52 protein-coding genes (1 of these 52 running past the window's edge) are annotated in these 57,214 nt (G+C 59.6%); 32 read left to right on the top strand and 20 right to left on the bottom strand.

Annotated features, from left to right (window positions below):
• The first annotated feature begins 43 nt into the window (after nt 1-43).
• Nucleotides 44-943 carry a LysR family transcriptional regulator gene (locus Q1A52_RS11960; protein WP_300015395.1) on the top strand — a complete coding sequence of 300 codons (900 nt, stop codon included), beginning with the start codon at nt 44-46 and terminating at the stop codon, nt 941-943.
• 117 nt (nt 944-1,060) lie between these two features.
• On the opposite strand, the gene Q1A52_RS11955 is transcribed toward Q1A52_RS11960, so the two are convergent.
• Together Q1A52_RS11955 and Q1A52_RS11950 are read right to left on the bottom strand one after the other, a co-directional pair.
• Entirely contained in the window at nt 1,061-2,983 is a 1,923-nt protein-coding gene (locus tag Q1A52_RS11955) for a fasciclin domain-containing protein (RefSeq protein ID WP_300015392.1), read from the bottom strand.
• A gap of 23 nt (nt 2,984-3,006) precedes the next feature.
• Entirely contained in the window at nt 3,007-3,498 is a 492-nt protein-coding gene (locus Q1A52_RS11950) for a fasciclin domain-containing protein (protein WP_300015389.1), read from the bottom strand.
• Nucleotides 3,499-3,621: 123 nt separating this feature from the next.
• On the opposite strand from Q1A52_RS11950, the gene Q1A52_RS11945 reads away from it, so the two are divergent.
• Complete coding sequence (locus tag Q1A52_RS11945) at nt 3,622-4,464, top strand: DUF6502 family protein (RefSeq protein WP_300015386.1); 843 nt, start codon at nt 3,622-3,624, stop codon at nt 4,462-4,464.
• Nucleotides 4,451-5,374 carry a DUF5666 domain-containing protein gene (locus Q1A52_RS11940; protein ID WP_300015383.1) on the top strand — a complete coding sequence of 308 codons (924 nt, stop codon included), beginning with the start codon at nt 4,451-4,453 and terminating at the stop codon, nt 5,372-5,374. Before Q1A52_RS11945 ends, Q1A52_RS11940 begins: the two co-directional genes overlap by 14 nt.
• Before the next feature lie 31 nt (nt 5,375-5,405).
• On the opposite strand, the gene Q1A52_RS11935 is transcribed toward Q1A52_RS11940, so the two are convergent.
• Nucleotides 5,406-6,422 carry a LacI family DNA-binding transcriptional regulator gene (locus Q1A52_RS11935; RefSeq protein WP_300015381.1) on the bottom strand — a complete coding sequence of 339 codons (1,017 nt, stop codon included), beginning with the start codon at nt 6,420-6,422 and terminating at the stop codon, nt 5,406-5,408.
• A 176-nt stretch (nt 6,423-6,598) separates the two neighbouring features.
• Between Q1A52_RS11935 and Q1A52_RS11930 the strand changes: the two genes are divergently transcribed.
• The 8 genes from Q1A52_RS11930 to Q1A52_RS11895 all read left to right on the top strand — a co-directional run bounded on the left by Q1A52_RS11930 (nt 6,599) and on the right by Q1A52_RS11895 (nt 16,833).
• The gene (locus Q1A52_RS11930) at nt 6,599-7,681 is read left to right on the top strand and encodes an ABC transporter ATP-binding protein (RefSeq protein ID WP_300015378.1); all 1,083 of its coding nucleotides are present in this window, start codon (nt 6,599-6,601) and stop codon (nt 7,679-7,681) included.
• A 33-nt stretch (nt 7,682-7,714) separates the two neighbouring features.
• On the top strand, nt 7,715-9,052 hold the full coding sequence (locus Q1A52_RS11925; protein ID WP_300015375.1) for an extracellular solute-binding protein: 1,338 nt from the start codon (nt 7,715-7,717) through the stop codon (nt 9,050-9,052).
• Nucleotides 9,053-9,244: 192 nt separating this feature from the next.
• Nucleotides 9,245-10,162 (top strand): carbohydrate ABC transporter permease, encoded by a 918-nt coding sequence (locus tag Q1A52_RS11920; protein WP_300015373.1) that lies wholly within the window; start codon nt 9,245-9,247, stop codon nt 10,160-10,162.
• The gene (locus Q1A52_RS11915) at nt 10,162-11,034 is read left to right on the top strand and encodes a carbohydrate ABC transporter permease (RefSeq protein WP_299783711.1); all 873 of its coding nucleotides are present in this window, start codon (nt 10,162-10,164) and stop codon (nt 11,032-11,034) included. Before Q1A52_RS11920 ends, Q1A52_RS11915 begins: the two co-directional genes overlap by 1 nt.
• Nucleotides 11,034-11,771: a cytochrome b561 domain-containing protein gene (locus tag Q1A52_RS11910; protein WP_300015371.1), complete on the top strand. Its 738-nt coding sequence runs from the start codon at nt 11,034-11,036 to the stop codon at nt 11,769-11,771. Before Q1A52_RS11915 ends, Q1A52_RS11910 begins: the two co-directional genes overlap by 1 nt.
• A gap of 127 nt (nt 11,772-11,898) precedes the next feature.
• The gene (locus Q1A52_RS11905; protein ID WP_300015369.1) at nt 11,899-13,107 is read left to right on the top strand and encodes an FAD-dependent monooxygenase; all 1,209 of its coding nucleotides are present in this window, start codon (nt 11,899-11,901) and stop codon (nt 13,105-13,107) included.
• A gap of 123 nt (nt 13,108-13,230) precedes the next feature.
• On the top strand, nt 13,231-13,434 hold the full coding sequence (locus tag Q1A52_RS11900; RefSeq protein WP_300015366.1) for a hypothetical protein: 204 nt from the start codon (nt 13,231-13,233) through the stop codon (nt 13,432-13,434).
• Nucleotides 13,435-13,494: 60 nt separating this feature from the next.
• Complete coding sequence (locus Q1A52_RS11895) at nt 13,495-16,833, top strand: EAL domain-containing protein (RefSeq protein WP_300015363.1); 3,339 nt, start codon at nt 13,495-13,497, stop codon at nt 16,831-16,833.
• 90 nt (nt 16,834-16,923) lie between these two features.
• Here the strand turns inward: Q1A52_RS11895 and Q1A52_RS11890 are convergent, their stop codons facing one another.
• The 5 genes from Q1A52_RS11890 to Q1A52_RS11870 form a co-directional block, all read right to left on the bottom strand.
• Nucleotides 16,924-19,791, bottom strand: a complete 2,868-nt coding sequence (locus Q1A52_RS11890; protein ID WP_300015360.1) for an EAL domain-containing protein — start codon at nt 19,789-19,791, stop codon at nt 16,924-16,926.
• A gap of 227 nt (nt 19,792-20,018) precedes the next feature.
• A complete protein-coding gene (locus tag Q1A52_RS11885) occupies nt 20,019-23,984 on the bottom strand; it encodes a CHAT domain-containing protein (RefSeq protein ID WP_300015357.1) in 3,966 nt (1,321 codons plus the stop codon).
• A 126-nt stretch (nt 23,985-24,110) separates the two neighbouring features.
• Nucleotides 24,111-24,734, bottom strand: coding sequence for a 3-oxoacid CoA-transferase subunit B (locus Q1A52_RS11880; protein ID WP_300015354.1), 624 nt, complete (start codon nt 24,732-24,734; stop codon nt 24,111-24,113).
• A complete protein-coding gene (locus Q1A52_RS11875; RefSeq protein WP_300015351.1) occupies nt 24,734-25,438 on the bottom strand; it encodes a CoA transferase subunit A in 705 nt (234 codons plus the stop codon). The genes Q1A52_RS11880 and Q1A52_RS11875 overlap by 1 nt, the downstream gene beginning before the upstream one ends.
• 195 nt (nt 25,439-25,633) lie before the next feature.
• Nucleotides 25,634-26,566: a VOC family protein gene (locus Q1A52_RS11870; RefSeq protein ID WP_300015348.1), complete on the bottom strand. Its 933-nt coding sequence runs from the start codon at nt 26,564-26,566 to the stop codon at nt 25,634-25,636.
• A gap of 130 nt (nt 26,567-26,696) precedes the next feature.
• Between Q1A52_RS11870 and Q1A52_RS11865 the strand changes: the two genes are divergently transcribed.
• Nucleotides 26,697-27,602, top strand: a complete 906-nt coding sequence (locus Q1A52_RS11865; protein WP_300015345.1) for a LysR family transcriptional regulator — start codon at nt 26,697-26,699, stop codon at nt 27,600-27,602.
• Nucleotides 27,603-27,609: 7 nt separating this feature from the next.
• Here Q1A52_RS11865 and Q1A52_RS11860 read toward each other — a convergent pair whose 3' ends face one another.
• From Q1A52_RS11860 to ltnD, 4 genes are read right to left on the bottom strand one after another with little or no spacing between them, the layout of a single operon-like run.
• Nucleotides 27,610-28,377, bottom strand: coding sequence for a TIM barrel protein (locus Q1A52_RS11860; RefSeq protein WP_300015342.1), 768 nt, complete (start codon nt 28,375-28,377; stop codon nt 27,610-27,612).
• Complete coding sequence (locus Q1A52_RS11855) at nt 28,374-29,021, bottom strand: aldolase (RefSeq protein ID WP_300015339.1); 648 nt, start codon at nt 29,019-29,021, stop codon at nt 28,374-28,376. Before Q1A52_RS11855 ends, Q1A52_RS11860 begins: the two co-directional genes overlap by 4 nt.
• Nucleotides 29,022-29,024: 3 nt before the next feature.
• On the bottom strand, nt 29,025-30,290 hold the full coding sequence (otnK, locus tag Q1A52_RS11850; protein ID WP_300015336.1) for a 3-oxo-tetronate kinase: 1,266 nt from the start codon (nt 30,288-30,290) through the stop codon (nt 29,025-29,027).
• Between the two features lie 28 nt (nt 30,291-30,318).
• Nucleotides 30,319-31,218 carry an L-threonate dehydrogenase gene (gene ltnD, locus Q1A52_RS11845; RefSeq protein WP_300015333.1) on the bottom strand — a complete coding sequence of 300 codons (900 nt, stop codon included), beginning with the start codon at nt 31,216-31,218 and terminating at the stop codon, nt 30,319-30,321.
• A 165-nt stretch (nt 31,219-31,383) separates the two neighbouring features.
• Here ltnD and Q1A52_RS11840 point away from each other — a divergent pair, with 165 nt between their 5' ends.
• A complete protein-coding gene (locus Q1A52_RS11840; protein WP_300015330.1) occupies nt 31,384-32,193 on the top strand; it encodes an aspartate dehydrogenase in 810 nt (269 codons plus the stop codon).
• Between the two features lie 13 nt (nt 32,194-32,206).
• Here the strand turns inward: Q1A52_RS11840 and Q1A52_RS11835 are convergent, their stop codons facing one another.
• Nucleotides 32,207-33,226: a Gfo/Idh/MocA family oxidoreductase gene (locus tag Q1A52_RS11835; RefSeq protein WP_300015327.1), complete on the bottom strand. Its 1,020-nt coding sequence runs from the start codon at nt 33,224-33,226 to the stop codon at nt 32,207-32,209.
• Nucleotides 33,226-34,314, bottom strand: coding sequence for an isocitrate/isopropylmalate family dehydrogenase (locus tag Q1A52_RS11830; RefSeq protein WP_300015324.1), 1,089 nt, complete (start codon nt 34,312-34,314; stop codon nt 33,226-33,228). The genes Q1A52_RS11835 and Q1A52_RS11830 overlap by 1 nt, the downstream gene beginning before the upstream one ends.
• A gap of 132 nt (nt 34,315-34,446) precedes the next feature.
• On the opposite strand from Q1A52_RS11830, the gene Q1A52_RS11825 reads away from it, so the two are divergent.
• The 11 genes from Q1A52_RS11825 to ureG all read left to right on the top strand — a co-directional run bounded on the left by Q1A52_RS11825 (nt 34,447) and on the right by ureG (nt 41,980).
• The gene (locus Q1A52_RS11825; protein WP_300015321.1) at nt 34,447-34,737 is read left to right on the top strand and encodes a putative quinol monooxygenase; all 291 of its coding nucleotides are present in this window, start codon (nt 34,447-34,449) and stop codon (nt 34,735-34,737) included.
• Nucleotides 34,734-35,540: an N-acyl homoserine lactonase family protein gene (locus Q1A52_RS11820; protein WP_300015318.1), complete on the top strand. Its 807-nt coding sequence runs from the start codon at nt 34,734-34,736 to the stop codon at nt 35,538-35,540. Before Q1A52_RS11825 ends, Q1A52_RS11820 begins: the two co-directional genes overlap by 4 nt.
• A 174-nt stretch (nt 35,541-35,714) precedes the next feature.
• Nucleotides 35,715-36,530, top strand: coding sequence for an urease accessory protein UreD (locus tag Q1A52_RS11815; RefSeq protein ID WP_300015315.1), 816 nt, complete (start codon nt 35,715-35,717; stop codon nt 36,528-36,530).
• A 3-nt stretch (nt 36,531-36,533) separates the two neighbouring features.
• Nucleotides 36,534-36,836, top strand: coding sequence for an urease subunit gamma (locus tag Q1A52_RS11810; protein ID WP_299861872.1), 303 nt, complete (start codon nt 36,534-36,536; stop codon nt 36,834-36,836).
• Between the two features lie 41 nt (nt 36,837-36,877).
• The gene (locus Q1A52_RS11805) at nt 36,878-37,183 is read left to right on the top strand and encodes an urease subunit beta (RefSeq protein ID WP_300015312.1); all 306 of its coding nucleotides are present in this window, start codon (nt 36,878-36,880) and stop codon (nt 37,181-37,183) included.
• Nucleotides 37,184-37,211: 28 nt separating this feature from the next.
• Nucleotides 37,212-38,033: a cyclase family protein gene (locus Q1A52_RS11800; RefSeq protein ID WP_300015309.1), complete on the top strand. Its 822-nt coding sequence runs from the start codon at nt 37,212-37,214 to the stop codon at nt 38,031-38,033.
• A gap of 92 nt (nt 38,034-38,125) precedes the next feature.
• Entirely contained in the window at nt 38,126-38,512 is a 387-nt protein-coding gene (locus Q1A52_RS11795; RefSeq protein WP_300015306.1) for a lysozyme inhibitor LprI family protein, read from the top strand.
• A gap of 14 nt (nt 38,513-38,526) precedes the next feature.
• Nucleotides 38,527-40,236, top strand: coding sequence for an urease subunit alpha (gene ureC / locus Q1A52_RS11790; protein ID WP_300015303.1), 1,710 nt, complete (start codon nt 38,527-38,529; stop codon nt 40,234-40,236).
• 7 nt (nt 40,237-40,243) lie between these two features.
• Nucleotides 40,244-40,726 (top strand): urease accessory protein UreE, encoded by a 483-nt coding sequence (gene ureE / locus Q1A52_RS11785; protein ID WP_300015300.1) that lies wholly within the window; start codon nt 40,244-40,246, stop codon nt 40,724-40,726.
• Nucleotides 40,716-41,357, top strand: a complete 642-nt coding sequence (locus tag Q1A52_RS11780) for an urease accessory protein UreF (RefSeq protein WP_300015297.1) — start codon at nt 40,716-40,718, stop codon at nt 41,355-41,357. The genes ureE and Q1A52_RS11780 overlap by 11 nt, the downstream gene beginning before the upstream one ends.
• On the top strand, nt 41,354-41,980 hold the full coding sequence (gene ureG / locus Q1A52_RS11775) for an urease accessory protein UreG (protein WP_300015294.1): 627 nt from the start codon (nt 41,354-41,356) through the stop codon (nt 41,978-41,980). The genes Q1A52_RS11780 and ureG overlap by 4 nt, the downstream gene beginning before the upstream one ends.
• 2 nt (nt 41,981-41,982) lie before the next feature.
• Here the strand turns inward: ureG and Q1A52_RS11770 are convergent, their stop codons facing one another.
• From Q1A52_RS11770 to Q1A52_RS11755, 4 genes are all read right to left on the bottom strand, one after another.
• The gene (locus tag Q1A52_RS11770; RefSeq protein ID WP_300015291.1) at nt 41,983-42,357 is read right to left on the bottom strand and encodes a hypothetical protein; all 375 of its coding nucleotides are present in this window, start codon (nt 42,355-42,357) and stop codon (nt 41,983-41,985) included.
• A gap of 203 nt (nt 42,358-42,560) precedes the next feature.
• Entirely contained in the window at nt 42,561-43,019 is a 459-nt protein-coding gene (locus Q1A52_RS11765) for a (2Fe-2S)-binding protein (RefSeq protein ID WP_300015288.1), read from the bottom strand.
• A 232-nt stretch (nt 43,020-43,251) separates the two neighbouring features.
• Nucleotides 43,252-44,895 (bottom strand): hypothetical protein, encoded by a 1,644-nt coding sequence (locus Q1A52_RS11760; RefSeq protein ID WP_300015285.1) that lies wholly within the window; start codon nt 44,893-44,895, stop codon nt 43,252-43,254.
• Between the two features lie 18 nt (nt 44,896-44,913).
• Nucleotides 44,914-46,026: an S-(hydroxymethyl)glutathione dehydrogenase/class III alcohol dehydrogenase gene (locus tag Q1A52_RS11755; RefSeq protein ID WP_300017283.1), complete on the bottom strand. Its 1,113-nt coding sequence runs from the start codon at nt 46,024-46,026 to the stop codon at nt 44,914-44,916.
• A 229-nt stretch (nt 46,027-46,255) separates the two neighbouring features.
• Here Q1A52_RS11755 and Q1A52_RS11750 point away from each other — a divergent pair, with 229 nt between their 5' ends.
• Nucleotides 46,256-49,648: an indolepyruvate ferredoxin oxidoreductase family protein gene (locus Q1A52_RS11750; protein WP_300015282.1), complete on the top strand. Its 3,393-nt coding sequence runs from the start codon at nt 46,256-46,258 to the stop codon at nt 49,646-49,648.
• A 5-nt stretch (nt 49,649-49,653) separates the two neighbouring features.
• On the opposite strand, the gene Q1A52_RS11745 is transcribed toward Q1A52_RS11750, so the two are convergent.
• Complete coding sequence (locus Q1A52_RS11745) at nt 49,654-50,673, bottom strand: LacI family DNA-binding transcriptional regulator (protein WP_300015279.1); 1,020 nt, start codon at nt 50,671-50,673, stop codon at nt 49,654-49,656.
• A 285-nt stretch (nt 50,674-50,958) separates the two neighbouring features.
• Between Q1A52_RS11745 and hisD the strand changes: the two genes are divergently transcribed.
• Genes hisD through Q1A52_RS11710 form a run of 7 tightly spaced genes read left to right on the top strand, consistent with a single transcriptional unit; the run spans nt 50,959 to nt 56,705 of the window.
• A complete protein-coding gene (gene hisD, locus Q1A52_RS11740; RefSeq protein WP_300015276.1) occupies nt 50,959-52,266 on the top strand; it encodes a histidinol dehydrogenase in 1,308 nt (435 codons plus the stop codon).
• A 5-nt stretch (nt 52,267-52,271) separates the two neighbouring features.
• A complete protein-coding gene (locus tag Q1A52_RS11735) occupies nt 52,272-53,024 on the top strand; it encodes an SDR family oxidoreductase (RefSeq protein WP_300015273.1) in 753 nt (250 codons plus the stop codon).
• Complete coding sequence (locus Q1A52_RS11730; protein ID WP_300015270.1) at nt 53,021-54,037, top strand: alcohol dehydrogenase catalytic domain-containing protein; 1,017 nt, start codon at nt 53,021-53,023, stop codon at nt 54,035-54,037. Before Q1A52_RS11735 ends, Q1A52_RS11730 begins: the two co-directional genes overlap by 4 nt.
• Nucleotides 54,038-54,081: 44 nt before the next feature.
• Nucleotides 54,082-54,486: a universal stress protein gene (locus Q1A52_RS11725; protein ID WP_300015267.1), complete on the top strand. Its 405-nt coding sequence runs from the start codon at nt 54,082-54,084 to the stop codon at nt 54,484-54,486.
• Between the two features lie 53 nt (nt 54,487-54,539).
• Complete coding sequence (comD, locus tag Q1A52_RS11720) at nt 54,540-55,046, top strand: sulfopyruvate decarboxylase subunit alpha (RefSeq protein ID WP_299868271.1); 507 nt, start codon at nt 54,540-54,542, stop codon at nt 55,044-55,046.
• A complete protein-coding gene (gene comE / locus Q1A52_RS11715) occupies nt 55,043-55,597 on the top strand; it encodes a sulfopyruvate decarboxylase subunit beta (protein WP_300015264.1) in 555 nt (184 codons plus the stop codon). The genes comD and comE overlap by 4 nt, the downstream gene beginning before the upstream one ends.
• A gap of 4 nt (nt 55,598-55,601) precedes the next feature.
• Nucleotides 55,602-56,705, top strand: a complete 1,104-nt coding sequence (locus tag Q1A52_RS11710) for an alpha-hydroxy acid oxidase (RefSeq protein ID WP_300015261.1) — start codon at nt 55,602-55,604, stop codon at nt 56,703-56,705.
• Here the strand turns inward: Q1A52_RS11710 and Q1A52_RS11705 are convergent.
• A protein-coding gene (locus Q1A52_RS11705; protein ID WP_300015258.1) for an SGNH/GDSL hydrolase family protein crosses the window boundary here: on the bottom strand, nt 56,702-57,214 show its 3' portion. Its footprint extends 180 nt past the window's final position; 513 of the gene's 693 nt are visible here — the last part of the coding sequence; the start codon falls outside the window, past its right edge; it ends in the stop codon at nt 56,702-56,704. The two genes, Q1A52_RS11710 and Q1A52_RS11705, sit on opposite strands and share 4 nt — an antisense overlap.

The following is a 57,214-nucleotide window of genomic DNA, read 5'->3' as shown; positions in this document are numbered from 1 at the left end:
AAATGATATGAACTCATTAGATAGTTTAATGAGATTACCTCCTATGTCGAAATCCTTGCCTCCGCTCACGTGGTTCCGGGCGTTCGAAGCCGCGGCACGGCACCTGAGCTTTACCCTCGCCGCAGACGAGCTGGGCTTTACGCAATCCGCGATCAGCCAGCATGTGCGGGCTCTCGAAGACCGGCTGGGATGTCAGCTTTTTGTGCGCGCGAACCGGTCGTTGCAACTGACAGATGCCGGGCGCCTGCTGGTGCCGGATGTGACGGCAGCCATGGGCCTGCTGACCCAGGCCGTGCGCCGGTTTATACCCGAAGGCGATCGGGCAAAGCTGACCATCGCGACCAGTGCCAGTATCGCCCATTTCGTGATCGCTCCACATATTGCTGCTTTCACTGCGTGCCATCCGGACATTGCGCTGCAGCTGATCACGACGATCTGGCCGGATGACTTCGCCGCCAGCACCGCAGACATCGAGATCCGCTTTGGCGCGCCAGGGGTTGTGGGGGGCGGTGCCAGCCTGCTGGAACCGTCACATCTGCATGTCGTGGCAGCGCCTCAGGTCGCGGACACATTGCCGAAGTCCGTACACTTGGCAGATCTGCGCGCCTTTCCTTTGATACAGGCGGTTGGCCTGTCAACGGGATGGACCAACCTGTCACGTCAGCACAAACTCGCAGAGGCTTTAGAGAGCGATCTTTACGTCGATACCCACGGCATGGCGGTGGACCTTGCCATCGCCGGGGCCGGTGTCGCCCTGACCCATTGTCAGATCACGCGCAACGCGATCCAGCACGGTGACCTTTGTGAGATCGCCCTGCCACATGTCCCTGCAGAAGAAGGGTATTACGTCGCCCTGAAGGCCACCGCGCTGCCGGAACAACAACAGCAGTTCGTTGACTGGTTTCTGGAGGTTACGAAGCCATCCCCTGTGCTCGGGGGCTGACCACCAGGAAAGCTGCGAAGCGCATCCATCCGGTCGCAGGACCGCGCCGCGTTCTGAACACTGACCCGGCACCGTCAATTTTGCGGCGCCGGGCGTGCGAGCCAAATGTGGCAACCGCTAGAAAATGAAATCATCTTCCGTCAGATTTAAGCGCGTGCCCTGCACCAGAATGCTCTGATCGTCGCTCAGCGTGATCTCCGCCCGATGGCCACGGACATGAATGGCATCCTCCAGCTCGGCGAAACTTTCGAACCTTGTGCCGCTGAGATCAATCAGGTCCAACCCGTCTTCAAAGCCGATGACGCGGTCGTGCCCATCCCCGGTGTTGAAGATAAAGATATCCGCATCCCGCCCGCCAAAGAGCTTGTCGTTGCCCAGACCGCCGGTCAGCATATCCATACCGCGCCCGCCCGCGATGACGTCATTGCCGTCGCCGCCAAAGCCGACATCATCACCACGCCCCAGCGAAATGAAATCCCGCCCGCCATTGCCATCGACCAGATCATTGTCGCGCCCGGTGCGGATGTGGCTGTTGCTATCGTCATCGATGATGAAATCCACATCGTTCGACCCGTCGGATTGCAGCAGGTCCGCAGGCAGGAGCACCCCGTCCAGCACATGCGCAATGCCGTTCGAGGCCGCAATATCGGTTGCAATCAGCGTCGGATCGGGCACGTCCGGGTCGGCATCCACCAGCGTAGCTCCATCGACCCCCAGCGTACCGCCCTGCAGGGTTTCGATTTCTGTGGCGGCCAGCACTGCCTCTGATCCAAGCGCCTCAGGGGCTACGTGATAGGTCAGAACCTCGGTCAGGAGCGGGATCGGATCGCCACCGCCCAGAAGTGTCAGCGCTTCCACCAAATAAGCAAAGGCCTCGCCTTCATCACTGCCCTCAAACCCAAGTGCCTGCGACAGGCCGACAAAGGCCGCGTCGTTGGGTGCAAAAACCGTCAAGTCAGCCTCCGGATCGTCCAGCGCTCCGGTCAGGTTCGCCGCCTGCACCGCGTTGAACAGCAAATCGAAGTCGGTCCCGTCCTGATCGAAGGTACCCCCGCTGGCTGCGACGATACCGGCCAGCGTCGGCAACTCCGGCTCCGGCGGCGTGTTGCCGGGGATGTCGATGGGCAGCAGCACCCGGTCGATCACCTGAAGGGTGCCATTTGCCGCCGGGATGTCCTCCGCCACGATGTTCGGATTGGCAACGTCAGGCTCGTTGTCCACAAGCTCGGTGCCCTCCGATCCGAACGTCGCCCCGTCGAGCAGTGTCGTCACCTCACTGGCGGCATCGACTTCCTCGGCGGTCTTGGCGCCCGGAGACACATGATAAAGCAGGATATCCGCAAGCAGGGGGATCGGGTCGCCATCTGGCGCAAGCCCGGCCAGCGCGTCGGCGATGAAGCCAAAGACCGCGTCTTCATCCGTCTGGTCGCCGTCAAAGCCCAGATCAACCGCCAGCGCAGTGAAGGCAGCGTCGGTGGGGGCAAAGACGGTGATGTCATCCGAGGCCCGCACTGCCCCTACCAGACCCGTGACCGTCAAAGCCTGCACGAGGATGTTGAAATCATCAGATCCTGCCGCGATGTCGACAATGTTGGGCGGTGGCGTCGGCAGATCCCCCGCAGAGAGGTCATCGTATTTCAGCCCGCGGAACACATTGGCGCTGCCCCCGACGGTGAGCGTCACCCCCGCAGGCGGCACAGGCCCGAGAAAGGTGAAGCTGTCCGGCAACCGGCCCGGCTGTTCCAGCTCCACCAGCCGGTAAGTCTGACCGTTGTCGCCGTAGAGATGCCACACCTGTTCAGCATAGAGGCGACCGCCATTGCCGACCTCCTCGCCATCGCGGGTAATGGTTGCGGTCTGGCCGGATCGGTCATCGCCACGCTCGTTTCTAAACGCGTCGCCCGACAGGTATGCGTCGTCATCGGTCACGCTTAAGTCGAGGGTTGCCGCTTCAGGCATTGTGAAACTGGTGTGTCGGGCAATGTGGCCTGCACCAAAGAGATCGGCCGAGGCGAACCCGGTGAAAGTAAAAACACTCATGTTAAAATCCTCTCAGTCTTGGATCAGGGCAAAAGCACTTTGTCGATCACGTGGATCACGCCGTTCGAGGCCGCGATATCCGCGCTGACCACCGTTGCATTGCCGACTTTCACGCCATTGCGCCCGTCAACCTTCAGGGCCTTGCCGTTCACGGTTGTGGGGCTGAGGCGCTTGCCCGCCACATCCGCCGCCATCACTTTGCCGGGCAGCACGTGGTAGGTCAGGATCGCGGTCAGCTGGTCTTTGTTCTCTGGCTTCAGCAATGTCTCAACGGTGCCTGCGGGCAAGGCGGCAAAGGCCTCATCGGTTGGCGCAAACACTGTGAAAGGGCCATCGCTCTTCAGCGTGTCCACCAGATCGGCGGCGCTCACTGCGGCGACCAGTGTGTCGAAGGAGCCCGCTGACTGCGCGACCTCGACAATATCGGGATTGGGCGGCGTGGTGGTTCCGGCGCATCCCGCAAGGGCCACAGTCGCGGCCAGAGCAGATGCCTTCAGCAGTTTCGAAAACGTCATCAAGTGGGTCCTCCTCTATATACGTGTGCATTTTACACACATGCATGCGACATATCTGTACCGAACACCGGAATTGGCAAGATTTTTGTGGAAATTTTGCACACTTGCACCCATGTTGCCGCCATGACTGCGCGCGACCCCATCTCTCAATCCCGCCTGTTCGAGCGGGCGCTGAGATGTCTTCTCAGGCCATTGGTGCACGCGCTGATTGCGCAGGGCGTGTCTGCTCCGGCACTCTACCGGATCGTGAAACAGACCTACGTGGAGGTCGCGTCCGATGATCTGGGCGCGGCGGCAACTGACAGCCGGATCACGGTGTTGACCGGGGTACACCGGCGCGACGTCAAAGAATTTCGCACCCGCGATCAGGAAGAGGACGGCGAGACACAGCGCAAGGTTTCCATCCTGCTGACCGTGGTGGGACGCTGGATGTCGGACCCTGTCTATCTTGATAACGGCCAGCCTCGCGTCCTGCCCCGTTTTGGTCAGGACGGCCCGAGTTTCGAAACGCTGGTCCAGTCTATCAGCAGAGACATACGGCCCCGTACGGTGCTGGATGAATTGACGCGGCAAGGCATCACGGGCGTTGACGAGGATCAGGTCAGCCTGATGTCAGAGGGTCTGATTGGCTCTGCGGATACTGATCAGAAACTGCATTTCTTCGCGCACAACCTGGGGGATCATATGCAGGCGGCGGTTGAAAACCTGCTGTCCGATGACCCGCAACATCTGGAACGCGCGGTGTTCTACAACCACCTCAACGCGGCATCCGTAGAGGAGGTCGAAAGCGAGGCGCGGCGTCTTTCGATGAATGCCTTGCGGCAAATCAATGCGCTGGCCGCGGGCAAACAGGCAAAAGACAAGACAGAGGCCTCTGCCACCCACCGATTCAGATTTGGCGTGTTTTTCTACAAGGAAGATGAAGACGCCGAGACAAAAGGAAAGACCTCAGATGACGACCGGTAAACTCTCCCGCCGTGCAGCCTTGGCCGCAGGTCTGTCCGGCCTGATGCTGCCCGGCACTGTCTGGTCGCAATCGGCGGAGCGCGAGGTCGAAGGCGGGATCGGCGGCACCGGGATCGTCGGTGTGCTGACCGACTTCGGCAGCCTGATTGTCGGCGGCAACCGCGTGCAGACGGATGCGGCAACTCAGTTCAGCGATGGCTTCGGCGGCCTGCGCGAAGAGGATGTGCAGATCGGCGATAGCCTGACGGTCGAGGCGACCGGCGCTCCCGACGCCCTGGTCGCACGCCGGGTACAAGTGACACATCCGTTGGTCGGACGGATCAGTGCCGCATCTGAAGACGGACGCAGGGTGACGATCAATGGAGTCGAGGTTGTGATCGGCCGCCGTGATCGCGGATTTGTCGTTGGCGATCGTGTCGCGGTCTCCGGCCTGTGGCAGGGCACGCGTGTGATGGCGAGCCGTCTCACCGTGGCGCGTTCCGATCTGGATCTGATCGCAGGCGACGTCAAGCGCAGCGCGGGAGACATACGCCTTGGTACAGTTTCCGTGCGGGGCCGAGGTGTTGGCGCTCTGGCACAGGGCTCCTTTGCAAGCGCCACCGGTCGCTATGACGCGGATACCGGACGCTTCCGGGTCGACACGCTGAGCACGCAACGTTTTGTCGGCGCTGCCGGGCCGTTGGCCCGCCTGTCCATAGAAGGATACCTCGAACCCTCTGACATGGCACCGGGCTACCGGATTTCCGGTCTCGGCCACAGTTTCGAACGGACCCTTGATCTGCGGCGATATGCCGAGGCGCGGGTTCGGTTCAGCGGCGCCTATACGGGGCGGTTTGCCGCCAACAGCGCGGTGATCTTACCCGAAGCTGCGGAGGCACGCCGCCGGTTGCTGCACCGACTGAGCCGGTAGCACCCAGGAAGACGATCCCGCGCGGTCTTTGTCAGATCTGCGCCCGCGTGGTTTCACCCGGAATCAGTTCCAACGGCAGGGGTTTGCTCTTTTCCGTCGGCACCCCGTTGATCCGCGCCAGAAGCTGGGTGGCGCCCGTGATCCCCATCAGGCGCCGCAGCGTCCGAACGGTTGTCAGTTTCCTCGGCAGCACGCTTGCCAGATCCAATTGATTGAAACCGACGATACCGAGGTCTTGCGGCACGGACAGCCCACGCATCTGGCAGCACATCAACCCGCCAAAGGCCATGTGGTCATTGAGATAGCAGATAATGTCGGGCGCGCCCGCGCCCAACAGCTCGGCTGTGCCGTCAAAGCCCGTGGCGAATGAATTGCCGGACTGCGGGCGGGCAGAAAGCACCTCGGTCCCTCTTTCGCGCGCAAACACATCCCGGAGCCCTGCAAGGCGATTGTCGGCGCGCGTGTCGTGCCCGCGCGGGGTGCTGACAAAAGCCGGACGACGATACCCAAGGGACACTGCGTGATCCCCGATCATCTGGCCCGCCCTGTAGTGATCGATCCCGACGCAGATATCGATTGGGGTGTCCGTGTGATCCCATATCTCCAGAACCGGAATGGGCGAGGCCCTGAGCAAGTCCACCGTCTCCGGCTGGTGATCGAGGCCGGTGAGGATGATGCCTGCAGGCTGCCAGGACAACAGGCGACGGACCCAGCTCAGCTCCGCCTCGGGGCTGTATTCCGTGGTGTCGATCACACTGGAATAGCCCGCTGAATCGAACGTCCGTCGCATCCCGTTGAGGATGTCAGCAAAAACCTCACCCGCGAAGGTCGGCAGCGAAATACCGATCAGGTTGGAGTTCGCGACGGCGAGGGAACGGGCATTGCTGTTGGGCACATATTTCATCTCGCGGGCAATCCTGAGGATCTCCCTGCGCTTCTTTTCGGACACCCCGTCGACCCCGCGAATGGCGCGCGAAACGCTCATGATACTGACGTTCGCGCGGGCTGCGACGTCCTCGATCTTGGCTGGGTGATGCTTTTTATTCATGAAACCACTACGTTCGGACGCAATTTTTTGCATTTATTTTCAATGTATTGAACCTCAAATAACGTTAACGCTAACGTTCATTTTCGCTTTTTCGCTTCGTTATTGGAACCCCTTTCGGCACTCTGGAGCCCAGAGCTGGGAGGCTCTTCAGGGAATTCGGCGCGTCAGGGGGGCAAGTGCCACGTATCGTTTTTGATCAGGTGTCAAAGAGCTATGGCGCGGTGGAGGTTCTGCCTCCCTTCGACCTGCATCTTGACGATGGGGAGTTCACGGTTCTGGTTGGTCCGTCGGGCTGCGGCAAGTCCACGACCTTGCGGATGCTGGCAGGGTTGGAGACGCTGTCCGGTGGCGAGATCTTTTTCGACGACACACCGATCAGCAGGCTGGATCCGAAAGAACGGGACCTTGCGATGGTGTTTCAGGACTATGCGCTCTACCCGCACATGAACATCGCCAAGAACATGTCCTTTGCCTTGCGTCTCGCCCGTGTGTCGAAATCCGAGATCGAGACCAAGGTGCAACGGGTGGCAGAGATGCTGAACATCGCACATTTGCTGGACCGCAAACCGGCGGAGTTGTCGGGCGGGCAGCGCCAGCGGGTCGCAATGGGCCGGGCGCTGGTGCGCGACGCGGGGACGTTTCTGTTCGACGAACCGCTCTCGAACCTCGACGCCAAACTGCGCGGCAAGATGCGCGCGGAGCTTGCCGAGATGCGCGACACCATCGACAAGAACATGGTCTACGTGACCCATGATCAGGTCGAGGCAATGACCCTCGGCGATCGGATCGTCGTGATGAGCGACGGGTTTATCCAGCAGCAAGGCACGCCCGAGGAACTCTTCAAGGCACCGGTCAACAAGTTCGTGGCGGGGTTCATCGGCGCGCCGACGATGAACTTTGTGGACGGGGATCTTATTGATGAAAAGGGCACGCTCTGGGTGCGCGGCGACGGGTTTGCCTTGCCGCTGACCGCCGACGCGGGCCAGCGTCTGGCAACGGCCAAGGATCGCGCCGTGACGGTCGGACTGCGCCCCTCCAGTTTCACCACCGATCTGACACAAGGCGCCCCCATTGAGCTGAAAGTGGTCGTGTCCGAATACCTCGGCGCGCAATCGGTGCTGGTCACCCGCTGCGGCGGCGCAGAGATATTGGTGGAGACGCAAAGCGCCTCGCCTGTCCGCTCCGGCACCGAACAGACCTTTGGTGTGCTCACGGATGAAATCATGATTTTCGACAAAACGTCCGGGCTCCGGCTCTGACACATCAGAAATAGCATCAGGGAGGACTGACGAATGCTATCACTCAAGACAATCCTGACGGGGACAGCCGTTTCCGCAACACTGGCGAGCGCTGTCTTTGCCGCGGGTCACGGCGGGCCGTACGAGCCCTACGCCGGGACAACGCTGGTGATCAACGTGCCCGCGCACCCGCATTATAATGCGATGATGAAAGTGCTGCCCACCTTCACCGAAGAGACCGGTATCGAGGTCGAGGTGGACCAGCTGCAGTACCTGAAAATGCGGGAACGTCAGACGCTGGAGCTGACCAAATCCGAGGGCGACTATGACATGATCGCCTATGTGGTCTTTTCCAAAGCGGACTATGTCTATGCCGACCAGTTGGAGAACCTCGCCAAGTACTTCATGAACCCTGCATTGGCGGATCCGAACTACGATCAGGGCGATCTGATTTCCGGCTATGTCCAGAACATCGGCGTGGCGGGCGGTCAGAAAGGCTATCTGCCGGGTCAACTGGGTTCGGCCTTCGGCATACCCTTTGGCTCTGAAACCTCCGTGCTGGCCTATCGCAAGGACATCTTCGAAAAGCACGGCATTGCGGTGCCCGAAACCTATGACCAACTGCTCGATGCGGCCTGCAAGATCCCCGAGGTTGAACCAGGCATGGGCGGCATGGCCTCCCGCGCGGCCTCCGGCCACCAGGCCAGCCACGCGTTTCTGCTGCACCTGGCGCCGCTTGGCGGCCGCGTCTTTGACGACAGCTGGGAGCCGATCATCAACAACGAGGCCGGTGTCGCGGCGGCCAACGCTCTGAAAACCATCGTGGATTGTGGCCCGGAAGGCAGCCAGACCTTCGGCCCGGCGGAGGCTGCGGCCGCGTTCCAGCAGGGGCAGGCCGCCATGTTCATGGACAGCATCGCCTTTGCCGCCGGGTTTGAAGACCCCAGCAAATCCACCGTTGCGGGCAATGTCGGCTATGCGCTGCACCCCGAAGGTGTGCGTCGGGGCAGCCAGACCGGCGGTTTCGGCATCGCCATCCCCAAGAACGCCCAGAACAAGGAAGCGGCCTTCCTGCTGATGCAGTGGCTGACCTCCAAGAAGGGCGATCTGATGGTGGCCATGGCGGGTGGGAACCCCTCGCGCTTCTCCACCTATGAAAACGCGGAGCTGAACGAGAAGTACCCCTACTCCGCCACCTTCGGCGAGGCGCTGAAATATGCCGACCCCGACTGGCGCCCGATCATCCCCACCTGGGGCAAGATCAATGCGGACATCGGCACCACCATGAGCCAGGTGCTGACCGAAGACCTCGACCCGCAGGAAGCCCTGAATGGTGTCGCGGAACGCGCCCGCGCAATCATGGACGAAGCCGGGTATTATACATGGCAATAACGGCGAAACGCAGTTTCGCCGAGTGGGGAAGAGCGGGTTTTCCATAGGAAAACCTGCGGCCCCACCCCTCACTACTCTTGGCGCTGACAGTGCAACGCCGTCTTCGCCCAGAAGGGACCACACGACCGACGACACCGGCGCACCGCTCTCAAGCGTCGGCCCCAAACCCCCGCAGCACGGACCCAAGTTCCCATGCAAACCGCAAACGCAAATCGGCTGACGCCCTACCTCTTTCTCGCCCCCGCGGCGTTGATCATGGCGGTCGCCCTGCTCTATCCGATTGGCTACATGATCTACGCCAGCTTTCTGGACTGGAACCCCAGCCAGCGGATCGGCGACGCGGAGTTTGTCGGGCTGAAGAACTACATCGGCCTGCTGAGCGATGCGGCCTTTCGCGAGAGTTTCTTTGTTACGCTGAAGTTCGCCGCCGTGGTGGTCACGCTGGAGATGGTGCTGGGTGTCGGTCTCGCGCTGCTGCTCGACCGGAACATTCGCGGCATGTCGATGCTGCGCACACTCTTCATCCTGCCGATGATGATCGCGCCCATCGTGGTGGGCCTGATGTGGCGCTACATGTACCACCCGTCTGTCGGCATCTTTAATCGCACCCTGAAATCGCTTGGGTTCGAACCGATCCCATGGCTCAGTGACGGCAGCTGGGCCTTTGCTTCCGTTGTCATCGCGGATGTCTGGCAGTGGACGCCGTTCATCTTCATCCTGTCCCTGGCGGCGCTGCAATCGCTGCCCCAATCCGCCATGGAAGCCGCGCGCATTGACGGGGCCACCGGCTGGCAACAGATCGTCTATATCAAGCTGCCGCTGATGATGCCGGTGCTGATCGTGACGCTGCTCCTGCGCCTCATCGATGCCTTCAAGGTGCTGGAGGTCATCCTCGTGCTCACCAACGGCGGGCCGGGGCTGTCGACAGAAATCCTGTCGCTGCGCATTTCGCGCACGGCGTCGGAATTCCGGGAACTTGGTGAGGCGGCGGCCATGTCGAACTACCTGCTGATCCTGCTGGTGATCCTGACCTTCGCCATGTTTGCCTACAACAAGGCGGTCGAAGCCCGCGCCGCGCGGCTGCGCAAAGCGGCAGAGGAGGACCTCTGATGGCCGAAAAAATCTACGACAAGCAGAACCCGGCCTTCTACGCGCTTCTCGTGGCGCTGGTGGTTATGGCGGTCGGGCCCATCGTGATGATGCTGACCACCTCGCTGAAGCTGAACGTGGACATCATGTCGGACAGCTCTTCGCTGCTCTTCATGCCCACGCTGCGCAACTATGAAACGGCGCTCTGTGACTTCCTGTGGTACGAAGCGCCGCACATCGATTATTGCGACAAGACGTTCGGGCGCGCGCTGGTGAACTCGCTGATCATTGCGCTGGTCTCCACTGTGCTGACACTGGTGATCGGCTGCATGGCCGCCTACGCGCTGGTGCGCTTCCGGTTCATGGGGCGCGATACGGTATCGCTCTCGACACTGGCGATGCGCATGGTACCGCCCGCCGTGCTGCTGGTGCCGGTCTTTGGCATCTGGACTTTTCAATTCCAGATCGACGGCACCCGCGCGGGCATCATTCTGGTATACGTGGCGATGAACCTCCCCTTCGTCATCTGGATCCTGCAAAGTTTCATCGTGCAGGTGCCGATCCAGCTGGAAGAGGCCGCGCGCATGGATGGCGCGGGCCCCTTCCAGGTTTTCTTCCTCGTGGTGCTGCCGCTGATCAAGCCGGGGCTGGCGGCGGCGGCGATCTTCACGTTTCGCGTGGCGTGGAACGAGTTCCTGCTGGCTAATGCGTTGGCGGACCGCAACTCGCGCACCGTGCCTGTGACCATCGTGAATTCGATCACCGAGTTCGACATCGACTGGGGGGTGATCATGGCCACCGGCATGTTGCTGGCCATTCCGCCCATTATCTTCACCTTTGTGGCGTCACGCCAGATTATAACCGGCATGACCGCGGGCGCGGTCAAGGGCTGATGCTGGACTGGCTTGCCGCCCCGATGGATCCCGGCCGCCTGCACGATGTGGGCTGGCATCTGAGTTGGCACGCCCGTTTCATGGTTGTCTCCTGGGGTGTTCTTGTCCCGCTGGGGATATTCATCGCCCGCTACTTCAAGATTGCACCTGGCCAGAACTGGCCTGAAACGCTGGACCATCATTTCTGGTGGAATACCCATCGTATCTGTCAGTATTCGGCCTGTGTGCTGATGCTGGTCGGGCTCTGGTTCATTCGCAGCGCGCCACCTTTGACGACGATCCCCGGCCCGCATCAATTTCTGGGATGGACCGTGCTGGCGTTGGCAGTGGTTCAGCTGACCGGAGGGGTGCTCAGGGGCAGCAAGGGCGGCCCGACAGAGCCCGCGCCGGACGGCACTCTGCATGGCGACCACTATGACATGACGCCCCGGCGGCTGGCATTTGAGTACATACACAAGGGGGCCGGATATCTGGCGCTCCTGCTCTCCATCGCGACCATTCTGTCGGGCCTCTGGCAGGCGAATGCGCCGAACTGGATGTGGCTGTCGCTGGCGGGTTGGTGGGCAGGTTTGGGCGCCGCGTCCCTGGTACTGCAATCGCGCGGCATGGCTGTCGACACCTACCAGGCGATCTGGGGCCCGGACCCCACCTTGCCCGGCAACCGACGCAAGCCAATTGGCCTCGGTGTGCACCGCATTTCTCCGAACGTCCAGCGCGCGCGGGGCACGGATAGCTAAGCAGACAAGCGTCAGCATTCAGAAAACATTCAATTCCTTTTCAGGCAAGCCAGGACCGGGCGGGCTACCCCTCCAACACGCTGACACCATAAGGGCGGCGGCTCGGGTCTGCACCTGCACGACACCGATGTTGTGGGGTATCTCGGAAAAGGCATTTGACCTGATGCGCATTCATCCAAATCACGACTACTACGATGCTGTGATCGTCGGCGCACGCTGTGCGGGGGCGGCCACGGCCCTGTTGTTGGCGCGGCAAGGCGCAAGAGTTCTGTTGATCGACCGGGATCCGGATCTGGACGACACCTTGTCGACACATGCGCTGACACGACCGGCAGTAAGGCTGCTGTCCGATTGGGGCTTGCTTGACGATGTCATCGCCAATGATACGCCAGTGGTGACCAAGACGCACTTCCACTACGGTCCTGAGCAGATCAGCCTGCCGGTCAAAGAAAATGCAAGCGTGCCAGGTCTGTTGGCGCCCCGGCGGTGGCTGTTGGACACCCTTTTGCGCGATGCCGCCATCCGGGCGGGCGCGGAGTTTCAAGGTGATGTAAGCTTGGTTGGCTTAGGACGCGACTTAAGCGACCGTATTCGAGGCGCGACACTGCAGTTTGCGGATGGCACGGTGCGTACGATTTGCGCATCCCTGGTCATCGGCGCAGACGGTGTCCGATCCAGTTTGGCCAAGGCGGTCGGAGCCCACATGCAGATACGTTCCAAGGCCTGCACAGCCACGGCATACACATATGTGGAAGGTATCGAGAACGCGGGGTATCGCTGGTATTTCGGCACAGCAAGCATCACCGGGTTAATCCCGACGACAAACGGCCTGCATTGCCTATTCAGCCAGATCAAGCCGGGTCACTTCATAGACGAGTTTGCGCCCAACGCATATCGCGCGATCTTGGGCGAGCTGGCGCAATGGGAGCCAGGTATTGCAGACAATTTGCAGGCCCGTGGGCCTGCTGAGCGGCTACGCAGATTTCCGGGTGTGCGGGGCTACAGACGCGTCTGCGCGGGCCCCGGATGGGCACTGGTTGGAGATGCGGGTTACTTCAAAGACCCCTGCACGGCGTTGGGAATAACGGATGCTCTAGTAGATGCCCATCGACTCGCCCGTGCCTTTGCTCAAAACCCCGACGACGTAAGATCTTACCAAACCGAACGCGACAGGTTCACCACTAAGATGTTCGATATCACGCAGGAGATTGCCGCGCTGGACTGGCACTTCGGGCGGCTCAAATCGCTTCACCTTGAGCTGAGTGACAGCATCCGCGCGGTAGAAGACAGGCTCATTTCGCAAGTCCGGCCGAATACGATGTCCGCTCCGGCATAAATGCAGTCGCACCCGCGAGACCTTGGCAGTCACGACGCGTAAGTATTGCTACAAGACCAGAATACATCTTTCGAGTTCCAGTGTTCTCGCCACCTAGACGAACACAGCTGCAAAATACCCTTCATGTCTCCGGTCACATGGACAGATAAGAAGCTGGATATTGCCCGGTCCGTCGCAGGCAAATCTGCAATACCGCCGACCCTAAGAAAGAAAAATGTCTTCAGTTTTACCTATCCACAAGCGTTCGGTCACTGGCAGCCGCAGTATTGCTCAAATAGCCTGCTTCTGGCGGCCTTTCATGCAAAACCGAAATATCTAAGAATCTAAGGTTACGCTTCGAGTAACCTATCAAACGTATGTATCCGCCATTAATGCAAAGGCCGATGCATGCAGCTGTCAGACGTTCTAAAGGACTTTCTATCGCTGACCCAGGATGCGGTGGGGGTGGGCTATCGCGGTCCGTCGGATGAGACCGCGCGTCTGGTTTATGTGAACCCGTCCTATACCAAGCTCTTTGGCCACGATCCGGAGGACATCCTGGGCGGACCGGTCGACATCGTGCACGATCCTGACACCTGGGACGAGTACGTGGCCAGCGTGGCCCCCAAATTCGCGGCCGGCGAACAGCAGTTCCACGCGGAGACCAGCTGTGTGCGGGCGGATGGCAGCAAATTCTGGACCAGTATCTCCTTCTTTGCCTTTGATGATCCGGAAAATGGCGGCCGATACAGCTGTGCCACGTTTCGCGACATCTCTGACCTCAAAGCGCGCGAGGATGCTGCGGCGCAAGCGCTGACGGACCGCGATGTCTTGCTGGCCGAACAGGACGGCATGTACCGCGAACTTCTGGCCACGCAGACCCGCCTGCTCTCGGCGATGAACGCCTATCCCGATCCGTTCGTGATCTACGACAAGGACATGCGGCTGGTGATCAGCAACACGGCTTACCGCAAATCGATGTCCACCGATCCGGAGGCGATCAAGGCCGGCATGCACATTCGTGACGTGATGAATGTCGCCTTTGACTGCGGCTTGATCGCCGTGCCACCACAAGGCCGGGACGCATATTTCGACAAACTCAAGAAACCTGAAACGATCACGCGTACGGCGGAAAACATCGAGTTAGCAGGTGATGTGCACCACCGCATTCTGCGCAGTGTGGCAGAGAATGGCGACTGGGTGATCATCCGGCTGGACATCTCCGAGCTTGTGCGACAGCGCCGCCAGTCCACCGAGGTTCACGAGCGGACCATCGCGGCGTTGAACGCCTATCCCGACCCGTTTGCCATCTATGATGCCACAGAGCGGTTGGTGATGTGGAACGATGCGTTCACAACCTCGATCACGGACACGCCGGATGATTTGCAGGCCGGCATGACCGCATCCGAGGTACAAGCACTGGGCGTGCGCAACGGGCGCTTCCAACCGGATGACGTGAACGACCCCAGGAAACTGACCCGCCAGACAAAACCGATGGCGACCGTGTCACCACACACTGACCTAGAACTGCCGGGCGACGTTCACCACAGGGTATTACGCAACCAGGCGCCAAACGGCGATGTTGTGGTGATCCAGATGAACACCACCGAACTGGTGCGGCAAAGACGGGATGCAGAAGCGCTTCAAGAGCGGTTTCTTGCGGCAATCAGCGCCTATCCGGCTCCGTTCTGCATCTACGATGCAGGCTCCAAGCTCGTGGCGTGGAATGAAAGTTACACCGCCGCCCTGACCGATAATCCCGACGAGATGCGCGAAGGCATGAGCCTCGAAGAGGCGATGCGGGTTGGTCTGCGCAATGCACGTTTTTCCGACGCCATCGGCCGTGAGGACGCCTGGTTGCGCGAAACGTTGGACGCCGCCGAAAACGTTGTTCCGATTGAAGACATGACGGTCGCCGGGGACATGCATCACCGATTGCTACGATCAAGATCCCGCAATGGTGATTTGGTCGTGGTGCGTCTAGACACCACCGAACTGGTACGCCAGCGGCGGGAACTGGAAGAATCCCAAGGCCGTCTGATTTCGGCCATCAACGCTTTTCCCGACCCGTTCTCAATCTACGACAAGGATCTCAATCTGCTGATCTGGAACCCCGCCTTTACATCATCTCTGACAACTGACCCAGACGACATCTATGTCGGGATGAACGTCTCCGAGGTTTTGGGGCTGGCCACGCGTAATGGCCATGTGCCAGCAGCAAAGGGACGTGAAGCTGAGTGGGTCAATGAATACATTGACTCGGAGATGGTGCACATCGAAGAAGAGGATTTCGAATTCGCCGACGATATGCACTACCGCATCATTCGGTCGCGCTCCGAAAATGGCGAAACTCTCGTGCTGCGTCTGAACATGACCGAAGCCGTGCGCCAGCAGCGCGCATTGGAGAACTATGCCCACCAGTTGGAAGAAGCCAACCAGCAGATCACGTTCAAAGCACTGCATGATCAACTGACGGGATTGGGTAATCGGCGTTACCTGTCCGAAAAATTCGGCGAACTATCGAGGTTGCGACGCAGCTCAGGTGGCGAACTTGCCTCGTTACACATCGATCTGGATCGTTTTAAGCAGATCAACGATACGATTGGCCATGCCGCAGGGGACCATGTGTTGATCGATGTGGCCAATCGCATTCGCAACAATGTACGGTCAGAGGATGTGGTCGCGCGGATTGGCGGGGATGAGTTTGTTATCCTCCTGAATATCCCGAAAGACAGCGACCGCCCTGAAAGGCTGGCCGAAGCACTTCTTGTGGATCTGGTCAAACCTTCTCTGTTCGAAGGCCGCGAATGCCGGTTTGGCGCGTCCATCGGGATCGCGCGTACGCCACTGGCCGACGAAAGAGACCTGCTGACGAATTCTGATGTAGCTCTTTACAAGGCAAAGCGGGCGGGGCGCGGTCAGCTGGCCATCTTTGACCAGTCTGACATTGAAGAGATGCGGAAGACCAAGAAGCTGGCTGATGACATCATGCGGGCGTTGGAAGAGCAAGAGTTTGTGCCCCATTATCAGCCACAGGTGGATGCGCAATCCGGGCGTGTTGTGGGTGTCGAGGCGTTGGCGCGCTGGCATCATCGAAGGGACCGCATTCTGACACCAGACAGTTTCCTGCCAGTTGCAACGGACCTGAATGTGGTTGCGGATATCGATCGAATGATTTTCGAAAAAGCGATTGCGGAATGCGAAAACGCATTTCGGGGAATGGAGAGGCAGCCCAACCTTTCCTTTAACGTCAGCGCCAATCGCATCCAATTTGAAGAGATTGCCGAAATCGGGCGTCTTGCAAACACTTATTCAGGCGAGATCGCCTTTGAATTGCTGGAAACGATTTTCCTGGAAGAAGAAAGCGACGCCTTTCTTATGCAGCTTGATCAGTTGCGGGACATGGGCATCGCCTTGGAGGTGGACGACTTCGGCAGTGGGCGGGCATCAATTGTTGCGCTGCAACGGATCGGCCCCGATCGATTGAAGATTGATCGCCGCCTGATCAGTCCCATGGCACGAGGAAACAACGCAACCCGTCTGGTGCAATCGATCATAGAAATAGGCAATGCGCTGGATATTGGTGTGATTGCGGAGGGGGTTGAAACCCAAGAGCAGGCACGCATTCTGAGCGAGCTGGGCGCAGGGAAATTACAAGGGTACTACTTCTCCGAGCCACTTAGCCTGCCGGACCTTCTGAAGTACCTTGAGAAAAACCGGACCGAGAGGTGGTTTGAAACCCGCTAACGGATCGACCCTGATCGGCCTACAGCCAGAGGTTCTCACCTCCCTCTGAGCGAACGCAGCTGATACACACAAGACCCGCAGCGCGCGGGCTCATGCAAGTTTCAGCCTGCCCTGTGTATTGCCAAGCTCCACCAGGAACGCTCGAACCGCATCCGCATCCATCGGCCGCGCCAAACCGTAACCTTGCAGATAGCAGCACCCCATATTTTTCAAAATTGGCACGTGAGCCGCTGTTTCCACCCCTTCGGCGACAACGCGGATGTCCAGCATGCGACCAATTCCGATGATGGTCTTGACCAACTCACGCTGTCGTCGGGAGTCAACAATTGGCTGGATCAACGTACGGTCGATTTTAAGCCGCTGCGGAGCGATCTGTAGCAGACTGGCAATCGAGGCATGACCACTGCCGAAATCATCGATTTCAATATCGATCCCCATCTCGCTGATCTTTTTAAGGTTTTTGTCGATCACGTCATTCCGGGCGTCCAGAAATGCAGATTCCAAAAGCTCAAAGGACAACATACCGCGTGGCAAGTCCAATTCTCGCAACCGATCCCCAAGGCTGGGGTCATTGAGTCGATTGGCAGAGACGTTCACGGAGATGGGTGGCACCGCCAACCCTGCGCTCTTCCATTGTTTCATGTCATAGAGCGCACGACGCAACACCAGTTCGTCAAATTGCGCAAGCAAACCCATGTCTTCCGCCGTCTGCAGAAACTCCTCCGGCATGATCAGACCGAACTTGGCGCTCTCCCATCTGACCAGCGCTTCCAAGCCGGTGAGTTCAAGCGTGTTCGCATCAAATTGCGGTTGGTAGTGACAGGTGATTTCACCCTGATCAAACCCGGCGAGCAAGGCGTCAAACGAGTTCTTTCGGCGTCGGGCCTCTTCCTTCATCGCGGTATTGTAAAAGCGGTACCGACCTCGACCAGCCTTTTTCGCCTCGTAAAGCGCCAGATCAGCGTCAATGAAGAGGTTGCAACCGGGCTTGATTTGCCCATCCACAACGGCAATTCCAATGCTTGTACCAATATTGCATTCCTGCGAGCCGTAAAAATACGGGCGCGACATGTCGTCTATTATCCGCTCTGCGATCTCTTCGAGCTCGCCGTCCTCGGGTGCGTCAAACAGCAAGGCCACGAATTCATCACCGCCCACACGAGACACCAGTGCGTTTCCGGGCGCATTCCTGCGTAGGATATCAGCAGCATGTTTCAGCGTTGCATCACCCGCATCGTGGCCGAGCGTATCGTTAATCTGCTTGAAATGGTCGATATCGAAATGAAGAACGGCCAGCCGTATGTTCGCCGCAACCATATCGCGCATGTAATCGGTATAGACGTCATCAAGACGCCTGCGATTGGCAAGCCCGGTCAGCGCATCGTGCCGGCTTTCATGTTCCAATCTCGCGCGCGCATCTTCCAGTTCCTGCGCGCGGAGCTGATCCTTCGTGATGTCGAAGTTCACCCCATAATATCTTGGGCCGGTTTCACTGTCGTTTACAAACTTACCGCGTGTCCGAATGTAGCGAAGCGTTCCGTCCAGGGCCAAAAGCCTGTAGTCGCAGGCCACGTCTTGTTCTTTTTGCAGGCACTCTTCGGTATAGGCAACCGCCGCTTCTCGGTCTTCGGGGTGAATGAAGGTGCTCCAATCGGCCCCGGTGCGCAAGTTTTGACCGTCCTTTATGCCGAACATCTTGAGCAAGCGATCATCCCAGAAGGCCTGATCCGAATTCACGTTGAACTCCCAGCGCGCCATGCCCGCCGCCTCCATGGCAACATCCAGTCGCTCCGCCATTCTCTGGCTTTCAATCTCGACGGTCTTGATGTCGGTGATATCGATATCGGTACCGATAATGCGCGCGGGCAACCCATCAGCATCACGCCTGACAATGCGCCCCCGGCTCAAAAACCAGACCCATTGGCCATTGGAATGACGCTGACGAAACTTGTAGTTGATGTCGTCCGTTTCACCGCTATCGAGACGGTCGAGTTCGGCCTGTATATGGTCGAGGTCTTGCGGGTGAATGGTCTTCAACCAGTCTTCGGTTGTTTCAGGCACCTTCTCATCCCCGGTCAGACCGCGCAAATCCCGCCAGGTTTTTGAGAGGAAATGCCTTCCGTGCTCAAAGTCATGATCCCAAACACCTTGGTTTGCACTGAGCACAGCCGTCTTCCATCGCAGCTCACTTTCGGCAAGCGAAGCATGGACGCCATCGCATTGGGCGAACTCCGAGATGTCCGTTTCCTGCAAGGTGATTTCGGCGGGAAGATCATTGGCATCGCGACGGGTCACACGCCCCTTTGCCGAAATCAGAGTATCCCGTCCATTTTCTCCCGCAACCTGATACGTCAGGCGAATCTCATCTTCGACCGTTGAGATCAACGTTGCGAGCGCGCATCCCAATCTATCACGCCCGTCGGGCAGTACTTTCTGCAAGTAATCCTGCAGACACTCGTCTTCGATTACCGGCATCATTGCCACACCTGTGTGCCTGCGCGAAATCTTTCCGGTTTCTATCGAAAAACTCCAACAGCGCTGTGCCACATTTTCGGACTTGGGCCGTGATGCCTCAATCCCTTCAACATGCTGCAGCGCTTCTGTGCATTGACACAGGAAACCCGAAGACGCTTCATCCTCCAATTTCAGCGGCTTGGCGGAAAAAAGACGCAGTGCGGTGGCGTTTCCCAAGGGCAATATCGCTACGTCCAAAGCGGCCACATCTGAGCTGGCCATTTCCAGACTTCTAAGAACAGCAGGTGCGTGATCCGGATGGAGCAGTGCATGGAGTTGCCGTCCAACACGGGCATCGCGTTCCGGTGTATCCAGCAATGCTCTGCACTGATTGTTTGCCGCAATGATCTGGTAGTCGGAATCCACAAAAAAGGCAGGCACCGCCAGCGCATCCACCAGCGACCCGATCAAAGAAACTGCGTTTGCGTGCCCATTCCGGCGCATCACATCCCTTCTGACAACCCCGTACAACAGATAGACGAGCGCCTTTAAGGCCGCGTTATCACATAAAAATCTAATCGTTTTGGCTGTAAAAAAACCGGTGTGAAAAACCTGCGCGCCCGCCAGATTTCAAGGCGCGCGCCGAGGGAAATCAGATGTGAGATCGTTTGTTGTTATCTTCTTGGTGCGAGGCCTTCACACGTTGCCGACATCAAACCCGACGATCATGCCTACCCGAGAATAAAGTGGCTCGCCCAAAAGCGTGGATGATGAAAACGTGCCAAGGCCGGATCAGCCAATAGGCCCGACACCGCCTGCCGGATGGATGTCGAAAAATCCTCCGCTTCTCCTGTGCGTTGGCTGGTCGCCACGCGCTTCATCAGCTCAACACCTGCACCGCTGTCGATTTCCCAATGGGTCAACAAAAGCGATCCTGCGCCAGCATAGAGAAAGGCGGATGCCAGATCAGACAGCCCTGCCCCCGCGCCTGGCGTGCCGGTGTTACAGGCAGAAAGGATGACCAGATCAGCCCCGATGCGGTAGCTGTAGATCTCGGGCGCAGTTAAAATGCCATCCGAGCCGGGGCCTTCCGGTAAGGACATCATCAATCCGGCAGCCCCCAGAGAGCCGGTTTCACGCGACAAAAGCCCGTGAGTTGCCAAGGCAAGAATACCCGCATCCGCCAGACGGTCAGACCGGTCCAACGCGCGCATCTGTGCTTCTGTTGCGCGCTCACGCGTAAAGACGTCATTGGTTGGATTGCCACCGAAAGCCAGCGCCATAAAGGCCAGCTCGGCTGCGGTTTCCGGCAATTCGGGCAAGGCGGCATTTGGTCCGAGCAGCGTTTTCCGGGTCGCCAAATCTCCTTCGGTAAGATTGGGATCGCCGAGACCCACGAAGCCACGTCCCTGTTCCGGTTTACGCAACTCTGCCGAGGCTCGTGCAACAGAGGGTGCTGCTCGCAATACAGCCGTGGCACCCAACCAGTCATCCCCGCGTCTTAGGGCGGCAAAGGGCAATGTCGCCAAAGGACCCGTGAGCACGAGGCGCAGCTCTGATGGGGGCCTTTCCTGACCGGAATGCCCCCAGCCGATCAACTCGTCATAGATCTGCGATGCGCGGGTCTCATCAAAAAGATCGAGCCGTTCCGAGCTTTCAACAACGCTCCGCCGAAACGCGGTCACAAGCGCCGTCATGCCCGCCTCATCCCGCGCCAGCCTCCGCGCACGCGCTCCCGACCCATCGACATATGTCAGGACGACACCATCGCTCAGTTGGGTCGCCACAATCATGGCCCCGTCCGAGGCGCGCATTGCCTGTACAACCTCTCGAAGGCCGCGTGTCACTCCGATCTGGTGGCTGCGCCGCGCTGCATCCGCATCTGGCAAGCGGGTCGAAATTGCCTGCAGACGCTGGTTCAACTCAATGATGCGCTGCTCGTTCTGCTCTGGCGCATTCAGCGCGGACCGCAGCGCCCGCAGTGTGTCCTGATACTGACGCGCCGCCTCTGGGGCGGCAGAATTCAGACGCTGCTCCAGCACGGAGAGCGAAGCAGTGGAGCCTGCCAGTTGAAGATACTGTTGGATGGCAAAAAGTGCTGGATAATTGGGCCCTTCACGTAACCCTTCGAACTGAAGTTCAAGGTAAAGGGTGAACAACGGCTCCAGTCGCTGCGCCCATTGCTCAACGGTCCCGGGCAACGGGTCCGCATCGGTGCCAAGCCGTGTCACGGCAAGTTCTGCCAGCGGACCTACTGCTTGATAGGCCCGGTCTGGGCGGCCTTGCTTGCGGTAGAGGCCGGCCAATGTGATACGGTGCTCGATTGCATTCGGTCGCAACAGGTCACGCGCCAGTTCCACCTCCGTTTCCCTTTCAAAATCAAACATTTCGCCAGGAAAAGAGGCGTGATAATATGCCTCTGCAAGATTGAGAAAGCCAAGCCGTTCAAAGGCAATCGCCTGACTTAGGGCCCCCGCATAGTCCGTTTCTTGTGGCCCAATATTGCCGAAGGACCCACCAAATGAAGTGTAGAAATCCTGTAACCTTTTCCTGCGCAAATCCGTTGGAACTTCCGCTTCCAGACGCCGCCAGTCCACCTCCCAGTAACCGACATAATCATCCGATTGCGGCGCGGCTGCGGCGGCCTGCCGGCGTTCATGCGGGCTCATCATGAGAAAGCGCAGATTATCCGCCCGGTGGTCTGCCTCCACCGTATCAAGGGGCGGTTTAAACCACTCGAAGCGCCCGGCGTGTATCAGCCCCATGGCGCAAGATGTCCAGGTCCCCAAGCCATCGTCATATACTGCGGGCTGGGCACGCAGGATGTAGTCAACAACATCCTTGCGCCCGGAAAGCGCCGCCACCGCGCAGGTTGCGGTCAACTCCATACCAAAGACATTATAGTCAGGATTGCAGGAGATCATGCGCGCCATCATCCCTTCGTCAACAAGCGCTTTGGCGACGGCGGGGTCATCGCCGAGGGCCCGGTAATCAATGAGCGGGAAGGAGAGGAACCTGTCTTGATCAGAAAATGGCGCGCCTTCGCAACCGGTTCCGTAGTGCCCCTCCAACTTGCCCACCAGCAGCGGGCCCGGGCCCATAAGGGTAAGGCGCGACAGGTTCAGCGCCTCCCGAACGGCGGCTATGCGGGTTTTTACTTGCGGCAAGAGCTTAAGTGTTTGCGCGAGTGACACTGCCCGCACCAGCGTCGGCTCTGCATCCTCAAAGGCCCCGATGATGACCGCTGCCTCGGCCTGCATCAAGCTGATCTCGAGCGCGTCGGCATAGCTTTGATCAGCAAGGACCGACGGTATCACCTTGGCACCGAGATCAAAGACTTTGCGATGCTCTTCGGTCCGCCTGAGTTCGCGCAGCCCGATCAAGGCCCCTTCCCATGCGTTGGCCTCGTCATCAAAAAGAAAGAACCCCCGGTTTGGCGCAAACGCCTGACTGTTGAGAAAGCTGCTGAGGCGACGGATCAGATCGACCTGATCCATTTCCATGAACATCTGGGATGTTCTATAGAGATTGTAGACATACCAGCCTTTCTCGGCTCGCGATGCATGGACGGTAACAACTGGTGTTCTTTCGATGTTTTCCATCGCGGCCACGGCGCGAGCACGGGCGCGGGCCATCAGCCCGACCGCATGCATGGCAATGGTATCGCTGCTTTCCAACACCGGGCCAAAACTCTGCTCGTCATCAGCCTGCGCAGCGGGCGTCAGTGTCCAGTCATGGAGTTGCGCATAGTATCGAGACGCTTTCTCGTTTTTGCCCTGCGCATAGGTTTCGCGTGCCAGATCGCGCATCACCCGGGCCTGTGCCGCCTCGGACACTTGGGCCGCAAGCATCAACCTTTGATGCATCAGCGCCTCACGGTTCTCAGGTGCTACGCATTTTATTGTCGTCTCCAGGATACGCCCGCGCACAAAAACATCTGCAGTGGAGACTGCAGCCAGCTCTGCCACCGCAGCGGTCACACCTCCGAACATCGCGGCACCCGCTGGCTCTTCGCAGGCAAACCCGTTGCCCAATCGCCGCCGCATCGACTGCGCCAGAAACGCCACATAAGCAGGCTCATCTGGCGATGCCTGGGCCGTATTCAGGACAAACCGCATGGCCGCCTCGATCTCGCCGTAGATTTCCGGGGCGTCTTCCCATGTGGACAGCAGCATGAGAGCCCGCGACAGGCCGTTGCCGGAATTGTGTACCAGCGCCTCCGCCTGTTCCAGAAAGAGCTTTTGACGTTGGGTATTGGCGTCCATCAATGGTTTGGTGATCGAGGTGGAGAGCCGTCGGTTATTCGCGTTCGAGTTCAACCTCAAACGCTCCGCTAGATAGTGCGGTCCACTCGCATAGAGCATGCGCCGCGGCTTGGGAAATCCCCAGCCAAGAAACATCTGCTCTGGTGTTGCGGTCTGCTGTCGCGGTTCTTCAACAACGAGGGGCGTAGGCACCTGCGCGATCTGGTAGGTCCGCGCCAGAAACGTGACCTGTTCCTGTGTCAGTTGCCCGGTCGCATCAAAGCCAAAGCTGTACTGAAAATCGACCACGGCGTTTTGCGTATTCGCGTCGGCAATTCCATCCAAAGTGCCGACGCCATAACCCAGCCCGGCCAGTTGTTGTTCGATCTCCACAAGGGATTGGCCCAGCGCAAGGCAGGGCCAGAATATCAAGACCAGAAACAACCACCGCAAAAACCAAACCCCCAGCAATCATCGCTGAGGGCCCAGTTGCGCTTTGACTTGTGGCACAGCAGCGTGTCACCCATCAAACCCGGCTGCTGTTTAGGCGTCAACAGTTTCTGCAGCTCAACATCGTGTTCAGACAATTGTGGCTTCTGTTGCGTCGTGCAGCTCCGCTTCGGTCACGCCCTCGGCTGTCTCGACAATCTTTAAACCACCCTCCACCACGTCCAGCACGCCAAGGTTGGTGATGATCCGGTCAACCACGCCCTGACCTGTCAGGGGCAGCGTACATTCCTTCAGAAGCTTGCTGTCGCCGTGCTTGTTGGTGTGATCCATGACCACGATCACCCGGCCCACGCCCGCGACCAGATCCATCGCGCCGCCCATGCCCTTGACCAGCTTGCCCGGGATCATCCAGTTCGCGAGGTCACCATTCTCAGCCACCTCCATGGCGCCGAGAATGGCCGCCGCGATCTTGCCACCGCGGATCATGCCGAAGCTTTGTGCACTGTCGAAATACGACGTGCGGCGCAACTCGGTGATCGTCTGCTTGCCCGCGTTGATCAGATCGGCATCTTCCTCGCCCTCAAACGGGAAGGGCCCCATGCCCAGCATGCCGTTTTCCGACTGCAGGGTAATATCCTTGTCGCCTACGTAATTGGCCACCAGCGTCGGAATACCAATACCGAGATTGACATACATGCCATCTTCGAGCTCTTCCGCCGCCCGTGCGGCCATCTGATTGCGATCCCACGGCATTAAGCGGTCTCCTTCTTGCGCACGGTGCGCTGTTCGATACGTTTTTCATGGGTGCCCTGGATGAGGCGATGCACGTAGATGCCCGGCAAGTGGATGCTGTCGGGGTCGAGCGAGCCCAGTGGTACGATCTCTTCCACTTCAGCCACGCAGACCTTGCCGCACATCGCCGCCGGTGGGTTGAAGTTGCGCGCTGTCTTGCGGAAGACCAGATTGCCTGTCTCATCCGCTTTCCAGGCTTTCACGATGGACAGATCCGCGAAAATGCCGCGTTCCAGGATGTAGGTCTCCCCGTCGAAATCCTTGTGCTCCTTGCCCTCGGCGATCACCGTTCCGACACCGGTTTTGGTGTAGAACCCCGGAATGCCGCAGCCGCCTGCACGCATGCGTTCGGCCAGCGTGCCTTGCGGGTTGAACTCCAGCTCCAGTTCGCCGGACAAGTACTGGCGCATGAATTCGGCATTTTCGCCGACGTAAGAGCTGATCATCTTCTTGACCTGCCGGGTCTGCAGCAAGATGCCGATGCCAAAATCATCCACACCGGCGTTGTTGGAGGCAAAGGTCAGATCCTTGGTGCCTGCGTCCTTGATCGCCTCCAAAAGCAACTCGGGGATACCACAGAGCCCGAAGCCACCGGCGGCAATCAACATGCCGTCCTGCAACACCCCATCCAGCGCCGAGGACGCCGTATCATAGATTTTTTTCATAAAACCCCCATGCAACCTGGGCGCATCACGCCCAAGGCGGAAAACGCACAATCTGTTATCGAATCCTAGGGGCAACTGTTTCGCGCAGCGGCTTGGCTTGCAACCACATTCCGGCGGAAGGCGGCATTTCCACGTCCTTGCGCGTAAGGAACCGCCGCAACCGGACAGGCTGCGGCGGCCTCCCGGTGGTCGGGATCAGGCCGGGATCGGCTTTAGCTTCTTTTCCAGCGCCTCGCGCAAATGCTCGTGCTGGGTGGGCAGCTTCAGGGCTTCTCCCAGATGGGCGGCATCCTCGTCGCGATCGAACCCGGGCTCACTGGTGGCGACCTCGAAAAGAACGCCACCGGGCGTACGAAAGTAAATCGCCCAGAAGTAATCGCGATCAATCACCGGGGTGACGGCATAGCCGGTGTCGAGCAGTGCCTTGCGCACCTTAAGCTGGGCCGCCCGGTCATCTACAGCGAAAGCGATGTGGTGCACGGAACCCGCCCCTTCACGCGCGGGTGCAACCTCCGGCAGATTGACCAGATCAATGGTATTGGCGCCGGTACCACCCGAGACGGCGTAGCGCGTGACATTTCCCTGCCTGTCGACCTTCTGATAGCCCATGAAGGTCAGAAGTTCGGCCATCTGGCCATCATCGCGCAGGCGCATCCCGGCTGAGTGAAAGCCACGAATGGCGTGATCCGCGCTCACGCCATTGCCGGTCCATGCCGGTCGCGTGTCATCAGCGACCTCCGCCAGGGCAAAGCCTTCACCATCGAGGTTATTAAAGCGCAGACGCGCTTCGCCAAAGTGATCTTCGCGTGCCAGACCCTGCACATTCTGCGCAGCAAGGCGTTCCTGCCAAAACGGCAGCGATCCTGTGGGTACGGAAAACACCGTCTCCCCGATCTCGCCCGTGCCCCGGTTGCCTTTCACCATGTTGGGGAAGGGAAAATACGTCATCACCGACCCGGGCGTGCCGACCTCGTCCCCGTAGTAGAGGTGGTAGACATCCGGCGCGTCGAAGTTCACCGTTTTCTTGACCCGCCGCAGGCCGAGGACCTGCGTGAAAAAGCTGTTGTTCTCGACCGCATCCTTGGCGAGCGACGTCATGTGATGCAGGCCTTTGATCTGAGTAAGCATGGCATGTTCCTTTGCAACGGTATGGGCTCCCGCAAGGGGCGCCGGTTGCAACAAAAGATAGTTCCGCCTCACTGTTGCGATAAGGGTTTTATTGTGGAAATAATTATCCCGAGAAATGGGATAATAGTAAATGACCGGGCACCTGGAACGGATCAAGACCTTTATGGAGGTGGCAAGCGCAGGCAGCTTTACCGCTGCGGCGCGCGCGCAAGGCAGCTCGTCGTCCGCTGTCACCCGCCATATTGCCGATCTTGAACAGACCCTTGGTGTCCAGCTCTTCGTCCGCACCACGCGGAAAGTATCGCTTACCCAGGCAGGCGCCGTTTACTTTGAGAAAGTGCACCCCCTGATCTCTGCCCTCACGGCTGCCGATGACAGTGCGCGCGCCCAGCAGAAGGCATTGAGCGGCACATTGCAGGTCAGCTGCCCCTTGTCCTTCGGCACCCGCTTTCTGCAGGCCCCCCTGACCGAATTTGCGGAATTGCACCCGGGTATCGACCTCAGGATCAACCTGACCGACAGCTTTGTGGACATCATCAAGGATGGCTACGATATGGCATTGCGGATTTCCGCAGCGCCCGCAGATAAATCAACGATCTGGCGTAAAATCTGCCCGGTGCCCCGCTGCCTGGTGGCAGCACCAGGCTATCTTGAGCAGGCGCCCCCGCTAACAACGCCTGCCGATCTGCCAAACCACCGCTGCCTGAGCTACACCAATCAATCCGAGGGCGACACCTGGCATCTGGCGCACAATGCGGAGGAGACGATGCGCCCTGTGCGGCTCACACCCGCGTTTGCCTGCAACAATGGTGATTTGCTCGCGCAGATGGTTGCGGCGGGCGGAGGGATCGTTCTGCTGCCCCGGTTTATCGTGGCCGACATGCTTGCAGCTGGCACACTTCAAACGGTGCTGGAGGATTGGCGCGCGCCTGAGATCTGGCTAACAGCTTTCTATCCGCCTTACCAAAAGCTACCGCTTGCGATTGATCGTTTCACGGAGGTGTTCGAACAACACGCCGGACGGTTCGGACTGTAGGCGGTGACTACGCGCGAAGTTTAGTCATCCATCCCAATGTCTCGTCCGTTTTCTGTGTGGATTTATATTCGGCCCCCAGCGGGGCGTCGAATCCCAGCCGGGCCACCACGTCAAAGATATGAGCATAGTTGATCTCGCCGCTGTCGGGCGGCCCCCGGTCGGGCACGCTGGCAAACTGGATGTGACCAATCAGCGGCATCAGCTTTTCCAGCCGGTGGCTCAGATCGCCCTCCATCAGCTGCACGTGGTAGCAGTCGAACATCAGGTTCAGATTTGGCCGCTCCACCTCCGCAATGATCTGCTGCGCCTGCGTGGTAGTGCTCAGAAAATACCCCGGCGCATCATAATGGTTTAACGGTTCAATCAAAATGCTGATGCCCAAAGGCGCGGCCTTGTCGCAGGCATAGCGCAGGGCTGAGATGAAACAGGCATGGGCCGCCTCTCCCTGCGCAAATCCGGCCATTACATGCACCTTGCCCGTACCTGTCTGCTGCGCGTAGTCCAGCGCCTCATCAATCGCCTCGCGGGCCTCGTTCTCGCGCCCGACCAACGCCGATAGACCGTTTTCGCCCGTAGCGACATCCCCCCGTCGGGTGTTGAGCCCCAACATGCTCAGACCCGTTTCCGACAGGGCCGCAGCAACCTCGGCGGCCGGTATGTCATAGGGCCAATGGCACTCCACCGCATCAAAACCGGCGGATTTCGCGGCGCGAATGGCGTCCGGCAGGGGCCTGTCGTTCCACAGAAACCCCAGGTTGGCGGAAAACCGGGTCACGTGTCCCACTCCACATCGAAATGCGTGACCAGATCCGTGACCTGTGCGGGGCTCAACATATTGGCGTCATACCCGCGCATCAGCATGGCAAGGCGCGCGGTGTCTTCCAACTCTTCAATGGCATTGCAGGCCGCCTCCACGTCCTTGCCCGCGACCACCGGCCCGTGGTTGGCCAGCATCACTGCGGTTCTTTTGCCCGCCAGACCGCGCACCGCCGCGCCCATCGCCGGATCGCCGGGACGGAAAAATGGCAGCAGCTTGACCTTGCCCAGTTTCATGATCGCATAGGGTGTCAGGGGGGGTAGAAAGTTATCCGGGTCCACTTCGGGCATCATCGACCACGCCACCGAATGGCACGAATGCAGGTGCACAACAGCCCCCGCGGTGCTGCGCGTGTCGTAGAACGCGGCATGCAGAGGCATCTCCTTTGTCGGCGCGTCACCGGAGACCAGATTGCCCTGCGGGTCGAAATGGCTGAGCCGCGCCGGATCGAGGCGACCAAAACTGGTGCCGGTGGGGCTGACCAGCAGCCCGCCATCCTCTGTCCGTGCCGAGATGTTGCCGGTACTACCGCCGGTAAGTCCTCGGTCAAAAAGCGATTTGGCCAGCAGGCACATCTGTTCACGCAGTCTTCTGTCCGTCACGTTTCAGTTCTCCAGTTTTGCCAGCGCGGTGCCGAAAAAGTCTTCAGTCCCGAAATTGCCGGACTTCAGGGCGAGCGCGATCTGATGTCCGCCGCTCTCGCAGAATGTCCAGGGCACGCCGGGTGCGATTTCGGCACCAATATCGAGACGGCTGACGCCAAGCGCCTGTGTCACCGCGCCGGATGTCTCTCCCCCGGCCACGACAAAACGGCGCGTCCCGCGATCCCGCGCTGCGATGGCGAATTTGGCCAGGGCAGCCTCGACCACCTCCCCGGCCTGTGCGGTGCCCAACTCCGCCTGCGCGGCGCGCACGTCTTCCGGCTTTGCTGTGGCATAGATGATCGGAGCGGCGTCCGGAGATTGTGTCGCCAACCAGTCAAGTGCCGCCCCGGCCCCGTCGCGGGCCAGAACAAGAGGATCGAGCCGGTAACTCGGCGCGTCCTTGGCATAGGACGCCACTTGCGCGCGCGTCATTGCCGAACAGCTGCCCGACAGGACAATTGCCCCGGGTTCGATCAGCGGTGGTTCAGCCTTGGCGCCGTCAACCTCCAGTTTGCCATCCTGCGCATAGAGTGACGGCAGAGGCATCGCGAGCGCACTGCCGCCGGTCAGCAGTGGCATATCCCGACAGGCTGTTGCGATCTCCTGCAGATCGGCATCGGCCACCGCATCGACGACCACATGCGCGACCCCATCATCCGCCAACCGGGCCAGTGCCACACCAATGTCCGCCGCCCCCCGCGCCACGGTCAGCCGGTCCACAAGACCGGTTGTCCCGGTAACCTGCGGCGCCAGCAGACGCATCAGGTTGCTATCCTTCATCGGGGTCAGCGGGTGGTCCTTCATCGGACTTTCAGCCAAAGGCTGCTGCCCGACAAAGAGGTTGCCCATGAATATGGAGCGTCCATTCTCGGGAAAAGCGGGACAATAGATTGTCTGTTGCACCCCGAGATCAGCCATTAGGGCCTCGGCAACCGGGCCGATATTGCCCTCCTCCGTGCTGTCGAAGGTGGAGCAATACTTCCAGAAAAACCGCTGCGCGCCAGCGTTCTTCAACCACGCAAACGCTGCGCGGCAGTCCGCCACCGCCTCCGCAACCGGTGCGGTTCGACACTTGAGCGCAATCACCTCGAAAGCAGCGGTTTCCGATGGCGGCTCGGATGGCACTCCAATGCGCAGGGAGACCCGGACGCCGCTGCGTGCCAGCAGACCGGCAAGATCGGTCGCACCGGTGAAATCATCAGCAATACAGCCAAGAAGTGTTGTCATGGAAGCAGGGCCCTTTTGGTCGGTACTTTCATTCCGCTGCATCGCCCGGTAGTGTCAGACCGGCGTTGCGGGCATAGACCTTGGCCACCGCAGCGTCGTCTTCGCCGCCCAACCCTTGCCCGGCGGCGGCAACAAACTGCTGCAGGGCGGCGGCGGTCAGCGGCGCGCTGAAATTGTCGCCCTTGGCAATGTCCAGCACGATCCCGAGGTCTTTCAGCCAGATGTTGACGGCGCTGTGCGGCGTGTAATCCCCCGCAACGATATGCGGCGCGCGGTTCTCCAGCATCCAGCTTGTGCCCGCGCATTTGCTGATGACTTCAACGAATTTCTCCGGCGGCACCCCTTGGGTCATGCCAAAGGTCAGTGCTTCGGCCATTGTGGCGATGTGCACCCCGGCCAGCAGTTGGTTGACCGCTTTCATCGCCGACCCGGCGCCGACATCGCCCAGTTCAAAAACGGTTTCCGCGATGGCCTCCAGCACCGGCGCCGCGGCTGAAAAAGCCTCGCTGCTGCCTGCCGCCATGATTGTCAGCTGTCCCGACGCCGCCTTGCCGGCGCCTCCCGAGATTGGCGCATCAAGATAGTGCACTTGATGCGCGGCGGCCCGCGCTGCCAGATTGCGCGCAACCTCGGGCGGGACCGTGGCGCAGGACAAAACAACCGCACCGGGCTTGAGCATAGGCACAACCCCGTCATCCCCAAAGAGGACATCCTCGGTCTGCCGGGCGTTCAGAACCACGACAATCGCCGCATCCAGGTCACCGGCGACGGCGGTCAGGTCTCCGGAACTGCCCCCTTCCGCGACAAAGGCATCACACCGGACGGGATTCACATCGCTCCCAAAGGTTTCATGCCCGGCCCGCAGCGCCGACTGCGCGATCCCGTACCCCATAGAACCCAGACCAATGACAGCTACTTTTTGCGACACATTCTCGCTCCCTCGCCTCTCGTCCTGGGCCTTGTGCTGCCCTTCCGGACACTATGGGGCATATCCCACGCCAATAAAATGGCCATTCCCGCAGATGCAGATCGACGCAGGACCCGCCCTCGTCTAGATTCGGGGGTTCGAGCCCATATCTGGGGAGGGGATAACATGCATCTTGCGATTATCGGGTATGGCAATATCGCGCAATCGATCATCGAATGGCTTGGGACCAAACCGGCAGCACATCTAACCGTGCTGGTGCGCTCCACTTCCCTGACACAGGCGCTCAAGGATGAGGCTCTCGCACAGGCAGGAGCCTCCGTGACGATCACTGATGACATCACAACACTCATCGAGGCCACCCCTGATCTGGTGGTGGAATGTGCAGGGCAGACCGCCGTCGCCGAATTCGGCCCACCTGTTCTAGCGGCTGGTCTCGACATGGTGATTGTCTCCACCGGCGCGTTGGCAGATGAGGCTCTGTTCGACACTCTGGAACGGGCAACGCAATCGGGCCGGTCGCGGGTGATCCTGCCACCGGGCGCCATTGGCGGCATTGATCTTCTGAGCGCGCTGACGCTGGCCGGAGAGGTGACAGTAACCTATCGCGGCACCAAACCCCCCGATGCCTGGCGCGGCACCCCGGCAGAGGATTGCTGTGATCTCGCCGCCTTGACGGCGCCATGCGTGTTTTTCTCAGGCTCCGCGCGAGAGGCGGCGCAGACCTATCCGAAAAACGCCAATGTCGCGGCCACGCTGGCCCTGGCCGGGGCCGGTTTTGATGGAACCAGGGTTGAATTGATCGCCGACCCCGCAGCGCCGGGCAATGCGCATGCCTATGAGGTAGACAGCCCAGTGGGACGCTTTGCCATGCAGATTGACAACGCCGCATCATCGGGGAACGCAAAGACATCGATGGCAACGGCATTCAGCGTGATCCGCGAGATCGACCAGATCCGCGACAGCCTCGGATCTTAACCGGCACGCCCGGTCAGGGGAGTGCAATCTTCTGCCCCGTTTCGGCGGATCTGTAGACCGCATCCTTGATCCTTATGACCTGCAGATAGTCATGAGCCTCGTTCTCCAGCACGTCCCCATCGAGCACTGCGCGCACCACGTGGTTTTGTAGGTGGTAGACGCAGTCCCCGCCAAAACCTTCCCAGGTGTCGGGCGGTAGTACCGGCTCGACCGCAAGACGGCCATGCGCCCGAAAATCGACACGACCATCCCCCATCAGGGTCAGCACACCCGCCGTTCCTTCGAAAAAGGCCTCGCCCATCGTGCGCCGCTGGTTGTCCGCCGCATGGTCGCAATGGCGGTTGCCATCAAAGAGGGTCCGCACGCCCTCCGCGTGGTCAAAGATCACAAAGCCTGCGTCTTCGCCTTGGATAACCGGGTTGATCTGGCGCAGATCAGCGTAGACGGCATTCGGATTGCCAAACAAAAAGCGAAAGGTGTCGATCCAATGCACGCCGGTTTCATGCACCAGGAACTGCGGCATCTGCTGGAAATAGGGCTGACGGTCCAGATAGGCGTCGGGTCCCTGCCCGTCACCGGGCCGCAGACGAAAATGCGCCTGCAGGGGCGTTCCGATGCGCCCTGCGGAAATCTCTTTCCTGATCGCACGGTACCACGGCATGAACCGGAAGTTTTCGTGAACGATCAGACGGGCGCCCGCCTGTTCGGCCAGCAAGGTCACCCCCTCAGCCTCTTTCAGGTCCCGGCAAAAGGGCTTCTGGCAGATGATGGTTTTCACCCCGGCATCCAGCGCGGTCAGAATGGCTGCGCGATGGGCCATCGGCGGCAGGATGATGTCGAGGATGTCAGGGTTGGTGGCGGCCAGCATCGGCTCCAATCGGTTGAAAGCGGGAAACCCAGTTGCCCGCGCGGCCTCGATGTCGCGGTCTGCAGCACCGACACAGGTGACCTGCGGAATGCGCGCCCAGGCGCCATAGTGGAACTGGCTGAAGTATCCCGCGCCGAGACAGGCAACTTTGAGAGCCGCCGCCATTACGCGCGCCCAAGCGCGGCTGTCACGGCCCCGGCCGCCTCGGCGGTTGTCGCCCGCCCGTCAAGATCGCCGGTCAATACGCGGCCGTCGGCGATAACGCCCTCCGTTGCAGCCCGCAGCCGCGCGCCATCGGCAACCATCGCAGGGTGGTCGTGACGCAACCCCAGCCATTCCAGCATCATCGCCGCCGACAAGATCATCGCCAGCGGGTTGGCCACCCCCTGCCCTGCAATATCCGGCGCCGAGCCATGACAAGGCTGGAACACGGCATGGTCCAGCCCGATATCCGCAGAAGGGGCCACCCCCAGACCGCCCATCAGGCCCGCGCCCAGATCGGACAGGATATCCCCAAACATGTTTTCGGTGACCAACACATCGAACTCCCACGGCTTTTGCACAAACCACAGCGCCATCGCATCGACATAAGCGTGATCGCTGGCCAGATCGGGATGGTTTGCCGCCTCAGCATCAAACAACGCGCGGAAAAAGGCAAAAGCGCGGAATACATTCGCCTTGTCGACACAGGTCACACGTCCCGGACCGCGCCCGGCCTCTTTGCGTTCGCGCGCGAGATTGAAGGCGAATTTGAACAACAGCTCCGAGGTTTTCCGGGTGATCAGTAGCGTCTCGCGCGCCTCATCCGGCGTCACTTCGCCCCGTCCCTGCGTGTGAAATAACCCTTCGGTGCTTTCCCGGATCAGGACAAAATCAACCTCCTTCCCCGCCGGCATGTTCAGCGGCGTTTTCTGGCCCGGAAAGATCCGCACCGGGCGCACCCCGGCAAAAAGGTTCAGGGCCTTGCGCAGGTCGATCTGTGGCGAAATCTCGGTGCCATCCGGGTAACGCACAGACGGAAGCCCCATAGCAGAGAGCAGAATGGCGTCCGCGGCGCGGGCCGCCTGCATCGAGGCCTCCGGCAGCGATTGGCCGGTTTGCGCGTAATGCGCCGCCCCCGCGGGACAGTCCTTGAACGATAGTGTGTAGCCCCCCTGCGACGCGAGGGCGTTCAAAATCTCCAGCGTCGGGTCAGTGATCTCCGGCCCGATGCCATCGCCGCGAAAAACCGCGATGTCGAAACTCTCTTTCATTTATTCTTGCGCCCCTTACAGTTTGCTGGCGGTCACATGCCGGTCGATATTTTAATAATAACAAAGGCAGTCACATTAATGTATGCATTAATGCATGCGTAATTGACAAACAGAGTAGTTGCAAGGATGGACATGTTTGCGGTTGTTGTCACATTTCAGATCAAGCCAAACCACGTGGCAGATTTCCTGCCTCTCATGACGCGCAACGCCGCGACCTCTCTGGCGGAGGAGCCGGGGTGTCACCAGTTCGATGTCGCGACAGACCCGGCACGGCCCGAAGAGGTGTTTCTCTATGAGCTTTACGAAGATGCCGCCGCATTCGAGACGCATCTGGCCTCCGAACACTTCAAATCCTTCGACGCCGCCGTCACCGACATGATTTCCGCGAAATCTTTGAAAACCTATGCGAAGGTGACCCAATGAGCACCTGGGAGGTCTTTGCCGTAAAATACGCCGACCGCAATGCCCGGACCCGGCGCGACAGTTTCATCTTTGATGACAACCACGATGCGCCCCACCCCATGGACTATTTCATGTGGGTGCTGCGGCGGGGCACCGAGGTCATTCTGGTCGACACCGGCTATGATGCCGACGAAGCCCGTTTGCGCGACCGCCCCATTCGCATGGGCCCTGCCGCCTCGCTGGCGCCCCTGGGCCTGAAGCCCGAGGACATCACCTCGGTGATTGTCACGCATCTGCACTATGATCACGCAGGTGGCCTGCATCTTTTCCCCAATGCGAAACTGCATATGCAGACAGCCGAGATGGCCTATGCCACGGGCCCCTGCATGTGTCATGACACGCTGCGCATGCCCTTCACCGCCGGCCATATCTGCGAAGCGGTCAAACGGCTCTACGCCGGTCAAGTGGTCTTTCACGACGGGGACGCTGAAGTCGCCGAAGGGGTCACCGTGCATTGCATCGGCGGGCACAGCCGCGGGCTTCAGGCGGTGCGCGTGCGCACTGCGGCGGGGTGGCTGGCGCTGGCGTCGGATGCCGCGCATTATTACGAGAACATCTTTGCCCGCAAACCTTTCCCCATCGTGGTCGATTTGCAGAATATGCTGGACGGTTTCGACAGGCTGGAGGCCCTGGCTTCTCAAAAAACCCTGATCGTGCCGGGGCATGATCCGCTGGTCACGCAAGCCTTTCCGCGTGCCATGGCAAACCACATCTGGCGGCTGGATCAGGGGCCCAAGACCCCCGGTCTGATCACGGACGACTAGCCCGGCACTGGCAACAGAAGGCCTTACACGCCCATCCCCGCCAGCATCTGCCCAAAAAATAGGCACTGCCGCCTGCAAACGCGCCAAGCAGCGGGCCAACTCTGGCAACTGGCCCGGCCCCATGTGAGATTGCTGCCCGGAGAAATCACCAACCGAAGGCCGTTTGACTTGTTGATGCAGCCCGCAACCTTGCTGGACCAACCCCGTGCGATCGGGTCGGCGTTGGTGTCGAGCAAACTGCGCGATGGACGTTCTTATATTGATGGGTTGCGGCAATCAGGGGCGTTGAAGCTGCTGTTCCCGCGCAACAATGACCTGCTGGAAACCACGTTGATCAACACCGCTGGCGGCATCACCGGTGGGGACCGGTTTGAAGTAGCCGCGACAGCGACTAACGGGTCCAATCTGACGCTGACAACTCAGGCCGCAGAGCGCGCCTATCGCGCGCAGGCAGGCCAAATCGGCCGGATCAAGACGCGCCTGACCGTCGAAGATGGTGCCCGGCTCAACTGGCTACCACAGGAGACCATTCTCTACGAGGCCAGCGCCATATCTCGCCGACTTGATGTTGAGGTGGCAGATCAGGGTCGGTTCCTGATGGTGGAACCAGTGCTCTTTGGCAGGCAGGCCATGGGCGAGGAACCCCGCAGCATTCTGTTTCGGGACCGTGTAGCCATTCGCCGCGCGGGCACGCTGATCTATCGCGATGGCGTCACCTTTGACGGAGATGCAGCTGCGGCCCTTGACCGTCCGGCCATCGGCAGCGGTGCGCGCGCAATGGCCAACCTTGTTATGGTCGCGCCGGAGGCGGAAGGCCTGCTTCCCATGATCCGTGAGACCTTCGGCGTGACCGGCGGCGCGAGCCTTCTGGCGAACGGGTTGCTGGTGGCACGGCTGCTGGCATCTGACGGTTTCGAATTGCGGCAACGCCTGATCCCGGTGCTGGACCAACTGACGCATCACAAACTACCTGCGAACTGGAGGCTTTGACCCATGCAGCTCACCCCTCGTGAAAAAGACAAACTGTTGGTGGCCATGGCCGCCGAGGTGGCGCGCAGAAGGCTGGACCGTGGCGTGAAGCTCAATCACCCTGAAGCCATTGCGCTGATCACCGATGCGGTGGTCGAAGGGGCACGCGATGGGCGTTCCGTTGCGGATATGATGCAGGCCGGGGCGGAGGTGATCACGCGTGACCAGTGTATGGAGGGCGTGCCCGAGATGATCCACGACGTGCAGGTCGAAGCGACGTTTCCGGATGGGACTAAACTCGTCACTGTTCATAATCCGATCCGGTAGCAGCGGCATATTTTTGGAACAATGAAGCAGAGGATGCGCATATGATCCCCGGGGAAGTTATAATCGAAAGCGGCGAGATCGTTCTGAACGAGGGCGCGGAGGCGATCACGCTGATGGTGGCCAACACTGGCGACCGGCCTGTGCAGGTCGGCAGCCACTACCATTTCGCTGAAAGCAATACCGCGCTAGAGTTCGACAGGGATGCGGCGCGTGGCTGCAGGCTCGACATTGCTGCGGGCACCGCTGTGCGGTTCGAGCCCGGTCAGCGCCGTGAAGTCCAACTGATCCCCTTGTCCGGCGCCCGCCGGGTGTTTGGCTTCAATCAACACGTCATGGGGGATCTCTGATCGCCCAGTCCATGAAGGAGGAAAAACCATGTGTGATATCTGCGTAATCAATTCGGTGAAGGAACGAATGCTGTCGCGGCGCGATTTCTTCAGGAAAACAGCCGCCTTGGGGGCCGCGGCAACCTTGGGCGGCATGGCCGCAACACCACCGGCATTGGCGGCGGGCCACGGCGGGGTTTTCGACATGACCCACAAGCTCAGCCCGGAGTTTCCCACATTCTTCGGCGTGCCCGGCATCTCGATGGAGCAGCAGTTCAACTTCGCCGAACATGGCTTCAACCTGATGAATCTCAGCATTAACGAGCATACGGCGACGCATATCGACGCCCCGCTGCATTTCTCCGCAGATGGTGCATCTGTCGATGAAATCCCGGTCAGTGATCTGGTTGTGCCGCTCTGCGTGATCGACATCGCGGCAAAGGCCGCTGAGGATGCCGACGCCCAGGTCACGCCGGATGATCTCAAGTCATGGATCTCGGACAACGGGGCGATCCCAGACAAGGCCTGTATTGCGATGCATTCGGGCTGGGCGGCCAAGACAGCCAGCCCGGACTACGTGGGCAATGACGCGGATGGGGTGAAACACTTCCCCGGCTTCCATATCGAGGCCACGCAGATGCTGCTGGAGGAAACGACCGCAGCGGCCATGGCGGTGGATACGCTGTCGCTTGATCACGGACCTTCGCCCGATTTCGCGACGCATTATGCCTGGCTGCCCACCGGACGCTACGGCATCGAAAACCTCGCAGGTCTCGATCAGGTGCCGGCTGCCGGAGCAACACTGGTTGTGGGAGCGCCAAACCACGCGGGTGGCACAGGCGGCCCCGCCCGCATCTTTGCGATGGTTTGATGCACGCCGTTCGCCAGATATTCATAGCCGCAGTTGGGCCCAGCCCCGGCTGCGGCAGCCTTTCGGGCAACCCAATCCATCACATCAGGTCCATGGGATATACCGCCCTATTTCTCTTGTGTGCCAACCCGGTGTTTGCGCAAGACCTCGACTGCACGGACCCGGTCACGCAAGTGGAGATGACGGGGTGCGCCAGCCTGGCCGCCGATGCCGCGGATCAGGAATTGAACGACGTGTGGAAGCTGGCCGTCAAGGCGGCGCAAGACCGTGACACTCTGGACCCCGGATATGAGCCTTCCGGCGAAAGCATTCTGCGCCGGGCGCAACGCAGCTGGATTTCCTTCCGTGATCAGGCCTGCAGCGCCGAAGCCACCCTCGCGCGCGGCGGCACTATTGCCAGCCAGCTGTTTCTCATCTGTCTTGAACGGCTCACGCGCCACCGCACCAATGACCTTCGCCTTTTTGCAATGACCAACTGATCAGGACCACGCCCATGCCCGCCACGATTTCCCGCTCCAGCTATGCCGCGATGTTTGGCCCGACGACACGCGACAAGGTGCGGCTGGCCGATACCGACCTGATCATCGAAGTGGAACGCGACCACACGGTCTATGGTGAAGAGGTGAAGTTCGGCGGCGGCAAAGTCATCCGCGACGGAATGGGCCAGTCACAGGTCACGCGCGCGGGCGGCGCAGTGGATACGGTGATCACCAACGCGCTGATTGTCGATCACACGGGCATCTACAAGGCGGATGTGGGGCTGAAAGACGGGCGCATCCATAAGATCGGCAAGGCGGGCAACCCGGACACGCAGCCGGGCGTGGATATCATCGTCGGGCCGGGTACTGAGGCGATTGCGGGAGAAGGAAAGATCCTGACAGCGGGTGGGTTTGACAGCCACATCCACTTCATCTGCCCGCAACAAATCGAGGATGCGCTGCACTCGGGCGTGACCACCATGCTGGGCGGCGGCACCGGTCCGGCCCATGGCACTCTGGCCACCACCTGTACGCCCGGGCCGTGGCACATCGGGCGGATGCTGCAGAGCGTGGATCACTTCGCCATGAACATCGGCGTGTCGGGCAAGGGCAACGCCAGCCAGCCCGAGGCGCTGGTGGAGATGGTCGAAGGTGGGGCCTGCGCACTGAAACTGCACGAGGATTGGGGCACGACGCCGGGGGCCATCGATTGCTGCCTGAGCGTAGCGGACGACATGGATGTGCAGGTGATGATCCACACCGATACGCTAAACGAGAGCGGCTTTGTGGAAAATACGGTCGCGGCGATGAAGGGTCGCACAATCCACGCCTTTCACACCGAGGGCGCGGGTGGCGGGCACGCGCCGGACATCATCAAGATCTGTGGCGATGCCAATGTGATCCCTTCATCCACCAACCCGACGCGACCGTTCACGGTGAACACGCTCGAAGAGCATCTCGACATGCTGATGGTCTGCCACCATCTCGACAAGTCGATCCCCGAGGATGTGGCCTTTGCCGAAAGCCGCATCCGGCGCGAGACCATCGCCGCCGAGGATATCCTGCATGACATGGGCGCGTTCTCGATCATCGCCTCGGACAGCCAGGCGATGGGACGCGTGGGCGAGGTGCTGATCCGCACCTGGCAAACCGCTGATAAGATGAAGAAACAACGCGGACGACTGGCGGACGAGACCGGCGAAAACGACAACATGCGCGTGCGCCGCTACATCGCGAAATACACGATCAACCCGGCGATTGCCCATGGGATCAGCCATGAGATCGGCTCCATAGAAGAAGGCAAACGCGCAGATCTCGTGTTGTGGAACACCGCGTTCTTCGGTGTGAAGCCCGAGATGGTGCTGATGGCGGGCACGATTGTCTGCGCGCAGATGGGCGACCCCAATGCCTCGATCCCCACGCCACAGCCGGTCTATACCCGGCCCATGTTCGGCAGTTTTGGCCGCTCGGTCGAAAAGTCCGCCGTCACCTTTGTCAGTGCCGCCGCAGAAGCAGCAGGGATTGGGGACACACTGGGGCTGCGCAAGGATGTCGTCGCCGTCAAAGGCACCCGCGCGATTGGTAAGAAGGACCTGATCCTGAACGACGCCCTGCCCGAGATCGAGGTAAACCCGGAAACCTACGAGGTCCGCGCCGACGGCGAGTTGCTGACCTGTCAACCGGCCGAGGTTCTGCCCATGGCCCAACGTTACTTCCTGTTCTGAGGGCATCATGATCACCACCGCACAAAAGATCACATCGCACGGTCACGACACCTCGGATCAGGTGACGCTGGACTATGACGCCCGGTTTCTCCGGCGCAAGGTACTGACGACCGACAACGGCGCGCAAATCCTCGTCGATCTGCCCAAGACAACATCGCTCGCACATGGGGATGCGCTGGAAACCACGGATGGCACGCGTATCGGTATCCGCGCGGCGGCGGAACCACTGCTGGAAATCAAAGGCCAGGATCTGCACCGCATCGCGTGGCACATTGGTAACCGCCACACCCCGTGCCAGATCGAGGTGGATCGCCTGTTGATCCAGCGCGACCACGTCATGGCACAGATGCTGAACACTCTGGGCGCTCATGTGCATGAGGTCGTGGAACCCTTCACCCCTGAGGGTGGTGCCTACGGGCACGGCCGCACCCACGGGCATGATCACGGTGCACAACATGGCCCTGAGCACAGCCACGCCCATGACCACTGATGCCATTCTGACACTGACACAATGGATGTCGCCTGGCTTTCCGGTAGGCGCCTTCGCCTATTCCCACGGGTTGGAAACCGCCATTGCCCACGGCGAAATCAAGGATATCAGCAGTCTGGAAGATTGGCTGCGTGACCTCATCGCGTGTGGCAGCGGGCAGGCCGATGTCGTGATCCTGTCAGCAGCCTACCACGCCACGGAAATCCAAATTGCCGAGATCGACACCACCGCCCGCGCGTTCGCGGCAACGGGGGGTCGGCTGCTGGAGACAGACCAGCAGGGCAGCGCCTTTGCACGTACTGTGGATGATGTCTGGGGCACTGATCTGGGTGCGCTGACCTACCCTGTGGCCGTTGGACGCGCCGCATCGGCCAAGGCTTTCGCGCTTGATCTGACTGCACATCTGTATCTGCAGGCATTTGCTGCCAATCTGATTTCGGCAGCTGTGCGGTTGGTCCCCTTGGGGCAGACCGAGGGGCAGGCCCTGCTCGCAAGCCTCACCCCTCTGATCCACGAGACGGTGGAGCAAGCCACGCAAACACCCTTGTCGCGCCTGTCCGCCAGCTGTTTGGCCGCCGATATCGCATCGATGCAGCATGAAACCCTCTATTCAAAGGTATTTCGCACATGACAAATCTTAATGGACCGCTGCGCATCGGGATTGGCGGCCCCGTTGGCGCCGGGAAAACCACGCTGACGGCGTGCCTTGCGCGTGCGCTCAGCCCGCAGCACTCCATCGGGGTGATTACAAACGACATCTACACGCAGGAAGATGCGGATGCGCTCATGCGGATGCAGGTTCTACCGCAAGACCGGATCATCGGCGTGGAAACCGGCGGGTGTCCGCATACAGCCATCCGCGAGGATGCCTCGATCAACTTGGCTGCCGTAGCGGAGATGCAGACCCGCCACCCGGATGTCGAGGCCATTCTGATCGAAAGCGGCGGCGATAATCTCAGCGCGACGTTTTCGCCGGAACTTGCCGACGTGACGCTCTACGTGATCGATGTGGCGGCGGGCGAGGAGATACCGCGCAAAGGGGGGCCAGCCATCACGCGCTCGGATATCTTAGTTATCAACAAGACCGATCTTGCCCCGCATGTCGGTGCTTCCCTTGAGGTGATGAAGCGGGATGCGGCGCGGATGCGGGCCGGACGCCCCTTTGTGTTTACGGCGCTCAGGCATGGTGATGGGCTAGACCATTTGATCACCGCTCTCCGCGAAATTTCCGGACTGGGATTGGTCCGCGCCTGAGATCAGTTGAAGGCGCAGGGCTGACCCGCCGCGCCCCAGAGGCGCAGATCCGCGATATGGCTTTCGAGATCATAGGGTGCAGGTTCCCGGGTGCCGCCCGGCGCCCAAGCCCAGTGTAGGATCACGTCGTGACCCAGATGTTCGGCAAGCTCGTCAACAGTACGTCCACCGTTCCGCGCCGGATCGCGCAACTGCGCGCAGATAAAATCACTGGAGCGCCCAAACCAGTCTGCCTCTACCGGCGCCAGCCGCCACGCATCGGCCACCTGCGGTGCCGCGTGTGGTACGTCCTGCCCGCCGGTCTCGTTGGTTACGTGGCAAGTGCGACAGGGTATCGTTTCCGCGCCGATGCGGCTTTCACCTGCGCGGATCATCATGCCGTGCGGTCGCGGATCTCCATAGCTCGGGCCGGACCACATCGGGCGGTCACTTGATCCGACATGACAGTTCGAGCAGCGCGGATGGGAGACAACTTCGTATATGCGATTCCAGGCTGTGAGACCTTCGCCGCGGTCGGCGGTTACTTCACCTTCTGCATAAGAAGCAGTCGCCAGAGATATGAAAAATATCAGAAAATATTTCATTTCTGCCTTAGAGAAGACGCCGCTGTTTTGATCGCAGTTCGAATGCGCGGATAGGTTCCGCATCGACACAGATTACCGCTCATCGCCGCATCGATATCCTTGTCGGTAGGGTCCGGCACAAGGTCCAGAAAAGACGCCGCTTGCATGATTTGACCGGATTGGCAGTAGCCGCACTGCGCCACTTGATGCTCAATCCATGCGGCCTGCACTGCATGCAACGCCTGAGGTCTCCCTAAGCCCTTGACGGTCGTGACATCCCCGTCGACATCCGCGATGGCCAACTGGCATGACCGAACCGCAATGCCATCCACATGCACGGTGCACGCACCGCATTGCGCGATCCCGCAGCCGTATTTAACATCTGTTATGCCAAGCGTATCACGCAGAACCCAAAGCAACGGCATGTCCTCTGCCACGTCGACAGTATGTTCGGTGTCATTCACTATGAGCTTCATCTGACGCGCCTTTCGGGTTGCTTCTAACCTAACCTGCGCTGTTTTCTTCGGCAATGACGGCGTCGCGTCAGTCCAGAGGCTAGCATATGACGGCTCAGGTCAAAGCTAATGACGAGCAAAAACCGCACCTGTGGAAAAGCCTCTTGTCAAATTGCAAATCAGTACGCCATTTGCGCTTTGGCTGTGGACGAACATGCGGCCGCGATCAGCTGTGTACTAGCCACGAGGCAGATCAAACGGCAGCGCTTGTACTCCGGCAGAAGCAGGACGCGCGGATGGGGACTGTTGCGCGGGCCAGAGCAGGGTCTAGTTGAAGTTTGATGTGCCGTGCTTCTGTCAATGCACCGCGCTGCACCAGGCATTCGTACAGACCGTGCAAAGACCAGACGTTACGTGGGTGCTGACAGGCGCGGGCCAAGGTTTCATCCAGCCCGAGGTCTGCGCGGTAGACTGCTTCGGCCTCTTCAAACTGCCGCAGCTCCATCAAGAGCGCCCCCAGCGCGTGGCGCGTGGGTTGCATCCACCCCCAAGGCTCGTCGTAGAGCAAAGCATCGTCCAGCGCGACAGAGCGGCGCAGGTGTGCGATACCCGCTTCCGGATCGCCCGATTTGAAGGCAAATTCACCCTCCATCATCGCCTCACCTACTGCAAGAATATCAGACCCGAAGTTATTGAAAACCATACGCGTTTCCTGCACACTGATCAGCGCCCGACTGGCCAACTCCCGCTCCGCCTGCGCCGCGTCGATCTGACCGAGATTGGCAAACGCAATGACCCGAGCCTGACGCATAGCAGCCGTTGTGTAGCTATAGAGCTCCGGGTCGTCGGGAAGCGTCATGTCTATGATCTGCTGCCACATCCCAAAGCGGACCATGACGTGGACTTTCTTGCCCCAGAAGCTTTCAAACAAATCCGGCATGTAGCGCACAACCGGATCAGGCAGCATTTCAATCAGCCGGTCAGAGGCCGCCAACGCGCGTTCAGGTTGCCCCAGAAACATCGCGCCATAGGCTTCGAAATGTACATTGTGAATGCGGTAAACGGTGTAGAAGTTCTTGGCGCCCATCAACGCTTCGTACTTGCGATCCACCTCTGCCGCACGGGCATTGCGCGCCACGACATTCTGGTATTCACCACAGAGCACATCAATATGTGTCGCCATATGCACTAAGTGCCCGGAATCCGGCACCAGATCGACCAGCCGGTCGCCGTGGCGCAGGGCCTTTTCCGGGAAAGGCGACATCTCCATAAGGTGAATATACATGTGCAGAAGGCCCGGATGATCCCACGCGCCGGGCAGGGTGTCGAAGGCAGTCTCCAACGCAGCCTGCGCCTCCAGCGTTGACGCGCCTTCGCGTGGCTCACCGCTCGGCAAGTCCCATAGCAGCCACGGCGTACGATTCATCAGCGCCTCTGCAAAGAGGCAGATTACATCAAGATCACGCGGGTGCGCTGCGTAAACACGGCGCATAGCATCGGAGAAAGCGTCATTCCATGGTGCGAAATCTTCAATCTCCGGATCGTCAGGAAAGCGGTCACAAAGCGCCTCTATCAAAGCTGCCTCGACCGGGGTGAGGCCCTTGGCCAGTCTCTTGGCCTCAGTAAGCGCCGCATGGGCCTCATCAAGCGTGGTCACCCGCTCTTCAGGTGTAAAAAACTCCCAGGGTTTATTATAGTTGGGGCCAACCGCGTAAGCCACACCCCAATATGCGACCCCGCACCCGGAATCTGCGTCAATCGCCTTCTGGAAACAGCGTGCGGCGGCCTCATGGTTGTATCCGAAGAGCCAGACCAAGCCGTCATTGACCTGCTTTTGCGCCTCTGACGATACGGTTGTAACCGCGCGCGAGAAGCTGCCGAGATCAAAGCCCTCCATGACTACGAAACAATCATCTCAGAACTCCACGACGGCGCGGATGGATTTGCCTTCGTGCATGAGCTCGAACCCGTAGTTGATCTCATCAAGCGTCAACTTATGCGTGATCATCGGGTCGATTTCGATCTTGCCGTCCATGTACCAATCCACGATCTTCGGCACGTCCGTGCGCCCCTTGGCCCCGCCAAAGGCCGTGCCGCGCCAGACCCGGCCTGTGACCAGCTGGAAGGGCCGTGTGGAAATCTCGGCCCCCGCGGGCGCCACGCCGATGATGATGCTCTCCCCCCAGCCTTTATGCGCAGCCTCGAGCGCCGTGCGCATTACGTTGACATTGCCCGTAGCGTCAAAGGTGTAATCCGCCCCACCCTTCGTAATCTCAACCAGGAGGGCAACCATATCCCCATTCACCTTGGATGGATTGACAAAATCAGTCATTCCAAAATGTTTTCCCATCTCGGCTTTGTCATCGTTCAAATCAACACCGACGATCTGGTCTGCCCCTGCCAGTTTAAGGCCCTGGATGACGTTGAGGCCAATGCCGCCCAGTCCAAAGACAATCGCGCGGGATCCAATTTCGACCTTGGCAGTGTTGATCACCGCCCCGATGCCTGTAGTCACACCGCAGCCAATGTAGCATATCTTGTCGAATGGCGCGTCCTTGCGCACTTTTGCCAACGCAATCTCGGGCACCACGGTGTGATTAGCAAAGGTCGAGCAGCCCATGTAGTGGTGGATCGGTGTTCCGTCGAGCATCGAAAACCGCGTGGACCCGTCAGGCAGTAAACCTTGCCCTTGGGTGCTACGCACTTTTTGGCAAAGGTTGGTTTTCGGATTCAGGCAGTATTCGCATTCCCGGCATTCCGGCGTATACAGCGGGATAACGTGATCGCCGACTTCGAGCGTTGTGACGCCCTCGCCGACCTCAATCACGACCCCCGCACCTTCATGGCCAAGGATGGCTGGGAAGATACCCTCTGGGTCATCACCTGAGCGGGTGAACTCATCGGTGTGGCAAAGACCCGTAGCCTTGATCTCAACCAACACTTCGCCTTTACGGGGGCCTTCGAGGTTCACCTCCATGATCTCAAGCGGTTGTCCGGCAGCAACGGCAACGGCGGCGCGGGTTTTCATCATGGGGCCTTCTCCTCACTGAAATCTGACAATTCCAGAGAAAGCCGCGCGGCTGTGATGTCAAGAGAATGCTGCCGCGAAGTAAAAGTGCTGTTTCAAAAAATTATTCCACAGGACGACCAAAGCTGGAAATTTTTCATCACACATCCGTTCAATTGTGAATTTCTGGCAAGTCTTTTCCCACCCTTTCCGTAAGATCGCATGCAAGCATAGAACTCGGGGAGCCGACATGACTCATCAACCGCAAAAAATCAGTACCTACGCCTTGGAAGATCGCTATTCCAAAATGACAGGTCGCGTGTTCATGACCGGCACGCAGGCGCTGGTGCGGATCATGCTGGATCAGGCTCGCCGCGACCGGCAAGCCGGATTCGACACGGCGGGATTTGTCTCGGGCTATCGCGGCTCACCACTGGGTGGCGTGGATCAGGAGATGTGGCGGTCAGCCGACCTGCTCAGCGATGCAGCGATACGGTTTATGCCAGCGGTGAATGAAGATCTCGGCGCGACCGCAATTCTGGGTGCGCAGCAAGCCAGCCTCGATCCGCTGTGTGACGTCCAGGGCGTATTTTCGATGTGGTACGGGAAGGGCCCGGGCGTGGACCGATCCGGCGATGCATTAAAACACGGCAATGCCTATGGGTCTGCCGCGAAAGGCGGCGTGCTGGTCGTTGCGGGCGACGACCACGGCTGTGTCAGCTCATCCATGCCGCATCAATCAGACGTCGCTTTCATGTCGTGGTTCATGCCGACCCTGAACCCGGCAAGCGTCGCGGAATACCAGGCCTTCGGCGAATATGGTTTTGCGCTCTCGCGATTTTCAGGGACCTGGGTCGGTTTCAAGGCAATCTCCGAAACCGTGGAGAGCGGGCAGTCAATCGACATCACGCCGGACCGGATTTTCAGCCAGCCCGACTACACAGCCCCGCCCGGTGGGCTGCACGTGCGGGTTGCAGATTTGCCCAGCCCCGAAATCGAGACGCGCATCCGCCATAAGCTCGACGCCGTGCAGGCCTTTGCCGAAGCAAACCCCATTGATCACGCGATTTACGGCATCGAGAAAGCCACGTTCGGATTTGTAACCACGGGCAAGGCGCATCTGGACCTGATGGAGGCGCTGCGTCTTCTGGGGTTGGACGAGGCCCAGTGTCGCGCGCTTGGCATCGACATCTACAAGGTAGGAATGGTCTGGCCCCTCGCCCATCACGCAGCGCTGGATTTCGTGACCGGCAAGCGTGAAGTGCTGGTGATCGAGGAAAAGCGCGGCATCATTGAGTCGCAGTTCAAGGAGCATTTTTACGACTGGCCCGGTCGAAAACCGGAGCGGATGGTGGGCAAGTACGACGAAGAGATGAACCCGCTGGTGCCCTGGACCGGGGAGTTGAGCCCCAGGGTGCTGATCCCCATCATCGCGAACAGGCTGAACCGGTTTTTCCCGGATGAGAGGTTCGTGGAAAAAGCACGCATACTGACACAGGTTGAGCCGCCGGTGATACGGGTCGAGGGCGCAACGCGCACCCCTTACTTTTGCTCTGGCTGTCCACACAACAGCTCCACCAAAGTGCCCGAGGGATCGAAAGCCGCCAGCGGCATCGGATGCCATGTCATGGCCTCGTGGATGGATCGGGAGACAGTTGGCTACGCACAGATGGGGGGCGAAGGGGTTCCGTGGATCGCCAGCTCGCTCTTCAATGGAGGCAAGCACATCTTTCAGAACCTCGGCGAAGGCACGTGGTATCATTCGGGCTCCCTGGCCATCCGCCAGGCGGTCGCGGCGGGCACGAACATTACCTATAAAATCCTTTACAATGATGCTGTTGCCATGACCGGGGGGCAACCAGTGGATGGCCCGGTGTCCGTGACAGGGATCGCACAGACCTGCCGCGCAGAGGGGGTTACGCGCATTGCACTTGTCTCTGATGATGTCGGCAAATTTAAAGCGTCGGACTTTCCAACCGGGACAACTTTCCATGATCGTGACGAAATGGACAAGCTGCAACGAGAGCTGCGCGAGGTTTCAGGCGTTTCAATCCTGATCTATGAACAGATGTGCGCCACGGAGAAACGTCGCAAACGCAAGCGTGGTCAGATGCCAGAGCCTGAGCAGGTTGTAGTGATCAATGATCTTGTCTGTGAAGGCTGTGGTGACTGTTCCGTAGAGAGCAATTGCCTGAGCGTGGAGCCGCTGAAGACTGAATTTGGCACCAAGCGGCGGATCAATCAGTCAAGTTGCAACAAGGACTTCTCCTGTCTGAACGGATTTTGCCCAAGCTTTGTGACACTGGAAGGAGCTACGCGCCGTCGTTCACCCCGGCACGAGGTGGATGTCACAACGTTGAGTGCGGCGCTCCCCTTGCCCCCTCTACCAGAATTGGACAAGCCGTATGATCTTTTGGTCACCGGCGTCGGCGGCACAGGCGTCATCACTGTCGGCGCGCTCATTTCCATGGCCGCGCATCTGGAGGGTAAAGGCTCCAGCGTACTCGACTTCACCGGATTTGCGCAGAAATTCGGTACCGTGTTGGGATACATACGGATCGGGGCTGGCCCTGACCACCTGCATCAGGTGCGGATCGACGCCGCAGCTGCAGATGCCGTCATCGGGTGTGACGCGGTCGTCTGCTCTTCGCCCAAAGCCTCCGCGCACTATCGAAAGGGTACGAAGGTCGTGTTAAACCAAGCCGAAATGCCGACCGGTGATCTGGTTCTGAACCGCGATGCAGATCTGCGGATCGACAAACGTAAGGCCGCGATCGAAGCGGTTGTGGGACAAGACGCGCTGGATGCCCTAGACGCAGGTCAGCTCGCCGATGATCTGATGGGCGATGCCGTCTATGCCAATGTTATCATGTTGGGATTTGCCTGGCAGCGCGGGCTGGTACCAGTTGGATTCCAAGCGCTGATGCGGGCGATAGAACTCAATGGCGTGGCACCTGAACAGAACAAGCGGGCCTTTGCCCTCGGGCGGGTGACGGCGGAAACACCGGACAAACTGCAGGCACCCATGCAGGCAGCAGACGAAACCCTCCAAGATGTGATGGCGCGGCGCATAACGTTCCTGAAGGCCTACCAGAATGCCGCTTACGCTCGGCGTTTTGAGGATAAAATGGAGCACCTTATGCAGCTGCCGGAAGATATTCAGATTTCGGCGGCGAAATCACTTTTCAGATTGATGGCGTACAAGGATGAATATGAAGTGGCGCGCCTGCACCGGGATCCCGGCTTTCAAGCGCGATTGCGGGAAGATTTCGAAGGGGATTTTCGGCTACACTATCACTTGGCCCCGCCTTTGTTGTCGCGCAAAAAAGACGGCCGCGGCAGGCCGATAAAGCGTGAATTCGGACCCTGGCTTGGCCCCGTCTTTGGTGTTCTGGCCCGTCTCAAAGGGTTGCGCGGCAGTTGGGCGGATCCATTTGGATTTCATCCCGACCGCAGGTTGGAACGTGCATTGATCGTCTGGTTCGACGAAATCCTGACACAGATACCGAGGTTGTGGCAGGCGGGTCATCACGCAACCGTTCGCAAGCTAGTCGCCGCCCCCCTGGACATACGTGGCTATGGCCCGGTCAAGGAAAACGCGGTGGCGGAGGTCCGGGCGCGGGTGGCACAGCTGCTCGCATAGACAGGTCAGTGCGGCGGTGCCGCCAGCGACGCGCGATGAATGAACTCGGTGGACAGTGGCGTTGGCACCTCAATCGGGTCCCCGCTCAGTTTTGCAAGCAGCATTTTGGCCGCGGCGCGTCCCATTTCAATCTGCGGCACACGCACGGTCGCCAAGGGCGGATTGGACACCGACGCCAGCCCGATGTCATCGAACCCCACAAGGGAGACGCGGCCAGGCACGTCAATCCCCATCTGGCGCGCGCGCATCAGGGCCCCTGCCGCCAGCACGTCATTTCCGCACATGATGACCGTCGGCGTATCGGGTCGTTCCAGAATCTGCGAAAAGGCCTCACCGCCGAATTCCAGCCGATACTTTGCTTCTTCTACATGTAGCAGTGCGGCGCCTTGCCCGAAATCGGTGATGGCAGCTTCAATCCCGATGTGCCGGTCGCGCGCCCTGTCATTCCCATCCCGCACACCGCTGATCATTGCGACCCGACGATGACCCATGGCCAAAACGCGGCGTGTCGCGTCATAGGCCGCCTGGCGATTGTCAAATCCGACATAAGTCTGCTCGGACTGCGGCCTGAAGCACCACGAAATTACGTGCTGTACGTGCCGCTTGGCCAGAAAATCACGGGTCGCCTGCGGACGTTCGTCCCCGATCAGCAACAACCCGTCCGCGCCATGGGCGATCAACGCCTTGATCTGGCGGAGCTCCTGCTCCGGATCATAACCGGTGCTGGCCAGCAGCAAGTTGACCCCCGCTTCGGAAAGCACCTCCTGAAACGCCTGCACACCGCTGGCGAACATTGCGTTCGCCATGCTGGGGATTATTGCACCCACCGTATTGGTCCGGTTCGACGCCAGCGCTCGACCGCCGAAGTTAGGCGTGTAGCCCAATACCTCGATCGCTTTCTCAATCTTGTCGCGCGTTTGCTTGGCAACTTTATCTGGGTCGTTCAACGCCCGCGAGATGCTGGCGGTCGACACACCAGCCATCCGGGCAACATCTTCAAGAGTAGGGGCAGAATTTCGGGCCATCCGTGGATCGTATCGTCCTTTGCGGTCAAAGGCTTGCAGTTTCTGGTGCAGACACCGCCCGACCTTTTCAAGACCTTAAGAGGAAAGACTTGCAAGAATCAATGTAAGCGCTTACATAAGTACCCCAACAGGAGCTGTTCGATCACCGTTCAGACTCCGTCTGGGAGGTTGTCATGTACACTTCGTCATGCGCAATTGCTGTCGGAACGGCGCGGCGGTTGTCGAACGTACGCATGCCTCTCCACTCAGAAATCAGATCCGGATCATCAGACAGGAATCCCTTAAATGGCTCGTGAGTACCTCAAGAAAGCTGCAAAAACCGCAATGACGGATGCGGGCGATGTGCGCGAAACGGTTCAGAACATCCTCAACGATATCGAGGCGGGCGGCGATGCAGCAGCACTGAAGTATGCCGAGAAATTCGACAATTATCAGGGCAGCATCATTCTGAATGATGAAGAGATCGCCGCCGCGTCGGTTCTGGTGTCGCAAAAACTGAAGGACGATATCGCCTTTGCACATGACAACGTGCGCCGTTTCGCCGAGACGCAGAAATCAACCATGCAGGATGTCGAACTGGAAGTTGTGCCAGGCCTGATTGCGGGACAGAAGGCTATCCCCTGCCGTGCCGCGGGATGCTATGTACCCGGCGGTCGGTATAGCCACATCGCCAGCGCCATCATGACAGTGACAACGGCGAAAGTTGCTGGCTGCCAGCACATCACTGCCTGTTCGCCGCCACGTCCGGGTGTTGGGATCAACCCAGCCATTATCTATGCCGCCAACCTCTGCGGAGCCGACAATATCCTGTCGATGGGCGGGGTGCAGGGTGTGGCTGCGATGACCTTCGGTTTGTTCGGTCTGCCCAAATCGGACATCCTCGTGGGACCGGGCAACCAGTTTGTGGCAGAGGCCAAACGCATCCTCTTTGGACGCGTAGGCATTGACATGATCGCCGGGCCTACCGACAGCCTCATCCTCGCGGACAAGGACGCCGATCCGTTCATTGTCGCCACAGACCTCGTCGGTCAGGCAGAGCATGGGTACAACTCACCGGTCTGGCTGGTCACCGATGACCGTGCTCTTGCAGAAAAAGTCATGGAGATCGTGCCCGGGCTGATTGCCGATCTGCCGGAATTGAACCGCGCCAATGCAGAAGCCGCATGGCGCGACTACGCCGAGGTGATTGTCTGCGCCGATCGCGAGGAAATGGCGGCCTGTTCGGACGACTATGCTCCGGAACACCTGACGGTGCAGGCAGCGGATTTGCCGTGGTGGCTTGATCGCCTGCAGTGCTATGGCTCGCTCTTTCTGGGCGAGGAAACCACCGTGGCGTTCGGCGATAAGGCGTCGGGCACGAACCACGTGCTGCCGACCTCGCAATCTGCAAAATACACAGGCGGTCTTTCGGTCCACAAGTACATGAAAATCGTCACATGGCAGCGCGCAACGCGTGAAGGATCCAGACCGGTGGCAGAAGCAACAGCACGCATTTCCCGCCTCGAAGGTATGGAAGGACATGCACGCACGGCAGACGCACGACTGCACAAATACTTCCCAGAAGAAAACTTCGACCTGTCCGCAACTGATTGATCCCGATGAGCACGCTCTTCGATGTTTCCGGAAAAGTAGCCTGCGTGACCGGGGCCAGCAGCGGCCTCGGGCGTCAGGCAGCCAGCCTGTTGGCACGTGCGGGCTGCCGGGTCGTCGGGGTGGCCAGACGACCGGATCAGCTTGCAGCATGGACGCAGGAAACATCAGGGGAGACAGCCACGGTAAGTGCTGACCTTTCTGATCGCCGCGCGCTCCGTGGGATCGCCGCAGCAGTGGAAAAACCATTTGGGCCGATTAACATCCTGATTAACGCGGCGGGGATCAACACGCGTCAGACAGCGGATGAGGTTACGGACGAAGGCTGGGACGCCACGTTGAACCTCAATCTGGCTGCGCCATTCTTTCTGGCTCAGAAACTGGTGCCGGCCATGAAACAAAGCGGTTGGGGCCGGATCATCAATTTTGCCTCGTTGCAGTCGCGCCGGGCTTTTCCGGGCGGTATCAGCTATGGCGCATCTAAGGGCGGCGTGGAACAAATGACCCGCGCCATGGCTGAGGCATGGTCCACCCATGGCATTACAGCCAATGCTTTGGCGCCGGGCTTTTTTCGGACCGAGTTGACGGGACCGGTTTTTGCGAACCCTGAACTGGCGCAACGCAATGCTGATCAGACCTGTATCGGGCGCAATGGCGAACCCGCCGATCTCGACGGGCCACTTATGTTCTTTTGCTCGGAGGCATCGGCCTATGTGACCGGACAGACCCTATTCGTAGACGGAGGTTTCACCGCGAAATGAAAGCGCTTGTGTACACGGACGTCGAAGAACTGTCTTACATCGACCGCCCCATGCCCGAAGCCCGCGAGGGCGAGGCGCTGGTACGCATCATGGCCTCCGGCATATGCGGGTCAGACATGCATGCATTCCTCGGCCATGATCCTCGTCGTCCCGCTCCGCTTACCCTGGGACACGAGGCAGCGGGTATTGTGGTTGGCGGGCCCGATGACGGCCGTCGCGTTACCATCAACCCTTTGGTCGCGTGCCAAAACTGTCAAGACTGCGAGGCTGAACGTGAAAACCTTTGCGCGCAGCGGGAAATAATCTCTATGCCACCACGACAAGGTGCGTTTGCCGAATATGTCGCCATGCCGCTGCAAAACCTGGTGACCGTGCCAGATCACGTCCCGCTTGCGCATGCGGCGCTGGCGGAACCGATTGCTTGCGGCTGGCACGGCGTCCGACTGGGTCGGGCGGTTCTGGGCGGCGATCTGTCCGGTTTGCGCTGCGCTGTAATCGGGGGCGGTGCCATCGGCGTCGGTGCGGCGCTTTCGCTGTCGGCGCAGGGTGCGCGTGACATAACCGTAATCGAGCCCAATGAGGTGCGCCGCGCCCGACTGGCCGATGTCGCAGGCTTCGAGGTCTGCGCCCCGGATGAGCCGGCAATGCCTCCGGAAGGATCGGTGGATTTCGTGATCGACGGTGTTGGATTTGCCGCAACCCGCGAGACGGCGAGCCGCATTGCCCGCGCCGGTGGTGTGATTGCTCACATTGGTCTGGGCGAGGCAACGGGGGGCCTCGACATCAGACGGATGACCCTGCAGGAGATTACCTTCATCGGCACCTACACCTATACCGCCAAGGACTTTGTTGACACTGCTACTGGAATTTTCGACGGACGGCTGGGCCCATTGGACTGGCTGGAGGAGCGCCCCCTTTCGCAAGGTCAAAACGCGTTTCGGGACATTCGCGCCGGAACTGTGGCCGCACCGAAAATCATATTGACCCCGGAACATCACGCGTCCGACACTTGAGGCCCGATCAATCGGCCATTGGCCGTCGCACATGAGGACACGACATGCACAAGAAAATTATCGTTTCGCTGGCTTTGGATCACGGCATCAGTGAAGAAGCGCTCGCCATGGCGCGTCATCTAAAAGGAGATGACGGGGAGATTCTAGCCGTTCACGTCCATGAAATGCCGAACAGCACTGTGAATGCCTATGTCTCCGAGGATGTGATGAAGCGCGCAGTCGATGGTGCCAAAGAGAAGCTGGCGAACCGGGTGGCCAACACACTGGATGTCGAGCCGGTGCTCCTGCACGGCAACCCGGGCCAATCCCTTACAAGCTATGCCAAGAAGATCGGTGCAGACTGCATCATCGTCGGATCCCACAAGCCCGGACTGAGTGATTTCTTTCTGGGTTCAACAGCCTCGCGCGTCGTGCGTCACGCGCCCTGTTCTGTTTATGTAATACGTTAGAATTCCCCGATAACACGCTGAATATACAGCGTTTCACCACAAGGAGTACGTAGGTGTCCATCAGTACCAAAATCGTGGATGACTTCGTTGCCAACGGCATCGAGTTCGTCACCACAGTCCCATGCAAACAGCTTGCCGGCGTTATCGATGAAGTCGAGGCGCGCGAGGAGATTTACCACATCCCTTCCAACAAGGAAGACGAGGGCATGGGTCTGTGCGCGGGTGCATTCATGGGCGGCAAGCGGCCTGCAATCATCATGCAGAACACCGCCATCGGTGTGACGGTCAATACGCTGGTGACGCTGACGCAATACTACCGGATGCCGCTGCCGATGCTGATCTCCTACCGCGGTGAACTGCGTGAGCCGGTGGCCTGTCAGGTGGAAATGGCTGTGCACACCAAAGCTCTGCTCAACCAGCTCAACATTCCGACCTATCACTTTCACAAGGAAAGCGATGCGGATGAGCTCGACACGATCCTGAAATATACCTTCATGTGCAACAAACCTGTGGCGATCCTCACGGATGCGTCCTTCTGGGGAGGCTACGGCGACCAATGATCCGTTCCGAAGTTTTACGCGAAATCGCTCCGATCCTGCGGGATCATCTCGTGGTCTGTAACATCGGTCTGCCCAGCCAAGAGCTGCATATGATCGACGATCAGCCGTCCAACTTTTACATGCTGGGCACGATGGGTTTGTCTTCTTCCATCGGCCTCGGCGTGGCTCTTGCGCAGGACAAGACCGTCATCTCCATTGATGGGGATGGGTCTGTTCTCACCAATTTTGGCACATTGCCGACCATTGCCAACAACGTGGCCGACAACTTCATTCTGCTGATCGTCGACAACGGATCTTATGGCTCTACCGGCGACCAGCCGACCTACGCAGGCAAAAAGACATCGCTCGCGGCAGTCGCCAAGGCCTGTGGCTGCGAAAACGTTGTCGAGTGTCAGGACAAGGACACTGGCGAGGTGCTTCAAAAGGCCATCGACAGCAAGAAAATGACCATCATCGTGTGCAAATGCGACAGTGGGAATATCAAACTGCCCGTCATCACCATGGACCCGGTCGTGATCCGCGACCGCTTTATGAAATCGGTGCAGGCCTGATCCCTTGGGAGGGGCAAACGCCATCCACGATTATGCAGATGCTCGCCGCCTTGCGCGCAGGCGTCTTCCGTGGATGGTGTTTGATTACATCGACGGGGCGGCAGGGAACGGCGTTGCAGAAGCCCGCAACCTCGCCGCTCTCCGCGACATCGAATTGCAGCCGCGCGTTCTGGTCAACGTAAGGGACCGCGATCTTTCGGTGCCTGTTTTTGATCACGCGGGGCTGGTTCCCTTCGGCATCAGCCCAATGGGAATGTGTAACCTGTCCGCGCCGGGTGCTGATCTGATGCTGGCGCGGATGGCAGCGCGACATCAAGTGCCCCTGGGCGTGTCCACCGTCGCGTCCACTTCGATGGAGAAGCTGATTGCGGCGGCGGAGGGCCACGCGTGGTTTCAGCTCTACTTCAGTGGCGATGGCAGCGGAACGACACGGCTGGTCGAGCGGGCCAAGGCCGCGGGGTACCGAACGCTCGTCATGACCCTGGACGTTCCGGAGGTCGGTCGCCGCCCACGTGAATTGCGACGCGGGTTTAAAATGCCGTTCCGGATCGGACCGATGCAGTTCATCGATTTCGCCCTGCATCCACACTGGTCTTTGAGAACCTTGGCTGCAGGCGCCCCTGCCTTGGCCAATTTTACCGAAGCCGGTTTCGAGTTTGATCGCACGGAAAGTCGGGCCGCCGCGGATTGGGACTTCCTGAAACGTCTGCGGGATCAATGGGGCGGCAATCTGGTTGCCAAGGGCGTGACCCATGTCGATGACGCAAGGCGGCTGAAAGCCGAAGGGGTGGATGCAATTCAAATATCCAGCCATGGGGGTCGCCAATTGGATGCAGCCCCGCCCCCGATCCTCGCCTTGCCTGCGATCCGAAAGGCGGTAGGGCCCGAGTACCCGCTCTTTTATGACACCGGGCTAAGGTCTGGTGAAGATGTGGTCAAAGCCTACATGATGGGGGCCAGCTTTGCGTTTTTCGGGCGCGCAATGCAGTTTGCGATTGCCGCCGGTGGTGAAGCAGGGCTCGCCCGCTTCTCCGCATTGGTTACCGAGGAAGTGGGACTGACATTGGCGCAGATGGGACGGACCAAACTACCCGTCGCCTTTGGCTAGCGGTCGATTATTCGGGCGATGCGTTCGGCAATCGCCTTACTGGCTTTTTTGGACGGGTGAATACGATCGCCCGAATGGAAAGACCTGTCACCATACGGCACAAGATCCTGCAAAGACACGAAATGCACGCCCGAATCCGCCTTGGCCATGCGGGAAATACGGCGCTCGAGTTCATTGCCCTCGTCCCGGCAGTGCTCGATGATCGAGCCGACTCCTGGACTACGCAGGTAACCGACGTAGATGACTTGGGCACCCGACTGCCGCATCATTTGAACCATGCGCGCGATCTCACCCTCTTTCCCGTTCGGGCCAATCATACGTTGCATCTTGCCGTCGCACCGGCTGCACCCGCAGCCTAGCCAGAGATCATTGCCGCCACCATTGACAATAATCCAGTCCCAATTGCCCCGCGCGTACTGCTTGGAAATGTTCAGCCCCATCGCACCTGTCACCGGCAGGTGATACAGGACCCGCGCGCCAACCACGGAACGATCGATGACGGGTTCATT

Origin of the sequence: uncultured Roseobacter sp. (genome assembly GCF_947488185.1) — a bacterium.
Lineage (GTDB): Bacteria > Pseudomonadota > Alphaproteobacteria > Rhodobacterales > Rhodobacteraceae > Roseobacter.
Note: the sequence above shows the minus strand (reverse complement) of the source record. Positions and strands in the feature narration are given on the sequence as shown.

Excerpts from the sequence above, each read along its gene's own strand:
- Q1A52_RS11745 (WP_300015279.1), bottom strand. The coding sequence starts at position 50,673 with ATGGCCCGAAATTCTGCCCCTACTCTTGAAGATGTTGCCCGGATGGCT.
- ureC (WP_300015303.1), top strand. The coding sequence starts at position 38,527 with ATGCCCGCCACGATTTCCCGCTCCAGCTATGCCGCGATGTTTGGCCCG.
- Q1A52_RS11835 (WP_300015327.1), bottom strand. The coding sequence starts at position 33,226 with ATGGCGGCGGCTCTCAAAGTTGCCTGTCTCGGCGCGGGATACTTCAGC.
- Q1A52_RS11725 (WP_300015267.1), top strand. The coding sequence starts at position 54,082 with ATGCACAAGAAAATTATCGTTTCGCTGGCTTTGGATCACGGCATCAGT.
- Q1A52_RS11880 (WP_300015354.1), bottom strand. The coding sequence starts at position 24,734 with ATGCCGTGGGATCGCAATCAGATGGCCGCACGGGCGGCGGAAGAGCTC.
- Q1A52_RS11760 (WP_300015285.1), bottom strand. The coding sequence starts at position 44,895 with ATGGAGGGCTTTGATCTCGGCAGCTTCTCGCGCGCGGTTACAACCGTA.
- Q1A52_RS11770 (WP_300015291.1), bottom strand. The coding sequence starts at position 42,357 with ATGATGATCCGCGCAGGTGAAAGCCGCATCGGCGCGGAAACGATACCC.
- Q1A52_RS11920 (WP_300015373.1), top strand. The coding sequence starts at position 9,245 with ATGCAAACCGCAAACGCAAATCGGCTGACGCCCTACCTCTTTCTCGCC.
- Q1A52_RS11755 (WP_300017283.1), bottom strand. The coding sequence starts at position 46,026 with ATGAAAACCCGCGCCGCCGTTGCCGTTGCTGCCGGACAACCGCTTGAG.
- Q1A52_RS11945 (WP_300015386.1), top strand. The coding sequence starts at position 3,622 with ATGACTGCGCGCGACCCCATCTCTCAATCCCGCCTGTTCGAGCGGGCG.
- Q1A52_RS11935 (WP_300015381.1), bottom strand. The coding sequence starts at position 6,422 with ATGAATAAAAAGCATCACCCAGCCAAGATCGAGGACGTCGCAGCCCGC.
- hisD (WP_300015276.1), top strand. The coding sequence starts at position 50,959 with ATGGCTCGTGAGTACCTCAAGAAAGCTGCAAAAACCGCAATGACGGAT.
- Q1A52_RS11735 (WP_300015273.1), top strand. The coding sequence starts at position 52,272 with ATGAGCACGCTCTTCGATGTTTCCGGAAAAGTAGCCTGCGTGACCGGG.
- Q1A52_RS11730 (WP_300015270.1), top strand. The coding sequence starts at position 53,021 with ATGAAAGCGCTTGTGTACACGGACGTCGAAGAACTGTCTTACATCGAC.
- Q1A52_RS11795 (WP_300015306.1), top strand. The coding sequence starts at position 38,126 with ATGGGATATACCGCCCTATTTCTCTTGTGTGCCAACCCGGTGTTTGCG.
- Q1A52_RS11765 (WP_300015288.1), bottom strand. The coding sequence starts at position 43,019 with ATGAAGCTCATAGTGAATGACACCGAACATACTGTCGACGTGGCAGAG.
- Q1A52_RS11810 (WP_299861872.1), top strand. The coding sequence starts at position 36,534 with ATGCAGCTCACCCCTCGTGAAAAAGACAAACTGTTGGTGGCCATGGCC.
- Q1A52_RS11815 (WP_300015315.1), top strand. The coding sequence starts at position 35,715 with ATGCAGCCCGCAACCTTGCTGGACCAACCCCGTGCGATCGGGTCGGCG.
- Q1A52_RS11900 (WP_300015366.1), top strand. The coding sequence starts at position 13,231 with ATGTCTCCGGTCACATGGACAGATAAGAAGCTGGATATTGCCCGGTCC.
- Q1A52_RS11925 (WP_300015375.1), top strand. The coding sequence starts at position 7,715 with ATGCTATCACTCAAGACAATCCTGACGGGGACAGCCGTTTCCGCAACA.
- Q1A52_RS11950 (WP_300015389.1), bottom strand. The coding sequence starts at position 3,498 with ATGACGTTTTCGAAACTGCTGAAGGCATCTGCTCTGGCCGCGACTGTG.
- Q1A52_RS11800 (WP_300015309.1), top strand. The coding sequence starts at position 37,212 with ATGTGTGATATCTGCGTAATCAATTCGGTGAAGGAACGAATGCTGTCG.
- Q1A52_RS11805 (WP_300015312.1), top strand. The coding sequence starts at position 36,878 with ATGATCCCCGGGGAAGTTATAATCGAAAGCGGCGAGATCGTTCTGAAC.
- Q1A52_RS11870 (WP_300015348.1), bottom strand. The coding sequence starts at position 26,566 with ATGCTTACTCAGATCAAAGGCCTGCATCACATGACGTCGCTCGCCAAG.
- ureG (WP_300015294.1), top strand. The coding sequence starts at position 41,354 with ATGACAAATCTTAATGGACCGCTGCGCATCGGGATTGGCGGCCCCGTT.
- Q1A52_RS11840 (WP_300015330.1), top strand. The coding sequence starts at position 31,384 with ATGCATCTTGCGATTATCGGGTATGGCAATATCGCGCAATCGATCATC.
- Q1A52_RS11820 (WP_300015318.1), top strand. The coding sequence starts at position 34,734 with ATGAGCACCTGGGAGGTCTTTGCCGTAAAATACGCCGACCGCAATGCC.
- Q1A52_RS11910 (WP_300015371.1), top strand. The coding sequence starts at position 11,034 with ATGCTGGACTGGCTTGCCGCCCCGATGGATCCCGGCCGCCTGCACGAT.
- Q1A52_RS11955 (WP_300015392.1), bottom strand. The coding sequence starts at position 2,983 with ATGAGTGTTTTTACTTTCACCGGGTTCGCCTCGGCCGATCTCTTTGGT.
- Q1A52_RS11905 (WP_300015369.1), top strand. The coding sequence starts at position 11,899 with ATGTTGTGGGGTATCTCGGAAAAGGCATTTGACCTGATGCGCATTCAT.
- Q1A52_RS11960 (WP_300015395.1), top strand. The coding sequence starts at position 44 with ATGTCGAAATCCTTGCCTCCGCTCACGTGGTTCCGGGCGTTCGAAGCC.
- Q1A52_RS11830 (WP_300015324.1), bottom strand. The coding sequence starts at position 34,314 with ATGAAAGAGAGTTTCGACATCGCGGTTTTTCGCGGCGATGGCATCGGG.
- Q1A52_RS11750 (WP_300015282.1), top strand. The coding sequence starts at position 46,256 with ATGACTCATCAACCGCAAAAAATCAGTACCTACGCCTTGGAAGATCGC.
- ureE (WP_300015300.1), top strand. The coding sequence starts at position 40,244 with ATGATCACCACCGCACAAAAGATCACATCGCACGGTCACGACACCTCG.
- Q1A52_RS11940 (WP_300015383.1), top strand. The coding sequence starts at position 4,451 with ATGACGACCGGTAAACTCTCCCGCCGTGCAGCCTTGGCCGCAGGTCTG.
- Q1A52_RS11875 (WP_300015351.1), bottom strand. The coding sequence starts at position 25,438 with ATGAAAAAAATCTATGATACGGCGTCCTCGGCGCTGGATGGGGTGTTG.
- otnK (WP_300015336.1), bottom strand. The coding sequence starts at position 30,290 with ATGACAACACTTCTTGGCTGTATTGCTGATGATTTCACCGGTGCGACC.
- Q1A52_RS11825 (WP_300015321.1), top strand. The coding sequence starts at position 34,447 with ATGTTTGCGGTTGTTGTCACATTTCAGATCAAGCCAAACCACGTGGCA.
- Q1A52_RS11915 (WP_299783711.1), top strand. The coding sequence starts at position 10,162 with ATGGCCGAAAAAATCTACGACAAGCAGAACCCGGCCTTCTACGCGCTT.
- comE (WP_300015264.1), top strand. The coding sequence starts at position 55,043 with ATGATCCGTTCCGAAGTTTTACGCGAAATCGCTCCGATCCTGCGGGAT.
- Q1A52_RS11895 (WP_300015363.1), top strand. The coding sequence starts at position 13,495 with ATGCAGCTGTCAGACGTTCTAAAGGACTTTCTATCGCTGACCCAGGAT.
- Q1A52_RS11865 (WP_300015345.1), top strand. The coding sequence starts at position 26,697 with ATGACCGGGCACCTGGAACGGATCAAGACCTTTATGGAGGTGGCAAGC.
- Q1A52_RS11780 (WP_300015297.1), top strand. The coding sequence starts at position 40,716 with ATGACCACTGATGCCATTCTGACACTGACACAATGGATGTCGCCTGGC.
- Q1A52_RS11890 (WP_300015360.1), bottom strand. The coding sequence starts at position 19,791 with ATGCGCCGGAATGGGCACGCAAACGCAGTTTCTTTGATCGGGTCGCTG.